The sequence below is a fragment of the Bradyrhizobium sp. Leo78 genome (assembly GCF_059512425.1).
The window spans coordinates 57,156-113,949 of record NZ_JCAMOT010000016.1; the positions used below are offsets into that span (position 1 = coordinate 57,156).

General features: G+C 62.9%; 50 protein-coding genes, 1 tRNA gene and 1 pseudogene (2 of these 52 only partly in view). 24 read left to right on the forward strand and 28 right to left on the reverse strand.

The window, feature by feature from the left end:
• The 5 genes from pgi to AC5ZG1_RS20890 all read right to left on the reverse strand — a co-directional run.
• Window positions 1-193, reverse strand: the 5' portion of a protein-coding gene (gene pgi / locus AC5ZG1_RS20870; protein ID WP_496133940.1) for a glucose-6-phosphate isomerase. It extends 1,454 nt beyond the left edge of the window; the window shows 193 of its 1,647 coding nt (coding positions 1-193); its start codon is at window positions 191-193; its stop codon lies beyond the left edge, outside the window.
• Between the two features lie 26 nt (window positions 194-219).
• Window positions 220-927, reverse strand: coding sequence for an ROK family protein (locus tag AC5ZG1_RS20875; protein WP_496133941.1), 708 nt, complete (start codon window positions 925-927; stop codon window positions 220-222).
• 27 nt (window positions 928-954) lie between these two features.
• On the reverse strand, window positions 955-2,100 hold the full coding sequence (tal, locus tag AC5ZG1_RS20880) for a transaldolase (protein WP_496133942.1): 1,146 nt from the start codon (window positions 2,098-2,100) through the stop codon (window positions 955-957).
• On the reverse strand, window positions 2,045-2,737 hold the full coding sequence (locus AC5ZG1_RS20885; RefSeq protein ID WP_496133943.1) for an HAD family hydrolase: 693 nt from the start codon (window positions 2,735-2,737) through the stop codon (window positions 2,045-2,047). The genes tal and AC5ZG1_RS20885 overlap by 56 nt, the downstream gene beginning before the upstream one ends.
• A 103-nt stretch (window positions 2,738-2,840) precedes the next feature.
• Complete coding sequence (locus tag AC5ZG1_RS20890) at window positions 2,841-3,461, reverse strand: histidine phosphatase family protein (RefSeq protein WP_496133944.1); 621 nt, start codon at window positions 3,459-3,461, stop codon at window positions 2,841-2,843.
• A gap of 469 nt (window positions 3,462-3,930) precedes the next feature.
• Here AC5ZG1_RS20890 and AC5ZG1_RS20895 point away from each other — a divergent pair, with 469 nt between their 5' ends.
• The 3 genes from AC5ZG1_RS20895 (at window position 3,931) to AC5ZG1_RS20905 (ending at window position 8,490) form a co-directional block, all read left to right on the forward strand.
• Entirely contained in the window at window positions 3,931-6,090 is a 2,160-nt protein-coding gene (locus tag AC5ZG1_RS20895; protein WP_496133945.1) for an amylo-alpha-1,6-glucosidase, read from the forward strand.
• A gap of 101 nt (window positions 6,091-6,191) precedes the next feature.
• Window positions 6,192-8,012, forward strand: a complete 1,821-nt coding sequence (locus tag AC5ZG1_RS20900; protein ID WP_496133946.1) for a glycoside hydrolase family 15 protein — start codon at window positions 6,192-6,194, stop codon at window positions 8,010-8,012.
• Between the two features lie 13 nt (window positions 8,013-8,025).
• Window positions 8,026-8,490: a HEAT repeat domain-containing protein gene (locus AC5ZG1_RS20905; RefSeq protein WP_456642782.1), complete on the forward strand. Its 465-nt coding sequence runs from the start codon at window positions 8,026-8,028 to the stop codon at window positions 8,488-8,490.
• An 80-nt stretch (window positions 8,491-8,570) separates the two neighbouring features.
• On the opposite strand, the gene AC5ZG1_RS20910 is transcribed toward AC5ZG1_RS20905, so the two are convergent.
• Both AC5ZG1_RS20910 and AC5ZG1_RS20915 read right to left on the reverse strand, forming a co-directional pair.
• Window positions 8,571-10,106: a sensor histidine kinase gene (locus AC5ZG1_RS20910; RefSeq protein ID WP_496133947.1), complete on the reverse strand. Its 1,536-nt coding sequence runs from the start codon at window positions 10,104-10,106 to the stop codon at window positions 8,571-8,573.
• Entirely contained in the window at window positions 10,103-10,822 is a 720-nt protein-coding gene (locus AC5ZG1_RS20915) for a response regulator (protein ID WP_028165428.1), read from the reverse strand. The genes AC5ZG1_RS20910 and AC5ZG1_RS20915 overlap by 4 nt, the downstream gene beginning before the upstream one ends.
• Before the next feature lie 796 nt (window positions 10,823-11,618).
• Between AC5ZG1_RS20915 and AC5ZG1_RS20920 the strand changes: the two genes are divergently transcribed.
• The 4 genes from AC5ZG1_RS20920 (at window position 11,619) to AC5ZG1_RS20935 (ending at window position 16,444) form a co-directional block, all read left to right on the forward strand.
• The gene (locus AC5ZG1_RS20920) at window positions 11,619-12,398 is read left to right on the forward strand and encodes an AraC family transcriptional regulator (RefSeq protein WP_496133948.1); all 780 of its coding nucleotides are present in this window, start codon (window positions 11,619-11,621) and stop codon (window positions 12,396-12,398) included.
• A 96-nt stretch (window positions 12,399-12,494) separates the two neighbouring features.
• Window positions 12,495-13,166, forward strand: a complete 672-nt coding sequence (locus AC5ZG1_RS20925) for a 2Fe-2S iron-sulfur cluster-binding protein (RefSeq protein ID WP_496133949.1) — start codon at window positions 12,495-12,497, stop codon at window positions 13,164-13,166.
• 3 nt (window positions 13,167-13,169) lie between these two features.
• A complete protein-coding gene (locus tag AC5ZG1_RS20930; RefSeq protein WP_496133950.1) occupies window positions 13,170-14,156 on the forward strand; it encodes an FAD binding domain-containing protein in 987 nt (328 codons plus the stop codon).
• Window positions 14,157-14,167: 11 nt separating this feature from the next.
• Window positions 14,168-16,444, forward strand: a complete 2,277-nt coding sequence (locus tag AC5ZG1_RS20935) for a molybdopterin cofactor-binding domain-containing protein (protein WP_496133951.1) — start codon at window positions 14,168-14,170, stop codon at window positions 16,442-16,444.
• A gap of 176 nt (window positions 16,445-16,620) precedes the next feature.
• On the opposite strand, the gene AC5ZG1_RS20940 is transcribed toward AC5ZG1_RS20935, so the two are convergent.
• The 3 genes from AC5ZG1_RS20940 to AC5ZG1_RS20950 all read right to left on the reverse strand — a co-directional run bounded on the left by AC5ZG1_RS20940 (window position 16,621) and on the right by AC5ZG1_RS20950 (window position 18,812).
• Window positions 16,621-16,695: transfer RNA gene (locus tag AC5ZG1_RS20940), tRNA-Val, on the reverse strand.
• A gap of 107 nt (window positions 16,696-16,802) precedes the next feature.
• Entirely contained in the window at window positions 16,803-18,089 is a 1,287-nt protein-coding gene (locus AC5ZG1_RS20945; RefSeq protein WP_496133952.1) for a hypothetical protein, read from the reverse strand.
• Window positions 18,090-18,206: 117 nt separating this feature from the next.
• Window positions 18,207-18,812: a DUF1134 domain-containing protein gene (locus AC5ZG1_RS20950; RefSeq protein ID WP_028165514.1), complete on the reverse strand. Its 606-nt coding sequence runs from the start codon at window positions 18,810-18,812 to the stop codon at window positions 18,207-18,209.
• A gap of 110 nt (window positions 18,813-18,922) precedes the next feature.
• On the opposite strand from AC5ZG1_RS20950, the gene AC5ZG1_RS20955 reads away from it, so the two are divergent.
• Window positions 18,923-19,429: a YHS domain-containing (seleno)protein gene (locus AC5ZG1_RS20955; protein ID WP_028165515.1), complete on the forward strand. Its 507-nt coding sequence runs from the start codon at window positions 18,923-18,925 to the stop codon at window positions 19,427-19,429.
• Between the two features lie 10 nt (window positions 19,430-19,439).
• On the opposite strand, the gene cysQ is transcribed toward AC5ZG1_RS20955, so the two are convergent.
• Entirely contained in the window at window positions 19,440-20,264 is an 825-nt protein-coding gene (gene cysQ / locus AC5ZG1_RS20960) for a 3'(2'),5'-bisphosphate nucleotidase CysQ (RefSeq protein ID WP_496133953.1), read from the reverse strand.
• A gap of 140 nt (window positions 20,265-20,404) precedes the next feature.
• On the opposite strand from cysQ, the gene chpT reads away from it, so the two are divergent.
• The 6 genes from chpT (at window position 20,405) to AC5ZG1_RS20990 (ending at window position 27,144) form a co-directional block, all read left to right on the forward strand.
• A complete protein-coding gene (gene chpT / locus AC5ZG1_RS20965) occupies window positions 20,405-21,049 on the forward strand; it encodes a histidine phosphotransferase ChpT (protein WP_496133954.1) in 645 nt (214 codons plus the stop codon).
• 292 nt (window positions 21,050-21,341) lie between these two features.
• Complete coding sequence (locus AC5ZG1_RS20970) at window positions 21,342-24,080, forward strand: hybrid sensor histidine kinase/response regulator (RefSeq protein WP_456642774.1); 2,739 nt, start codon at window positions 21,342-21,344, stop codon at window positions 24,078-24,080.
• A gap of 28 nt (window positions 24,081-24,108) precedes the next feature.
• Complete coding sequence (locus AC5ZG1_RS20975) at window positions 24,109-24,579, forward strand: chemotaxis protein CheW (protein WP_130228842.1); 471 nt, start codon at window positions 24,109-24,111, stop codon at window positions 24,577-24,579.
• A gap of 81 nt (window positions 24,580-24,660) precedes the next feature.
• Window positions 24,661-25,026, forward strand: coding sequence for a response regulator (locus tag AC5ZG1_RS20980; RefSeq protein WP_028165519.1), 366 nt, complete (start codon window positions 24,661-24,663; stop codon window positions 25,024-25,026).
• An 85-nt stretch (window positions 25,027-25,111) separates the two neighbouring features.
• The gene (locus AC5ZG1_RS20985) at window positions 25,112-26,275 is read left to right on the forward strand and encodes a protein-glutamate methylesterase/protein-glutamine glutaminase (RefSeq protein WP_130228843.1); all 1,164 of its coding nucleotides are present in this window, start codon (window positions 25,112-25,114) and stop codon (window positions 26,273-26,275) included.
• A complete protein-coding gene (locus AC5ZG1_RS20990) occupies window positions 26,272-27,144 on the forward strand; it encodes a CheR family methyltransferase (RefSeq protein ID WP_028165521.1) in 873 nt (290 codons plus the stop codon). The genes AC5ZG1_RS20985 and AC5ZG1_RS20990 overlap by 4 nt, the downstream gene beginning before the upstream one ends.
• 113 nt (window positions 27,145-27,257) lie before the next feature.
• Here AC5ZG1_RS20990 and AC5ZG1_RS20995 read toward each other — a convergent pair whose 3' ends face one another.
• From AC5ZG1_RS20995 to ctrA, 6 genes are all read right to left on the reverse strand, one after another.
• On the reverse strand, window positions 27,258-28,415 hold the full coding sequence (locus AC5ZG1_RS20995) for a glutathionylspermidine synthase family protein (protein WP_496133955.1): 1,158 nt from the start codon (window positions 28,413-28,415) through the stop codon (window positions 27,258-27,260).
• A gap of 7 nt (window positions 28,416-28,422) precedes the next feature.
• Window positions 28,423-28,650, reverse strand: a complete 228-nt coding sequence (locus AC5ZG1_RS21000; protein WP_130228846.1) for a hypothetical protein — start codon at window positions 28,648-28,650, stop codon at window positions 28,423-28,425.
• A 115-nt stretch (window positions 28,651-28,765) separates the two neighbouring features.
• Window positions 28,766-29,158, reverse strand: coding sequence for a hypothetical protein (locus tag AC5ZG1_RS21005; protein ID WP_496133956.1), 393 nt, complete (start codon window positions 29,156-29,158; stop codon window positions 28,766-28,768).
• A gap of 2 nt (window positions 29,159-29,160) precedes the next feature.
• Window positions 29,161-29,565 (reverse strand): DUF350 domain-containing protein, encoded by a 405-nt coding sequence (locus AC5ZG1_RS21010; protein ID WP_456642771.1) that lies wholly within the window; start codon window positions 29,563-29,565, stop codon window positions 29,161-29,163.
• Between the two features lie 127 nt (window positions 29,566-29,692).
• On the reverse strand, window positions 29,693-30,289 hold the full coding sequence (locus tag AC5ZG1_RS21015) for a DUF4126 domain-containing protein (RefSeq protein WP_496133957.1): 597 nt from the start codon (window positions 30,287-30,289) through the stop codon (window positions 29,693-29,695).
• Between the two features lie 181 nt (window positions 30,290-30,470).
• Window positions 30,471-31,172, reverse strand: coding sequence for a response regulator transcription factor CtrA (ctrA, locus tag AC5ZG1_RS21020; protein ID WP_016848562.1), 702 nt, complete (start codon window positions 31,170-31,172; stop codon window positions 30,471-30,473).
• A 369-nt stretch (window positions 31,173-31,541) separates the two neighbouring features.
• Between ctrA and fliI the strand changes: the two genes are divergently transcribed.
• The 4 genes from fliI to AC5ZG1_RS21040 all read left to right on the forward strand — a co-directional run bounded on the left by fliI (window position 31,542) and on the right by AC5ZG1_RS21040 (window position 35,034).
• Window positions 31,542-32,867, forward strand: coding sequence for a flagellar protein export ATPase FliI (fliI, locus tag AC5ZG1_RS21025; RefSeq protein ID WP_496133958.1), 1,326 nt, complete (start codon window positions 31,542-31,544; stop codon window positions 32,865-32,867).
• A gap of 108 nt (window positions 32,868-32,975) precedes the next feature.
• Window positions 32,976-33,392 (forward strand): flagellar export protein FliJ, encoded by a 417-nt coding sequence (gene fliJ, locus AC5ZG1_RS21030; protein WP_028162102.1) that lies wholly within the window; start codon window positions 32,976-32,978, stop codon window positions 33,390-33,392.
• 178 nt (window positions 33,393-33,570) lie between these two features.
• Window positions 33,571-34,116, forward strand: a complete 546-nt coding sequence (locus AC5ZG1_RS21035) for a sigma-70 family RNA polymerase sigma factor (RefSeq protein WP_456642770.1) — start codon at window positions 33,571-33,573, stop codon at window positions 34,114-34,116.
• 18 nt (window positions 34,117-34,134) lie between these two features.
• A complete protein-coding gene (locus AC5ZG1_RS21040) occupies window positions 34,135-35,034 on the forward strand; it encodes an anti-sigma factor (RefSeq protein WP_496133959.1) in 900 nt (299 codons plus the stop codon).
• Window positions 35,035-35,161: 127 nt separating this feature from the next.
• Here the strand turns inward: AC5ZG1_RS21040 and AC5ZG1_RS21045 are convergent, their stop codons facing one another.
• Both AC5ZG1_RS21045 and flhA read right to left on the reverse strand, forming a co-directional pair.
• Complete coding sequence (locus AC5ZG1_RS21045; RefSeq protein WP_028162105.1) at window positions 35,162-35,356, reverse strand: hypothetical protein; 195 nt, start codon at window positions 35,354-35,356, stop codon at window positions 35,162-35,164.
• 310 nt (window positions 35,357-35,666) lie between these two features.
• On the reverse strand, window positions 35,667-37,895 hold the full coding sequence (gene flhA / locus AC5ZG1_RS21050; protein WP_496133960.1) for a flagellar biosynthesis protein FlhA: 2,229 nt from the start codon (window positions 37,893-37,895) through the stop codon (window positions 35,667-35,669).
• A gap of 1,187 nt (window positions 37,896-39,082) precedes the next feature.
• On the opposite strand from flhA, the pseudogene AC5ZG1_RS21055 reads away from it, so the two are divergent.
• Window positions 39,083-40,354, forward strand: a pseudogene (locus tag AC5ZG1_RS21055) (cytochrome P450).
• 17 nt (window positions 40,355-40,371) lie between these two features.
• Here the strand turns inward: AC5ZG1_RS21055 and AC5ZG1_RS21060 are convergent.
• The gene (locus AC5ZG1_RS21060; protein WP_496133961.1) at window positions 40,372-41,970 is read right to left on the reverse strand and encodes a GMC family oxidoreductase; all 1,599 of its coding nucleotides are present in this window, start codon (window positions 41,968-41,970) and stop codon (window positions 40,372-40,374) included.
• Between the two features lie 480 nt (window positions 41,971-42,450).
• Here AC5ZG1_RS21060 and AC5ZG1_RS21065 point away from each other — a divergent pair, with 480 nt between their 5' ends.
• Complete coding sequence (locus AC5ZG1_RS21065) at window positions 42,451-42,603, forward strand: hypothetical protein (RefSeq protein ID WP_496133962.1); 153 nt, start codon at window positions 42,451-42,453, stop codon at window positions 42,601-42,603.
• A gap of 74 nt (window positions 42,604-42,677) precedes the next feature.
• On the opposite strand, the gene AC5ZG1_RS21070 is transcribed toward AC5ZG1_RS21065, so the two are convergent.
• From AC5ZG1_RS21070 to AC5ZG1_RS21100, 7 genes are all read right to left on the reverse strand, one after another.
• A complete protein-coding gene (locus AC5ZG1_RS21070) occupies window positions 42,678-43,400 on the reverse strand; it encodes a hypothetical protein (protein WP_496133963.1) in 723 nt (240 codons plus the stop codon).
• Entirely contained in the window at window positions 43,400-44,776 is a 1,377-nt protein-coding gene (locus AC5ZG1_RS21075; RefSeq protein ID WP_496133964.1) for an ABC transporter permease subunit, read from the reverse strand. Before AC5ZG1_RS21075 ends, AC5ZG1_RS21070 begins: the two co-directional genes overlap by 1 nt.
• A complete protein-coding gene (locus AC5ZG1_RS21080) occupies window positions 44,763-45,452 on the reverse strand; it encodes an ABC transporter ATP-binding protein (protein WP_496133965.1) in 690 nt (229 codons plus the stop codon). Before AC5ZG1_RS21080 ends, AC5ZG1_RS21075 begins: the two co-directional genes overlap by 14 nt.
• Before the next feature lie 95 nt (window positions 45,453-45,547).
• Complete coding sequence (locus AC5ZG1_RS21085; protein ID WP_496133966.1) at window positions 45,548-46,492, reverse strand: DUF1259 domain-containing protein; 945 nt, start codon at window positions 46,490-46,492, stop codon at window positions 45,548-45,550.
• A 63-nt stretch (window positions 46,493-46,555) separates the two neighbouring features.
• The gene (locus tag AC5ZG1_RS21090) at window positions 46,556-46,786 is read right to left on the reverse strand and encodes a PepSY domain-containing protein (protein WP_409334847.1); all 231 of its coding nucleotides are present in this window, start codon (window positions 46,784-46,786) and stop codon (window positions 46,556-46,558) included.
• A 78-nt stretch (window positions 46,787-46,864) separates the two neighbouring features.
• Window positions 46,865-48,256, reverse strand: coding sequence for a chromate efflux transporter (gene chrA, locus AC5ZG1_RS21095; RefSeq protein ID WP_496133967.1), 1,392 nt, complete (start codon window positions 48,254-48,256; stop codon window positions 46,865-46,867).
• Window positions 48,253-49,071, reverse strand: coding sequence for a chromate resistance protein ChrB domain-containing protein (locus tag AC5ZG1_RS21100; protein WP_496133968.1), 819 nt, complete (start codon window positions 49,069-49,071; stop codon window positions 48,253-48,255). The genes chrA and AC5ZG1_RS21100 overlap by 4 nt, the downstream gene beginning before the upstream one ends.
• Before the next feature lie 396 nt (window positions 49,072-49,467).
• Here AC5ZG1_RS21100 and AC5ZG1_RS21105 point away from each other — a divergent pair, with 396 nt between their 5' ends.
• The 4 genes from AC5ZG1_RS21105 (at window position 49,468) to AC5ZG1_RS21120 (ending at window position 56,167) form a co-directional block, all read left to right on the forward strand.
• Complete coding sequence (locus tag AC5ZG1_RS21105; protein ID WP_496133969.1) at window positions 49,468-49,845, forward strand: DUF2946 family protein; 378 nt, start codon at window positions 49,468-49,470, stop codon at window positions 49,843-49,845.
• A gap of 198 nt (window positions 49,846-50,043) precedes the next feature.
• Window positions 50,044-52,344, forward strand: coding sequence for a TonB-dependent receptor (locus AC5ZG1_RS21110; RefSeq protein ID WP_496133970.1), 2,301 nt, complete (start codon window positions 50,044-50,046; stop codon window positions 52,342-52,344).
• A 264-nt stretch (window positions 52,345-52,608) separates the two neighbouring features.
• Window positions 52,609-53,199, forward strand: a complete 591-nt coding sequence (locus AC5ZG1_RS21115) for a GNAT family N-acetyltransferase (RefSeq protein WP_130227456.1) — start codon at window positions 52,609-52,611, stop codon at window positions 53,197-53,199.
• Window positions 53,200-53,515: 316 nt separating this feature from the next.
• Window positions 53,516-56,167: a flavin-containing monooxygenase gene (locus tag AC5ZG1_RS21120; RefSeq protein ID WP_496133971.1), complete on the forward strand. Its 2,652-nt coding sequence runs from the start codon at window positions 53,516-53,518 to the stop codon at window positions 56,165-56,167.
• Window positions 56,168-56,266: 99 nt separating this feature from the next.
• On the opposite strand, the gene AC5ZG1_RS21125 is transcribed toward AC5ZG1_RS21120, so the two are convergent.
• Window positions 56,267-56,794, reverse strand: partial view of an AI-2E family transporter gene (locus AC5ZG1_RS21125; RefSeq protein WP_496133972.1) — the 3' end only. Its footprint extends 531 nt past the window's final position; the window shows 528 of its 1,059 coding nt (coding positions 532-1,059); the start codon falls outside the window, past its right edge; its stop codon occupies window positions 56,267-56,269.

Genomic DNA, 56,794 nt, shown 5'->3' on the forward strand with positions numbered 1-56,794 from the left:
CTAGCGTGTCATCGGTAATCCGGTTCTTCGAGTAGTCGAGGTAGAGCCCGGCCGCCTCGACCGTCAACCGCTCGCCGCGTTTTGGGTCTTGAGCAAAGAGCTCGCGCAGATGCAGGCGGCCGATCTTCTGAAAATGGGCGGACAGGTCCTTCCAGGCGGGAAGCTCGGTGACCGTTTTCGTGGCCGTTGCCATTCATCGCTCCTGTAACGCGGCTCCTGTTAACGCGCTATGGCGGCTTGCGCAGCTTGTTTGCGCGAGCGAGTGATCTTTCCCTTTGGCGGGCCTTCCCACATTCGGAAGCCACCCTTGAATGCGTTGGCGTTATCCCCAAGTCGGCACAGTGGCGGCAGTTCTTTCAACAGTTTGGCGTTGCCGCCGCCCAGCACGACGTCCTCCGGTTGGAGTGCCGCAATCAGATATTCAACGACATCTTCGACGTGCTTCCGCCATGCTTTCTTGCCGAACTCCTCCAGCGCGCGGGCGCCGACATAGTCCTCATAGACCCGCTTCTTGTAGGGTAAGTGCCCAAGCTCCATCGGCTGCACGATGCCATCGATAACCATCGCCGAGCCGAGTCCCGTTCCGAGCCCGAGGAACAACATTTTGCCGCCCCCGTAGCTGCCGAGCGCCTGCATCGCCGCATCGTTGATGACTTTCGTCGGCAGTTTGAATGCCGCAGCGAAGTTGAAGCCCATCCAGCCTTTTCCGAGATTGTGAGGTTCCGCCACAGGCCGGTCGTGCACAACCGGGCCCGGATAGCCAATCGAGACGAAGTCATATTCCCAGCCATCGGCGAGTTTCTTGACGCTCGATACCATCTGCCGGGCCGTCAGGGTCGGCCCGGAGTCAATTTCTCGCCTTACTTTTTCGCCGGAGGCAAGGATCTTGACGTGGGTGCCGCCCACGTCAACGACCAGTATATTCATTGCGAGGACCTTCGTCTCGATTGCAACCTAGCTTGCCTTCTTGAGCACCTCGGTTTTGGCAGAGATGACGCCCAGCAGCTCGTTCCAGGATTTGACAAACGACTTGGCACCCTCGTCCTGCAACGTTGCTGCTAACGCTTCGACATCGACGCCGGCCTTTGCAAATTGCGCCAGCACCTCTTCGGAGTCGCCGCCATCGGCCGCCAACATCTCTCCGACGCCTCCGTGGTCGGCGAGGGCCTTCACCGTGCTTTCCGGCATGGTGTTGACCGTGAGCGGCGCGGCCAGCGCCTTGATGTACAGGACGTCGGATGCCGCGGGATCCTTGGTTCCGGTGCTCGCCCATAGCAGGCGCTGTGGCCGCCCACCCTCGTTGTAAATACGCCGCGAGCGTGAGGAGCCGAGCAATTCGCAGGCTGTCTTGTATGTTCGTTTCGCGATTGCGATACCCAGCTTGTTGTGTAAAGGCGCGGGAACCTTGTTGGCGACGGCGGCATCCCAGCGACTGACGAAGACCGACGCAACGGAGCCAACATTTGGATTCAGACCGGCTGCAATGCGCCGCTCGATGCCCCGCAGATATGCCTCGGCCGCGGCGCGGTAGTGCTCTCGGCTGAATAACAGGGTCACATTCACGGGCACGCCGGCGAAAATTGCCTCTTCGATGGCGGGCAGCCCTTCCCTGGTGCCGGGTATCTTGATGAAGAGGTTGGGGCGCTTCGCCTGTGCGTGCAAATCCCTCGCGGCTGCGATTGTGCTGGCCGTATCATGTACAAGGAGTGGCGAGACCTCGAGCGAGACCCATCCGTCTACACCATTGGTGCGGTCCCAAATCGGGCGGAACAGGTCGGCTGCCTGCGCTAGATCTTCGATCGCTAGTTCGAAGAATAGCGTCTCACCCGACTTTCCCTCGTTCAGCTTGCTGCGGATCGCAGAATCATAGTGTGAGCTGTTCTTGATCGCGTGATCGAAGATTGTCGGGTTCGATGTGAGCCCCGACAGCGACAAGTCGGCAATGTAGCGCTTTAAAGTGCCACTCGTCAGCAGGTCACGGGTGATGTTGTCGAGCCAAACGCTCTGTCCGAGCTCGTGGAGCTTTTGCGTTGCCTTCATCGCTTCACCTCCGCACAGCTTCGAGTCGAGGGACAGCCGCAAGCAGGCGACCCAGATCATAGTCGAGCAGGTCTCCGATCCGGTCCACCGTCACGTCCGGTGTGGCGAAGGAGGCGAGCGCCTTCGCGTCATGCGCGTATTGTCCCTGTCGGGGAAAAACGGTGGTGACGCGACTGCCCCAGGCTTCCTTGACCGCGGCGAGGATTCGCGGCTTGTCGTCTACCAGGACGTAGTGCAGTGCCGGATAACGGGACTCGACATCGTCGAGCGCGAGTTCCTTGTGGATGTAGATCAACACATGCGAGTTGGCGGCCTCTGAAAGGCCGGAGCGCTCAACCTTGCGCGGTTGAAAAACAACGTCGCCATCAGTGAGAAGGACGGTGGGGCCCCACTGACGCAGTCGTTCGAGCACATCCAGCGATCCCGGGTACAGACGATTGGCGAACGGGTAATCGACCAGGAACGAAGACATTGACAACAGATGCATGTCCTGCGGGTGTTCGACACGGTACCGCTGCAGTGCACCAAGATAGTCTCGATATCCCAGTTCGACAAACAGGTCGTCGAGAATTGCCCAGTACCGGTCGCGACAGGCGGCACCATACTGGCGCTCGAGGTGGGCCTTGATGTCAGCCTGGATGTGGTCGTTGTCGAGAAGCGTATTGTCGACGTCGACCAGAAAGACGACCTGATTCATCGGTCTTACCCCTACGCAACTCTCTGCAATATGCTCAGCGTGCGTGCCTAACACGCGCGGGTCATATTCAAGATTATGTTACTCCGACGGGCGCTTCTAAATCTCAACGCGCAAAGGCTGGTGCGAATCGACCTTCGACGTGTCTGATGTCATTCCACAGCCGGATCACTGGTTCTGACCGATCGTGTTCGTACCCAAGTATGCTCAGGCTTGCAGTGTCGAGCGTGAAGAATCGTCCGGCCTCCGCATCGAGACCTAACCAGCGTGCCGCCAAAACTCGGAGAAAATGTCCGCTCGAGAACAATAACACGTTCCCAGGGACGTTGCGAACGCGCTCCACGATGCGGTCGGCCCGGGCGCCGACTTGATTGGGTGTTTCTCCTCCCGGACAGCCGTCGCGAAACAATTGCCAGCCGGGACGCTCTTCATGGATCTCCTTTGTGCGACGCCCCTCGTATTGGCCGTAATTCCATTCCACCAGATCGCGGTCGGGTTTCGCTTCGACGCCGAAGCCAGCCAACTCAGACGTCCGGACCGCTCGCTTCAGGGGGCTCGTGAACACTTTTGCGAAAGTGAAACCCTGCAACCGCGAGCCCAAACTCTGCGCATTGAGTTCGCCGCGCTCGGTGAGAGGCAAATCTGTGAGGCCGGTATGCTGGCCTGAGAGGCTCCAGGCGGTCTCGCCATGCCTTGCAAGGCAAATGATCGGAAGGACGGCGCTCATGGTCTCGCCCCTTCAGCTTCGTCCTCCCGGCGCGTGCGGCGGAAAGAACACTCGTACCAAGGCATCTCTATCGTCAACGCCGTATCAAGGCGCGTCCGCACCCACCAAGTGGTAGCGCGACTTCTTCGGAGAAGCAACGACCAGCCGTCCAGTGTTACGACAGTTCGCCACTAAAGGGATGTAGGTCTGAAGCGCTGACCTATTCGCTATTAGGCATTTGCGATTGCGACTTGAGTTCTTTGAGCCAGCGCGTGCGCGGACATAAGATCCCCACCGAGCCAGAGGGGAGACAAGGCATCGTTCGTTCTTGTCGGAAACCGAAATCCGGCTGGCAGATGAGACCGAAACGCGTAATGCTTCTGCCTTAACAATGCTTCCGCCTTATGGGAGAAGCTTGCAGCCTCATCTGGTCGTTGTCGTTGCCATTGTTGTGATCGCGGCACCAAGCGGCTGAATTCGCGAGCATCCTATGCCATTTAAGGTTCAGGTTGGTCCACATCAAATCTCGATCCATCAGGGGCAAACAGTGCTGGTCAGCGAACCAGACGGACAAATCAACTGGCCAACCGAAAAGGGACTTTATTTCTTCGATACAAGAGTAATCAGCAGCTGGGCCGTCTACGCAAATGGTGAACCTTGGGATCTTCTCAATGGAGGTTCCATCACCCACTATGCGTCCCGAATTTATCTTACGAACACCAGGATTCCTACCGCCGACGGCTTGATCCCGCCGCGCACGCTCGGTTTTGTGATCAGCCGATATATCAATGGCGGGATGCACGAAGATCTGGACATTACAAATCACGGCACGAAGCAGGTACGCTTCCAGCTCGAGATCGCGATACGGTCGGATTTCGCCGACATTTTCGAGGTGAAGTCGGGCGATATTGTGCGCCGCGGGCGGATCACCACGACATGGTCGTCGGCGAAGCAGGAACTTCGCACATGCTATCGCAACAGCGATTTCGTCCGCGCGGTAACCGTTGCTCCTGTACATCGCCAAATCGAGTACGCTAATGGCCGGCTGAGCTTCGAAATCAGCCTCGAGGCGGGCGAAGCCTGGCATTGCTGCTTGCTCTATGCGTTGGAGGATGGCGACCGACACTTCGCTGCACCGGACGCATGTGTGCACAACCATGAACGAACCCGCCACGCCGAGGCGCTCTCGGACTGGCTGCAATCGGTACTGAAGATCCGCTGCAGTAACGAGGAGTTCTACCGCCTTTATCGCCAGGCGCTGGAGGACATGGCGGCGCTTCGGCTCCCGATCGCCGGCACCGATCACATGGTGTTCCTGCCTGCCGCCGGCTTGCCGTGGTTTGTGGCTCCGTTTGGCCGGGACAGCTTGATCGTGTCGCTACAGAACATGCTGATCTATCCAGATTTCGCCCGTGGAACGCTCGACATCCTGGGCGCGCTCCAGGCGAAGGAACGGGACGATTACCGCGACGCTGAGCCGGGAAAGATCCTGCATGAAATCCGCTACGGAGAACTCGCTCATTTCAAACTGATTCCGCACACGCCATATTACGGCACGGCCGATGCGACGCCGCTCTATCTCATCACGCTACATGCGGCCTGGCGGGCAACGGGCGACAAGGCGCTGTTGGATCAGCATCTTGAGACCGCGGAGGGATGCCTGTCCTGGATAGACAAGCACGGTGATAGCGACGGCGATGGATTCCAGGAATATCAGACCCGCTCTCCGGTCGGCTACGAGAATATGGGCTGGAGGGATTCCGGTGACAGTGTGGTTTATCCTGACGGATCGCTTGTCAAGGGACCGAAGGCGCTCTGCGAGTTGCAGGGCTATGTCTATGACGCCTGGCTGCGCATGGCAGAAGTGTTCGATGAACTCGGCAAGACACGCCGTGCCGCGGATCTGCGAAGCAAAGCCGCAGCGCTTTTCAAACGGTTCAACGAGACCTTCTGGGATGAGGAGTTGGGTTTCTACGCCCTGGCGCTGGATGGTGAAAAGAAAAAGGTCCTTACGGTTGCCTCCAATGCCGGCCATTGCTTGTGGTCAGGCATCGTTCCACAGCAACGCGCCGAAAAGGTCGTGCAACGTCTCATGGCATCGGACATGTGGAGCGGTTGGGGCATCCGCACGCTGTCGGCCTCGAACCCAGCGTTCAACCCATACAATTACCAAACCGGGTCGGTCTGGCCCCACGACAATGCCGTTATCGCTCTCGGCTTTAAACGATATGGATTTCACGCAGAGGCAGCAAGGATCGCACGCGATATCAGCGATGCTGGAAGCCACTTCCTGTCCAATCAGTTGCCAGAGCTCTATACGACAATCGAGCGTGATCGAAGAAGCTTTCCCGTTCAATATCTTGGCGCCAACATCCCACAGGCCTGGGCAGCGGGGTCGGTCTTCGCGTTTCTGCAGGCGATACTTGGGTTCGCGCCGGACGCTCCGAAGGGAAAGCTGTACGTTGATCCATCTCTGCCGCAATGGTTGCCCGATCTGACTGTACTCGATCTGCGTCTCGGTACAGGGCTATTCGACATCCGTTTCTGGCGCGATGGCGATGAGACGCGCTTTGAGGTCCTGCGAGGCGCTCCAGGAGCCGTCCAAAGGAGGCCCTTCGGTGCACGGCTGGAATTTCCACGTTCAGCGTAGAACGCTGTGCGATGCGCATCGAATCAACGCAAGGCACGGCCGGCGGAACGCCTCCGAGTATTTTGGCGTTGCTGCGTCGAGCGAGCGGAGGAGACGAGATCATGGGCTACAAGCCGATCGAGTCCTACGGCGTCATCGGCGACCTGCACACGGTTGCCCTGGTCGGCATCGACGGCTCTATCGACTGGTGCTGCCTGCCGCACTTTGACTCGCCGAGCGTCTTCGCGGCGATCCTCGACGACCAGAAAGGGGGCTCGTTCCGCATCGCCAGTCTCTACGAGGCGCAGCACAAACAGATGTACATGCCTGACAGCAACGTCCTGGTGACGCGCTTTCTTAGCGACCAGGGCGTCGGTGAGGTCGTGGATTTCATGCCGGTCCAAGGCTCGCGCGAGACCAGAAAGATCCACCAGATCGTCCGGGTCGTGCGGGCGGTGCGCGGGTCGGTCCGCTTCCGGCTCGACTGCCGGCCGGCTTTCGACTTTGCCCGCCGGCCCCACCAGGTCGTCCTGGAAGGCCGGGGAGCGATCTTCGAGGCGCAAGGCATGAAAGTCTCGCTGGTCAGCCGCTTCCCGCTTGGTCGGCAGGGCGACGGCGTCGCTGCCGAGTTCGTCCTCAACCCCGGCGAGACGACCACGTTCATCCTCCGCCAGGTGGAGGAGAACGGCCACGACAGCGTTCATGACGGCGTCCTGCTCGAGGCGCGGCTGGTCGGCACGGAGGCGCTGACGCAGACCTTGGCCTTTTGGCGGCAGTGGCTGAGGAAGTGCAACTATTCAGGTCGCTGGCGCGAGATGGTCAACCGCTCGGCGCTGGTGTTGAAGCTGTTGACGTTCGCGCCGACCGGCGCGATCGTGGCGGCGCCGACCTGCGGGCTGCCGGAAGAGATCGGTGGGGTGCGCAACTGGGACTATCGCTATACGTGGGTGCGCGACGCCGCTTTCACCAACTACGCTTTCCTGCGCCTGGGGCTGACGTCGGAGGCAGAGCAGTTCATGGCCTGGTTGGAGCAGCGGGCCGTCGAGGGCGCCCGGGGCGAGCCGTTGCAGACGATGTATCGCATCGACGGCGGACACGAGCTGCCCGAGGAGGTCCTCGATCACCTCGACGGCTACCGCGGCTCACGCCCGGTGCGAGTCGGCAATGCCGCTGTCGGCCAGCTACAGCTCGACATCTACGGCGAGCTGATGGACGCCGTCTACCTGTACGACAAGTATGGGACGCCGATCGCCTATGACTTCTGGTGCCACCTGCGCAAGATGCTGGACTGGGTGGCGAACAACTGGGAGCGAGCCGACGATGGCATCTGGGAGGTGCGTGGCGGGCGGCAGCAGTTCGTGTACTCCAAGGTGCAGTGCTGGGTGGCGCTGGACCGAGCGATCCGCCTTGCGCAGAAGCGGAGCCTGCCGCTGGACCGCACCCACCTGGCCGTGGAGCGCGACCGCATCTACGAGGCCATCATGACGCGCGGCTGGGACACCGAGCGGCAGACCTTCGTGCAGCACTTCGGCACCAACGCGGTGGATGCATCCAACCTGATCATGCCGCTCGTCTTCTTCCTGTCGCCGACCGACCCCCGCATGCGTGGGACGCTGGATCGGACCATGGCGGAGCTGGTCTCCGACAGCCTGGTGCACCGCTACGAGATCGGCAGAGGAGCCGGCGACGGTCTGACCGGGAGCGAGGGGACGTTCAATATGTGTACGTTCTGGCTGGTGGAAGCGCTGGCCCGGGCGGGCCGCGCCGAGGAAGCCCGCTTCATCTTCGAGAAGATGCTGACCTACGCCAACCACCTCGGCCTGTACGCCGAGGAGACGGGTCCGTGTGGCGAAGCGCTGGGCAACTTCCCGCAGGCATTCACTCACATCGGGTTGATAAGCGCCGCGTTCAACCTGGACCGCCGGCTCGGCGTGGGTCCTTGAGTAGGGACGGGCCATGAGCGCGCAGGTCGCTTACATAGGGACTTCCGTCCCAGAGTGGGTGAGGGAGCTTTCGAGCACCGATCCGCTCCGGCGCCGCCTCGGCGCATATGCCCTGGGCGAGATCGGCCCCGCGGCAACCGAGGCTGTGTCCGACCTCGCTGCGGCCCTCCAGGACCCGGTTGGGTTCGTGCGCGTCTGGGCGGCGGCGGCACTCGCCCGGGTGGAGCCGCCGGGGGGAGCGCCGGTCATCGTCCTCATCGCGGAGTTGGGCAATGAGCTTGCCTTCGTCCGCAGCCTGGCGGCCTGGCACCTCGGACGCCTCGGTCCGGCCTTCCCGGGGATCGAACAAGCCATTCTGCCGCTCCGACAGCTAGCGGACGATCAGGATCCGAGCGTGCGGGTGGAGGCGGCGCTAGCGCTGGGGATGCTTGAGGGGAAGGGCGCCCCGCCGCCGGAGCTGAAATCCCTGTGCACTTGAGGCTCGGGCGGCATCGCCTCGCGCGGATTTTGTTCGCGCGCCTCCAGCAATTCTTTTGACGCGGGCGGAATGCTTGGATTTTACTTGAGGTAGACGCTCACGGTGCGGGTTGCCGGTTCGAGAGCGTTGATATTGTCCTTCACTCCTGCGGCCGCGACCCGGACCCCGATGGGAGGAGGTCCGCTGTTGGGAGGAGCTCCGCTATCCAGCGGTGGCAGGCTGATGGCCGCGCGCAGTCCCTTCTGCTGGTTGATCAATGTGATATCACCGCCATGATGGCGGACGATGGTCCGCGCAATGGAAAGACCAAGACCGACGCCTCCAGTTTCGCGATTCCGCGAATTCTCCATCCGAAAGAAAGGCGTAAAGACCTGCTCCTTGGCGTTGTCCGGAATACCGGGGCCATCATCGGAGACGATGATTTCGATGCTATCCGCTCGCCTCTCCACGCTGACCCGCGCCCGCTCGCCATAACGGATGGCATTTTCGACGAGGTTACGGCACGCGCGGCGCAGCGCGTCTGGTCGGCAGCTATAGCTGATCTTCGTCCCCTCCGAGAACGAAACATCGTAGCCGAGTTCGGCGAGATCGTCGCAAAGGCTTTCCACAAGGGCTGAGAGCTCCACTGTACGGGTGGCTTCTGCGGTCGCATCCTCGCGGGCGAATGCGAGGGTTGCTTCCGTCATCGTCTGGATCTCTGTAATCGTGGAGAGCATTTTCTCCCGCACTTCCTGATCGGGCACGAACTCTGCACGCAGACGGAGTGAGGTCAGAGGTGTGCGCAGATCATGGCCGATGGCGGCCAGCATTCTGGTTCGATCGTCGACGAAACGATGCAGGCGCGCCTGCATGCGATTGAATGCCTCGGCCGTACGCCGGATATCGTCGGGGCCGGTCTCCGGCAGCGGTACGATCTCCTGACCGCGGCCAAGGGCTTCGGCCGCCTCGGCCAGGCGACGCAATGGTTGCGCGATGCCGCGTGCGGCGAATACGGCAATGATCGACAACAACAACGCCGACAGGCCGAGCGTTACGGTGGATTGGGAGGTCCAGAAGCCGTCTTGCGCGGGTTTGGCAAATGCAGTGTTCAGCCATGCGCCGTCCGCCAACTGAACGGCCAAACCCATGCCGGTGGCATCATCGAGATAGAGAAATTTCGCCGGCCGGGACAGCGGCCAAGCTTCCGGCTTTAGATCGATCCAGTGCGAGGAGGTGGCGCTGCTACTGCTGGCCGAATTTCGGACGAAATCCGGTCTCACCTCGACGGGCGCGCTGTGGCCGGGGAAGGATACGCGTGGCAACGGTTGTGCCAAACGCTCCCACGCCTCCTCTCGCCAGGCGGGGGCATCCTTCAGGCCGTTGGTCGATATCCAATATCTCGCTGAACTGGTGTTGCTGGCGTTCAGGATATCCGACTGAAGCGCTGGAGGCGTCGCCTCCAAGACCCGGGCAAGCGAGGCGCACCGGCTGAATATCTCGCCCTTGGCGGCCTTCCGGATCGTCTGCCCGTGCTCATCCCAGGAAATGAAGAACACAACCGCTTGCGACAGCATCAGCGACAGCAGCGTGAAGCAGATGAAGCGGGCCGCCAGGCTGCGCTTCCATAACCCCATCATGGCTGCTCGACCTGCGCAACGAGGCTGTATCCACCGCCCCAGTGAGTCTTGATCAACGCTGGTACCTTCGGGTCGGCCTCGATCTTCTTCCGCAAACGACTGACCTGATTGTCGATGCTCCGATCGAACGGATCGGCATCTCGGCCGACCGTCAGGTCGAGGAGCTGATTGCGGCTGAGCACCAGGCCGGGATGATCGAGAAAGGCGCACAGCAGCCGAAACTCTGCCGTGCTGAGCGGGACAGCAATGCCATCGTGACCCACCAGCTCGCGCCGGCTGACGTCAAAAGTCCATCGATCGAAACGTACGATCTTGGTCGCGAGCCGGCCTTTCTGCGGCGGCAGGCTTTGGACACGGCGAAGCACTGCTTTGATACGGGCGAGGAGTTCGCGGGGATTGAACGGCTTGCAAACATAGTCATCGGCGCCCATTTCGAGGCCGACGATCCGATCGGTCTGCTCGACCATGGCAGTCAACAGGATCACGGGGAGGTCCGTGGTACTGCGGAGATGGCGGCAGAGAGACAATCCGTCCTCGCCCGGCATCATGACGTCGAGAACCACCAGGTCAAAAGCACTTCGTTCGAGCAGACGGCGAAGTGCGGCGGCGCTCTCCGCAAGGCTGATGCGGTAGCCATGTTGCATCAAATATTTGCCGACGAGATCGCGGATATCGCGATGATCATCCACGACGGCGATGTGCGGTGCCGAGTCCATCCAGTTGCTCCGTTCCACATCATACCGAAGTCCGGCGCGCAACCCACCGGAAAAGTGTAACAGAATGTATCGGTCGCGTAGGGTTGAGTACAAGCAGTCGCAGTATCCGGTCCCGGTGAGCCACTTTGTCGCAAAGCCGTATGGCATAGGACTTGATGAAGCTCCGCGAAACCGTATTGAAAGCAAGGTGATTGAAGAGGAGGGGACAGAAGCACGGCTCCAACTTGTCGCGAACTATGCAGTGCGGCGTTCCTGAGACAGATCGCGACAATTGCCGGTAATGGTCGGCAAAGTTCTGCGACATCCAGATCCCATCGTGCGCACGTTCGACAAGTCAGGAGCGCTGCATGTGCGTTGCGATCGATGCTGTTTTTGGCAGGATAGTTCCCGAAAGTCCGAGGGGCTCATCAGCCGAGAGCGATGAAGACTACCCCACACGGAAGGGACCGATTTCTTGCAGATCCGCATTCCGGATAAGTTGGTTGCTCGTCTTCGTGTTGCGGAATGCGTCTACCTCGACGACGCCACTTGATCTGACGTATGGCGCAAATAGCACAGCCATTTCACGCCTCGTGACGGAGGACGACCGTTTGACTTCCGAGCGAGATCTCAAGTTCGTATGCGGAAGTGCCCGAATTCACTTCGGCCGTTTCGATGAGGCCAAGCGAATTGAGTTGATCAAGGAAAGGTACATGCCATGGCTTTGACCCCGATGATCGGAGAGGGGGAACTCCGCGTCACAGATGAGACCCGATCGGGGCCACCGCATACATGCTCATGGCTTGATGGTGCAATCGTGTTCGACCATCGCCGCTGGTCCTGCCGGGAAGCCGAGCTGACTTGGACAGCGCCCTCGCATCTGATCGTGCTGACCCATACAGGCAACACCGCGCGAACGCGGATTTCATGCTCCGGCGAACTCGTCTATGATGGCCGGGACAGGCCGGGCGCGCTCTCTTTCATCCCCGCAGGTGTCGAGCGCTCCGGCAGTTATTGCGAGCCGGATCTCGTCTACTCCGCCCTTTGGCTCGATCACGGTCGGTTCGGATACGAGCGTTCGGCGGAGACGTTACCAATATTGGTAAATCGCGTCGATGCGGTTGTCGCCGCGCTGCTGACGGCGCTGCATAACGACGTTGCATTCGGCAACAAGCCGGACACTGCCTATGTCGAGCATCTCGCCGCCATTGCGATGCATCGGGTCATGGCCCTCGACGGTGGCAAACCCCGTCCAAGCGCACATGGCGCGCTCGGCAGGGCGACGCTCCGCAGGGTTGAGGAGTATGTCGAGGAGCACCTCGGCGGGGAGATCAGGCTGAGCGATCTCGCGGCGATCGCAGACATGGAGATCGATTCCTTCGCGCGCCGCTTCAGGACGGCGACCGGAATGGCTCCCTATGCCTTTGTGATCGCGCGGCGGATACGCCGCGCCGAGCAGCTTCTTGCGGATTCCGATCACGAACTTGCGCTGATAGCGGCCAGACTAGGCTTCTCCAGCCAGAGCCATTTCACCACGGCATTCAAACGCGAGCGAGGCATGACGCCCCGAGCCTACCGGCAACAGCTTTTTTCCTGAATCCTGTAAGAGCGCCGGAATCGTGAAAGAACGCCTCAAGCGGCGCACCTATCTTGCGTCGAGCAAGCACGGGGTGCGCAAGGGAGCGAGCTCGACATGGCCGACTGCAAGGACCGACGCCCGACCGATGACGGGCCGACACGAAGGAGCGTGATTCAGGGGGCCGCGGCAGCGACGGCGGTGCTCACGGTCGGGATCGCCGACGCTGTGCCGGCGTTTGCTCAGTCTAGCAGTCTTCTCGAGCCTGCAGTCGGAACGGCGAAGCTCCCCGCAAGTTTGATCATCAACGCCAGCCAGACTTCGCTCGAACTCGATCCGCGCACCACGCTGCTCGATGCGCTGCGCCATCAGCTTGGCTTGACCGGGTCCAAAAAGGGCTGCGACCACGGTCAGTGCGGCGCCTGTACGGTCCTGATCAACGGCAGGCGGATCAATTCGTGCTTGACGCTTGCGATCATGCACCAAGGCGACGAGATCACGACAGTTGAAGGGTTGGCGCAGGGCGAGGCGCTGCATCCGATGCAGGCCGCGTTCATCGCGCGCGACGGCTTCCAGTGCGGTTATTGCACGCCGGGCCAGATCTGCTCGGCCGTCGGCATGCTGAACGAAGCCAAGGCCGGCTGGCCGAGCCACGTCACGGGCGATCTCGTTGCGCAGACCACGCTGAGCGATGCGGAAATTCGCGAGCGCATGAGCGGCAATCTCTGCCGTTGCGCCGCCTATCCCAACATCGTCGCGGCCATTCGCGATGTCGCTGGGAGGACCTGAACGATGAAGCCGTTCACCTATGAACGCGCAGCCGGCCTGCGCGAGGCGGCCGCGGCGGTGGCCGCGCGTCCCGGTACAAAATTCATCGCCGGCGGCACCAATCTCATCGACCTGATGAAGCTGGAGATCGAGCAGCCGATACATCTCGTCGATATTAACCGCCTGCCACTGCGCTTGATCGAGGAGACGCCGGAAGGCGGCCTGCGTATCGGGGCACAGGTTCCCAATAGCGATCTCGCGGCCGACATGCGGGTGAGAAGGCGCTATCCGCTGCTTTCGCAGGCGCTCCTCTCGGGTGCCTCCGCCCAGCTACGCAACAAGGCCAGCACCGCCGGCAATCTGCTGCAACGTACGCGCTGCCCGTATTTCTATGAACGCGGCATGCCCTGCAATAAGCGCGACCCCGGCTCGGGCTGCAGCGCGCGCGGCGGCTTCAACCGGCTTCACGCGATCCTCGGCGCCAGCGAGGCGTGCATCGCGGTCCACCCATCGGACATGGCGGTGGCCATGACCGCGCTCGATGCGCGCGTCGAGACGATACAATCCGACGGCCGCACACGCGTCTTTCCGCTTGGCGCACTGCATCGCCTGCCGGGAACGACGCCGCACATCGAGACCACGCTCGCCGCCGGCGAGATGATCACCGCTGTGATCTTGCCGCCACCGCCGCCGGGTCGGCAGCTCTACCGCAAGGTCCGCGACCGTGCGTCCTACGCTTTCGCCCTGGTCTCGGTCGCGGCAATTGTCGACGTCGCCGCCGGACGCATCCGCAGCGCGCGTATCGCGATGGGCGGCGTTGCACCCAAGCCTTGGCACTCTGCCGAAGGCGAGCGTGCGCTTGCCGGGCGGGACGCGGGCGACGAGACCTGCGCTGCGGCCGCCGATGCGGCTCTTTCCGGCGCGCGCGCCGAAGGCCACGCCGCCTTCAAGATCGAGCTGGCGCGGCGCACGCTACGCCGGACGCTCGCTGAAGCCGCCCAAGACGTTTGAGGTATAAGACGATGGCTAAAGACTACATCGTTCAGACGACATCGCGCCCCGGCGCTGCCACGGCAATCGGCCAGCCCGTGGACCGTATCGACGGAGCGCTGAAGGTCACGGGGAGGGCACGCTATGCCTACGAGCACAGGCTCGATCGAGCGGCGGCCTTTGGCTACATCCTCGGTGCGAGCATCGCCAAGGGACGTATCCTCGAAATCGATACCGGCGACGCCGAGCGCGCACCCGGCGTCATCCTGGTGATGACGCACAGGAACGCACCGAGCCAAGCGGCCTTCGGTCCGGCTGTCACGCCAACTGTGCCGGAGGTGTTCACGCGGGCCCGGCCGGTGCTGGCGAGCGAGCGCATCCGCTATCATGATGAGCCGGTCGCGCTGGTCGTCGCCGAGACCTTCGAGGAGGCACGAGGGGCAGCGAGGCTGATCAGGCTGCGCTATGCGAGCGAACCGGGCGCGTTCGATGCCGCAGCGCCGAATGCCGAAATCTACCGGCCCGAACGTACCAATGCCGGCTTTCCCACGGACTCGATACTTGGCGACTTTGACCGCGCTTTCGCCGAGGCGCCGGTCAAGCTCGACGCCGTTTATGCGACGCCGTTCGAGAGCCATAATCCGATGGAGCCGCATGCGGCCATCGCCGAATGGGATGGGGACCGACTGACCGTCCATACTTCGGCGCAGACGCTGGCGAATATCCAGGCCGGCTTGGCCAATACGCTGCGCATCTCGCCGCAGAATGTCAGGGTCATCAGCCCCTTCATCGGCGGCGGCTTCGGTGCCAAGTTGATCGTTCATCCAGAGACGGTCTGCGCCGCACTGGCCGCGCGCGTTCTTGGCCGGCCGGTTAGGGTCGCTCTGACGCGACAGCAAATGTTCGCCAATGCCGGCCATCGCCCGGCAATGAAACAGCGGATCAGGCTCGGCGCGGACCGCGATGGCCGCCTGACCGCGATCGAGCATGAGGTCACCTCCTCGACATCCCGTTTCGAGGAGTTCACTGAGCAGAGCGCGGTGCCGACGCGGGCGCTCTACGCAGCGGCGAACCGCCGTACGATGCACCGCCTGGTGCGCCTCGACACTAATCGTGGTGAATGGATGCGGGCACCCGGCGAAGCATCCGGCCTGCTCGCGCTTGAATGCGCAATGGACGAACTTGCCGAACAGCTCGGCCTCGATCCGATCGAATTACGCATCCGCAACGAGCCGGAGCGCGATCCGGAGCGCAACGTGGCCTTCTCCAGCCGAAACCTGATCGCGTGCATGCGCGATGGGGCCGAGCGCTTCGGCTGGCGTGATCGCCCGGTGAAGCCAGGCAGCCGTCGGGAAGGCCGCAAGCTGATCGGCTATGGCATGGCAGCCGCGATCCGCGCCAATTATCTCGGTCCGGGCTCGGCTCGTGTCGCCATCGATGCGCGGGGGCAAGTCACGGTGCAGGCTGACATGACCGATATCGGTACCGGCACCTATACGATCCTGGCGCAGGTTGCGGCCGAGCGGCTGGGTGTGCCGCTCGCGGCCGTCAAGGTCGAGCTCGGCGACAGCCGTCTGCCACGCACCGCCGGTTCGGGCGGCTCGTGGGGCGCATCGAGTTCGAGCACGGCGGTTCACAATGCCTGTCTGATATTGCGGGAGCAGATCGCGTCCGCAGCCGCATCGCACGAGCGTTCGCCCTTGCATGGCGCGAACATTTCGGAAGCTCGTTTCGAGGGCGGCAAACTCCACCTCGGCTCACGCTCGGAAAGCCTCGGCAGTCTTCTGGAGCGGATCGCGCCGGACGGATTAATGGCCGAGGGTTCTGCGGCCCGCGGCGAAACCTATCGCACCTATTCCCAGCATGCGTTCGGCGCGCATTTTGCCGAGGTCGCGGTCGATATCGACACGGGCGAACCACGGCTGCGGCGCATGCTTGGCGTCTTCGCCGCCGGGCGCATCCTCAATCCGAAGACGGCGCGTTCGCAAATGATCGGCGGCATGATCTGGGGCGTTGGGGCGGCGCTGATGGAAGAGACCGTGCTCGATCCTCGCCATGGTCATTTCGTCAACCACGATCTCGCCGAGTACCACGTGCCCGTGCATGCCGATATTCCCAGCGTCGAAGCCGTCTTCCTTCCCGAGGAGGACGACAAGGGCAATCCGCTGGGCGCCAAGGGCATCGGCGAGCTCGGCAACTGCGGGGCAGGAGCTGCAGTCGCAAATGCGATCTATAACGCTACCGGTGTGCGCGTCCGCGACTTTCCGATCACGCTCGACAAGATCTTTCCCGAACTGCCCGTCGGCTGAACTCCGCTCGAACTATATATTCGTCGGAATAGGCATTGATTTTGCCGGCAAATCATACGGTATCGGAGCGATTCTGGGCAACCGCGCCATACCGACGTGCCCTATTGTACCCGAGCTCTCTTGAGGTACATCGTTAGGGAACTAGTCCGCTAAGTCGTTGAGTTTTAAAAGGTTAATGGTGGACGCACAAGGGATCGAACCTTGGACCTCTCCCGTGTGAAGGGAACGCTCTCCCGCTGAGCTATGCGTCCGGGATCTCGGCGCGGAAGCCGGAAACGGCCTTTCGGCCGGAGCCGCGATTTACGAAGGGCAGGGGCGGGGTGTCAAGCCAAAGCCGACCCCAAAGCGTGAAAGAGCTTTATGCCCCCTGCTGGCGGGCGCGGGAAGCGTGGGATTGCAGCGCGCGGATGCGTTCGGCGAGCGTTCCGCCGCCTTCGGGCAGACCGCTTGCGGCGGGCACACCATTGGCAGCTTTCGGTCCCGTCTTCGGTCCGCCCTTGGCCGGGACCGCCGGCTCCGCGGCCAGCATGGCCTCGATCGGCGAATTCGGCCCTTCGAGCTGGATCGCCAGCTTTGCTACTTCGGCGGCAATGTCGTTGATGCGCTCGCGCAGCAGCGCGTTCTCCATGCGCTCGGTCGCCCAGGAGTTCTCCGCCTGTTCCTGGATCGCGTTGATGTCGCGCTGCAGCTTTGACCGCTCGTCGCTGATGATGCGGAGCTGTTCTTCCAGAGCGGCCTTCTCGCTTTTTAGCTTTTCAAGGGCCGGCGATTTGCCGCCATTCATCGCCGCGCGCAGTTCCTTCACGGTGCGCTCGGCTGCCTCATTGGCCTGCCGGAGCTGGTTGTTCTCGAATTCCCGTTCGGCCAAGAGCTTGCCTTGGCTCGCAAGCCGCCCTTCCAGTTGGTTGACGCGGTTGCCGAGGATCTGGGCTTCATTAACCTGGACGCTCAATTGACGGTCGAGGTCGGTGACGCGCTGGTTCAGACTCTCGGCCCGGCTTCGCGCCTCCGCGAGCTCGCGGGTCGCGGCTTCGGATGCGCTGCGTTCCTCGGCCAGGCGGGCCTGGGTGGCGGCGAAGTCCCTTTCAGCGTCGCTGACCCGGTCCTTCAATTCCTCGATCTGGGTGCGGACGGAGATCAGCTCGATCTGGCGGCTATCCGCCGCCATCGAGCGGTCGTTCAGGTCGGCATTGATCTTGCCGAGCTCGCTCTGCTTGTTCGTCAGCGCCTGCTCGACGGCGCGCAACTGCTCGGCCTTGGCGGCGAACTCCTCTTCGGTGGCGCGGGCCTGATCCTTCATCGCCTTTTCGCGCGCCTCGAGGGCGAAGATCGCGGCGTTCTTCTCGGCGAGCTCGATCTTCATGCGGTTGATCGCGTCGGTCTTCTTGCCAAGTTCGGCGAGCTGGCTCGTGGTCTTGCTCTTGAGCTGCTCGACGTTCATTTCGAGCCGCCGCGCCGACATCGCGAATTCCGCACGCAACTGGTCCTTGTCCGCCTGGATCTCGGCCATCGACAGCGGGGTTGCGGCCTCGATACGCCGGGTCGTCAGCCGCACCGCCCGGTTATGCACCAGAGGCACGATCATCAGACCGCACAGCATCGAGACCAGAAAACCGATCGCCAGATACATGATCGGTTCGACCATGAATGGGTTACTCCCGCGATAATAATTCGTTAATCACAATGCCACGGGCGGCCGGCAAAACGCCAGCCAAATGCCCGTCCGTGGTGAGGGATTCACGTCAAGGCGTTAACGGCGGGGTCAGAACGGGTTCCAGGTCGCGCGCGGCGTATATTTCAAGTAGCCGACATTGGCACCAAGCCTGAGCCCGATGCCGGAACGGATCGGCACCAGCACGATGTTGTTGGCCGTCAGCGCGGTCATGCCGAAACCGCCGACGATGTAAGCCGAGCCGTCGATGCCGACGAAGCGCTGGTAGATCGCTTGCGTGGAGGGCAGGTTGTAGACCAGCGTCATGGTGCGGGCACCATCGCCGCCCCAGTCGAAGCCGACCGAGGGCCCCTGCCAATAGACCCGCAGATCGCCGGCATTCTTGGTGTAGAGCGTGCCTTCCCCATAGCGCAGGCCGGCGACGAAAGCGCCGGAGCCTTCTTCGCCGAGCACGTAGCCATTGGGCAGACCCCATTGGCTGACCGCGCGTTCGATGACGGAGGCAAGCCCGCGCGAGACGTTACCGAAGAATTTGTGGCCGGCGGTAACAAGTTCGTCTGGCCCATAGGTGCTCGGACCGGGCTCGCGCTGCGGCGGCGGGTATTGCGGCGGCGGGGCCTGCTGGGCGGCAACCGGCGCAATCCAGCACATCAGCGCAGCGAGCGCTGCCGCGGCAAGGCGTGATGCGAAACTCATAAAGAACCCCTGCGATCGAAATTCTGGTCGCCGCCTTAACCTGACGCCAACAAGGTCGGCTCTAGCTTGCGCCCAGTGTCCCCTCGATTCCAATGTTATCGATATCAACTATGACGGTACAACGGCAGGAAATATACCGCCGGCGCCCCGGAATAGCCTTTTTCATCTTCGCCGTCGGTCTTTTAGCTTTGATCGGCAATGATTCGGCAGTCCGGGCTGCCACGACCGAGCGGGTGGTGGTCAATCACTATTCCGGCCTCGCCATCGAGGGATTCGACCCAGTGGCATATTTTACCGATGCCGCTGCCCTTGAGGGTTTGCCGGACTTTGAGGCTGCGCAGGCAGGCGCGGTCTGGCGCTTCCGCAATGAAGGCAACCGCGCCTCCTTTGTCGCTCATCCGGAAATCTACGGTCCGCAATTCGGCGGCTATGACCCGGTCGATCTCGGCCGCGGCGTCACCTATGCCGGCAATCCACGATTTTGGGCGGTCGCCGGGCAGCGGCTCTATCTGTTCGGCCGGGAGGACAATCGGGACGCCTTTGTCGCCGATCCCCAACGTTTTTTGAAAGATGCCACCGCCCGCTGGCCGGAGTTGGAGCAGACGCTGGCGCAGTAGTTGCCCGCCTCTAAGGGGCGGCTGCGGGATCGCCCCAGGCAATGAATTCCGGCACGATAAAGTCGTCCCGCAGGCCGAAATGCAGTGCCGCTCCGTGCGAATCCGTGATCTTGCCGCCGGCGGCGGTGACCACGGCATGGCCGGCCGCGACGTCCCATTCGCAGGTCGGCGCAAGGCGGGGATAGATGTCCACCTTGCCTTCGGCCACCCGTCCGAACTTCACTGCGGAGCCGAGTTCGGCCCGCACCGCGCCGCTCCGCTGGGCGATGAAGGCCTCGGTGCGCGCATCGCCATGGGAGCGGCTGACCGCCACGGTCCAGGAGTTTCCGCGCGGCGGGTGAGGGCGGGTACGAATCGGTTCGACAACCGGTGGCGCGCCATCGCGAATGATCAACCGCTCCGCGCCATGGCCGACAATGCCGCGCCAGATCACGCCCAGGGCTGGCGCCCCGACGATGCCAAGCAGCGGCGTCCCTTCGGTCACCAGGGCGAGGTTGACCGTGAACTCGTTGCGGCCGGCGACGAATTCCTTGGTGCCGTCGAGCGGATCGACCAGGAAGAAGCTGTCTCTATAGGGCGGCCTCGCCAGACGCGTACGCTCCTCGGAGAGCGACGGCACGTTTGGCGCAAGCCGCGCCAAGCCCTCGGCAATGATGCGGTCGGCCGCGAGATCGGCCTCGGTCACCGGCGAGCCGTCGCTCTTGCCCTCAACCTTCATGGCGCTGCGATTGACCGCGAGGATGGCCTCGCCAGCCCGCATCACCAGTTCCGTCAGTGGTTCGATCAGCGCGGCCGCGGCATTGCCGTCGATCCGGGGCGGGCATGCCTCATTCATAAGCGGTTCTCATCGGCCACTACCGTTCCCATCTCACTTCCGCCGCAAGCTGGCAGCATGCGCTTCCCCAGTGTATCAAATCCAAAAGCATGCGTGATTCGCTCTCGTCCGCGTGTATCGCGGCATTCCAGGAACACTTCATGTCTGGCACTTCGTCTCTCGGTCCCGCTCCCGATGCCCTCGAACTGGCGGCGCTGTTGTGCTCGCGCGTCTGCCACGATCTCATCAGTCCTGTCGGCGCGATCGTCAATGGCCTTGAGGTCATCGACGACAATCCGAAACCCGAGGACCGCGATTTTGCACTCGACCTGATCCGCAAGAGCGCCAAGACCGCATCTGCCCGCCTGCAGTTCTGCCGGCTTGCCTTCGGTGCCGCCGGGTCGGCCGGCGCGCAGATCGATCTCGGCGACGCGCAGGCCATGGCGAAGGGGCATATCGAGGACGGCAAGGTGACGCTGACCTGGAATCTGCCGCGGCTGCTCATGCCCAAGAATCGCGTCAAGCTGCTTCTGAATATGCTCGTGATCGCGCAGCAGACGATTCCGCGCGGCGGCACGCTGACGATCGATTCGGTCGGCGAGGGCGAGACGATGAGCTTTCGCATCACCTCGGCCGGGCTGAACGCCCGCGTGCCGCAGAACATCGTCGATATTCTCGGCAGCACGTCGGCCGCGGTCGATGCCCACGCGGTGCAGCCCTATTACACGCGGCTGTTGGCGCAGGCCTGCGGATTGACCGTCAAGCTCGCCCTCGAGGGCGAGACTGTGGTGGTCAGCGCGTCCTGACGAATGGCTGCATGATCTCACGGCGCGCAGGCCGCCCAAGAGATCATGCGCTAACAACGACGTAGAGCGCGATCGGAGGCGCGAAGCGAATGCGCCGCGCGCCGCGACAGCGGCCATAGCGTTAACCAATCGTTTGCAACTTGCCGTTGATTTCGATCTTTTCTTCTTATCTCTTTGTTGATCCCGTTCTTTTCCACATACTCAACCAAACTTAAACGCTTTGCATGGAAGCTGGTCCAAGTTCCGTAAGGCGCGTCGATGTCGCGTGCCGCTGCGTACGAAGGCCAGGTTCATGGACGATTTGATGCGAGAGTTTCTGACCGAGACCAGCGAAAGCCTGGACACGGTCGACAATCAGTTGGTGAAGTTCGAGCAAGAACCGAACAACGCGAAGATTCTCGATAATATTTTTCGCCTGGTGCACACCATCAAGGGTACCTGCGGCTTCCTGGGGCTGCCGCGACTGGAAGCGCTGGCGCATGCCGGCGAGACCTTGATGGGCAAATTCCGCGACGGCATGCCGGTCACGGCGGAAGCGGTGACGCTGATCCTGTCGAGCATCGACCGCATCAAGGAGATCCTCGCAGGACTGGAGGCAACCGAGGCCGAGCCGGAAGGATCGGACGAAGACCTCATCGTCAAGCTGCACGAGATGGCCGAGCGCAGTTTCGAATCGATGGCGGCCGAGGCCAGTACCGAACCTGCCGCAGAGCCGGAGGCCCCTGTCATGGCCGCGCCGCCGCTGCAGCCCGCGGCGACCGAGGGCACGCTGGTGGTACAGACGCTCGAGCGCCCGCTACGTCCCGGTGAAGTCTCACTCGACGAGCTTGAGCGCGCGTTCCGCGAAACCGCCACCGAAGTGGCGCCGCCCCCGCCTGCTGCCGCGCCCGCAGCCAAGCCTGCCGCACATGAGCCGGCCGCAGAGGTTGCCAAGGAGAAGAAGGCACCGAGGAAGACGGCGGCCGCCGAAGACATGCACGAGTCCGACAAGGTCGCAAACCAGTCGATCCGCGTCAACGTGGATACGCTGGAGCACCTGATGACCATGGTCTCCGAGCTGGTGCTGACCCGCAACCAGCTCCTGGAGATATCACGCCGCAACGAGGACACCGAGTTCAAGGTGCCGTTGCAGCGTCTCTCGAACGTCACCGCCGAGCTGCAGGAGGGCGTCATGAAGACGCGCATGCAGCCGATCGGCAACGCCTGGCAGAAGCTGCCGCGCATCGTGCGCGACCTCTCGGGCGAACTCGGCAAGCAGATCGAACTGGAGATGCACGGCGCCGACACCGAGCTCGACCGCCAGGTGCTCGATCTGATCAAGGATCCCCTCACGCACATGGTGCGCAACTCCGCGGACCATGGTCTGGAGACCACGGCCGAGCGCGCGGCGGCCGGCAAGCCGGAGCAGGGCACCATCCGTCTCTCCGCCTATCACGAGGGCGGCCACATCATCATCTGCATCGCCGACAACGGCCGCGGTCTCAACACCGAACGGATCAAGGCGAAAGCTCTGGCCAACGGCCTCGTCACCGAGGCTGAGCTGGAGAAGATGACGGAAGCGCAGATCCACAAGTTCATCTTCGCGCCGGGCTTCTCGACGGCTGCGCAAGTCACTTCTGTTTCCGGCCGCGGCGTCGGCATGGACGTGGTGCGCACCAATATCGACCAGATCGGCGGCACCATCGACATCAAGTCGGTCGCAGGCGAGGGCTGCTCCGTCACCATCAAGATCCCGCTGACGCTCGCCATCGTGTCCGCGCTGATCGTCGAAGCAGGCGGCGACCGTTTTGCGATCCCCCAGCTCTCCGTCGTTGAACTGGTTCGCGCGCGGGCCAATTCCGAGCATCGCATCGAGCGCATCAAGGACACCGCCGTGCTGCGCCTGCGCAACAAGCTCTTGCCGCTGATGCACCTGAAGAAGCTGCTCAGGATCGATGACGGTTCGTCGAGCGATCCCGAGAACGGTTTCATCGTGGTGACGCAGGTCGGCAGCCAGACTTTCGGTATCGTGGTCGACGGCGTGTTTCACACCGAGGAAATCGTGGTCAAGCCGATGTCGACCAAGCTGCGTCACATCGACATGTTCTCCGGCAACACCATCCTCGGCGATGGCGCTGTCATCATGATCATCGACCCCAACGGCATCGCCAAGGCGCTCGGTGCTGCCGGCTCGGCCGCCCATGAGATGGCGGACGACAGCGCTGCGGCCCATGTCAGCGGCGAGCAGCTCACCTCGCTCCTAGTGTTCCGTGCCGGCACCAGCCAGCCCAAGGCGGTGCCGCTTGGCCTCGTCACGCGCCTGGAGGAGATCGCCACCGACAAGATCGAGCTCTCCAACGGCCGCTACATGGTGCAGTACCGCGATCAGTTGATGCCGCTGGTGCAGATGGCTGATGTCAATGTGCAGACCTCCGGCTCGCAGCCGATCCTGGTGTTCGCCGACGACGGCCGCTCGATGGGGCTCGTGGTCGACGAGATCATCGACATCGTTGAGGAGCGGCTGCACATCGAGGTCGCGGGCTCGCAGGATGGCATTCTCGGCTCGGCCGTGATCAAGGGCCAGGCGACCGAAGTGATTGACGTCGGTCACTTCCTGCCGATGGCCTTCTCCGACTGGTTCAGCCGCAAGGAGATGCGGCCGTCCTCCAACGCGCAATCGGTGCTTCTGGTCGACGACAGCGCGTTCTTCCGCAACATGCTGGCCCCGGTCCTGAAGGCCGCCGGCTACAAGGTGCGTACCGCGCCGAACGCTCAGGAAGGGCTGGCCGCACTGCGTTCGGGACAGGCGTTCGACGTGGTGCTGACCGACATCGAGATGCCCGAGATGAACGGCTTCGAGTTCGCCGAGAGCATCCGTTCCGATCAGCATTTGAGCGGCGTTCCGATCATCGCGCTGTCGGCGATGGTCTCGCCGGCCGCGATCGAGCGCGGGCGGCAAGCGGGCTTCCATGATTACGTCGCCAAATTCGACCGTCCCGGCCTGATCGCGGCGTTGAAGGAACAGACCGCCGAGATCAGGAAAGCGGCATAGGTTGAGTCGGGCACAAGGAATTGAAACGATGACCAGCAAGACCGACACCAGCGAAGGCACCATGGCCGAATACGTCACCGCCGTGATCGGCGGACAATTGTTCGGCCTGCCGATCTCACGCGTGCAGGACGTGTTCATGCCGGAGCGGCTGACGCGTGTGCCGCTGTCTTCCAGCGAGATCGCCGGCGTGCTCAACCTGCGCGGCCGCATCGTCACGGTGGTCGATATGCGCGCGCGGCTCGGCCTGCCGAAGAACGATGACGGCAAGCCGCCGATGGCGGTCGGCGTCGATCTTCGCGGCGAATCCTATGGCCTCTTGATCGACCAGATCGGCGAGGTGCTGCGGCTGCCCGATGACAGCCGCGAGGAGAATCCGGTCAACCTCGACCCGCGGATGGCCAAGCTCGCCGGCGGCGTCCATCGCCTCGACGGCCAGCTCATGGTCGTCCTCGATGTCGACCGCGTGCTCGAACTGATGCCGGATGCGAAGGCGGCCTAGTCTCCGCGCGATAGGCGGGCATGCCTATCGAAGAACTGAAACGGAAGCGTCCCTCGCGGGATGAGGAAGTAGAGGCCCAACATGAGAACCTGTCTTGTCGTCGATGACTCCAGCGTCATTCGCAAGGTCGCGCGTCGCATCCTGGAAGGCCTCGATTTTCAGATTGTCGAGGCCGAGGACGGCGAGAAGGCGCTGGAAGCCTGCAAGCGCGCCATGCCCGCCGCCGTGTTGCTCGATTGGAACATGCCGGTGATGGATGGCTACGAATTCCTCGGCAATCTGCGCCGGATGCCCGGCGGCGATCAGCCCAAGGTGGTGTTCTGCACCACCGAGAACGACGTCGCGCATATCGCCCGCGCGCTGCATGCCGGCGCCAACGAATACATCATGAAGCCGTTCGACCGGGACATCGTTACCGCGAAGTTCCAGGAGGTCGGCCTGATCTGAGTGTCGTGTTCGATCCGGCGGCTGAAAGCCATCGGCATGGGAGCATGATCCGGAGAAGGCCTGCCGTTGAGCCGTTGGTGAATTGATGAGTGTTGCGTTGACAAATGCCCCGTCCCGGACTTCGACGCGGGAGGAGCCGTTGCGGGTGATGGTGGTCGACGACTCCGTCGTCATCCGCGGCATGATCTCGCGCTGGATCGGCGCGGAATCCGACATGGAGGTGACGGCCTCATTCCGCACCGGTCTCGACGCCGTCAACCAGCTCGAGCGCGTCAATCCCGATGTCGCCGTGCTCGACATCGAAATGCCGGAGCTCGACGGCATCTCGGCGCTGCCGAAGCTGCTGGCCAAGAAGCGTGATCTCGTCATCATCATGGCCTCGACGCTGACCCGTCGCAACGCGGAGATCAGCCTGAAGGCGCTGTCGCTCGGCGCGGCCGACTACATCCCCAAGCCGGAAAGTACGCGCGAGGCCGGCGCCGCAGAAACCTTCCGGCACGACCTGATCCAGAAGATCCGCCATCTCGGTGCCAAGGTGCGCCGGCGCGCGACACCCGTCGCCGCAAGCCCGGCATTGGCGCCGGTGCAGGACAAGGCGCGCGAAGCCGCGACCCGCCCGGCGACTTCGCAGCAGGCATTGGTGCGCCGCCCCTTCGGCATGCTGGCGCCGAAGGTGCTGTTGATCGGCTCGTCGACCGGTGGTCCGCAGGCGCTGATGGCGCTGGTCGCCGAGATCGGACCGGTGATCGACCGCTTTCCGGTGCTGATCACCCAGCACATGCCGCCGACCTTCACGACGATCCTGGCCGAGCATCTCGCGCGTGCCAGCCGCCGGCCGGCGCATGAGGCTGTTGACGGCGAGATCGTCAAGGCCGGCCAGATCTATCTGGCGCCGGGCGGCCGCCATATGCGCGTTGCGCGCCGCGGCGCCGAGATCGCGATCGCACTCGATGACGGACCGCCGGTGAATTTCTGCAAGCCTGCGGTTGATCCCATGTTCATGTCCGCGATCGATGTCTGGCAGGGCGGCATCATGTCGGTGATCCTGACCGGCATGGGGTCGGACGGCATGCGCGGCGGCAAGGATATCGTCGCCGCCGGCGGCAGCGTGATTGCGCAGGACGAGGCGACCAGTGTCGTGTGGGGCATGCCGGGCGCGGCGGCGAATGCGGGGATATGCGCGGCCGTGCTGCCGCTCAAGGAGATCGGACCGAAGCTTAACCGGTTGTTTGCGGGAGATCGTTCGTGACGCCGTTGGATTATGATTATCTGCGCAAGCTCCTGAAGGAGCGGTCCGGCCTCGACCTGTCGTCCGACAAGCAATATCTGGTCGAGAGCCGCCTGGTGCCGCTTGCGCGCAAATCGGGATTATCAGGCATTCCGGAGCTGGTCCAGAAGATGAAGGGCGCTGGCGCCGAGGCGCTGACATCGGAAGTGGTCGAGGCTATGACCACCAACGAGACGTTCTTTTTCCGCGACAAGATTCCGTTCGACCATTTGAAGCAGGCGGTGCTGCCGGCGCTGATCCAGGCGCGGGCCGCGCGGCGTTCGCTGCGCATCTGGTGCGCGGCATCGTCCACCGGGCAGGAGCCTTACTCGATCGCGATGTGTCTGAAGGAAATGGGCGCGGCGCTCGCGGGCTGGCGGCTCGAGATCGTCGCGACCGACCTGTCGCAGGCAGTCCTGGAAAAATCCAAGGCCGGCATCTTCAGCCAGTTCGAGGTGCAGCGCGGCCTGCCGATCCAGTTCCTGGTGAAATACTTCACCCAGATCGGCGAGTTCTGGCAGCTCAATGCCGATATCCGCGCCATGGTGCAGCATCGCCAGCTCAACCTGCTGCAGGACTTCTCCCATCTCGGCACGTTCGATGTGATCTTCTGCCGAAACGTGCTGATCTATTTCGATCAGGAGACGAAGACGGATATCTTCGCGCGGCTTGCAAAAATGCTCGAGCCCGACGGCGTGCTGGCGCTGGGGGCGGCCGAGTCCGTGGTTGGTATCAGCAGCGTCTTCAAGCCCTATCCGGACCGCCGCGGTCTCTATTGCCTGGGCACCGCGCCGGTCGCGCGCACCGGCGCGCCGATCGGGCTCAAGGCTGTCGCTTCCGCGGCGCGATAGAGTTAAGCGGCGACACCCAACCCTACAACTCCGTCGCCCGTGACCGTCATTGCGAGCCAACGGGGCGCGCGTTCGCGCGACCCGTTGGCTCGCAATGACGCAGGGACCGCCCCTCAAAGGATCGCGTGGGGCAAAAAGCGCGACGTGTTCCCCGTGATCGGATTCTCGTCCTCGCGGATCGATAGCCCGCATGGGGTGTGATCGATCAGCCAGCTCCCGATCACCGGATATTGGCCTGCGAAATTCGGCAGCGGCGCCAGCGCCTGGCGGATGAAGCCTTCGGCGCCGTAGGGCCCCTCCTGCTCGATCAGCGTGGTGCCGGCGCTGACAAGCGCGACATTGGCGCCCTCGCGCGAATAGATCGGCTTGCGGACGAACGAGCTGCCGAGCGTTTGCGCGTTCGGATCATCCTCGAAATAGGCCGGCAGCAGATTGGGATGGTTCGGAAACATCTCCCACAGCAGCGGCAGGATGCCTTTGTTGGACAGGATTGCCTTCCACGGCGGCTCGATCCAGCGCGTCGGCGCGCTCGCGAGCCTGGTGCCGAAGGTGTCGTGAAACATCCATTCCCAAGGATAGAGCTTGAATGCGAGCTCGATTGCGCGGTTATCGAGGTCGACAAAGCGGCCGTCCTCGGTAAGGCCGATGCCCTCGATATCGAGCAGCGTGGTCGCAAGGCCGGCCTGCGAGGCGGTGTCCTCCAGATAGGCCAGCGTTGCGGCGTCCTCGGCATTGCCGGTCATGCCGGCAAGATGCAGGTGCTCGCCGGATGCCAATTTCTTCCAGGCGTCGATCAACCGCTCGTGGATCGAATTGTACTGGTCGGATCGCTTCGGGATGATGTTGCGCTCGATCGCCTGCTCGAGCCAGTTCCATTGGAACACCGCCGCCTCGAAGATCGAGGTCGGCGTGTCGGCATTGTACTCCAGCAGCTTGGCCGGTCCGCGCCCGTCGAAGCTGAGATCGAGCCGGCCATAGAGGCTTCCGTCGTCGCGGCGCCAGCTTTCCGCAATCAGCGGCCAGAACGCTTCCGGGATCTTCAATCGGCGTAGATATTTTTCATCTTCGGTGGCGCGGCCGACGAGTTCGAGGCACATCGCGTCGATCTCGCCGGTCCGCTCCTCGATCCCGCGCTCGATCTCGTCCAGCGTGAAGGCGTAATAGGCGCGTTCGTCCCAATAGCGTTCGCCGCCTATGGTGTGGAAACTGAAGCCGGCGCGCTCGGCGGTCGCCGGCCAGTCGTCACGTTCCGAACAAGGAATGCGCCGCATGCGGATATCAGCTTCCGCCATACGAAGGGTCGAATTCAACGTCACCACGGGCGTTGAAGCGGCGGGGCGTCCCGCCGAAGCCGCCATAGACCGCGCGGCAACTGGGTTTGCCGCCGGGGCCGGGTGCGGCCGTGTTGCCGGGGCCGCAATCAGTGCGCGGTACCAGCCCCATCGAGGCGGCGCCGACCGCAACGCTTCCCATCAGTTTCAGGACGACCCGGCGCGAGCGTTTCATGACGGCAGTCCCGTTCTTCCGCCATTTGCGGTGTGGCACCAGTCTCCAACAGCGGCCGATGCCAAGGCAAGCAAAAGCAGTCATTTCACGGTGATGTGCGAAGGGTACGCTTCTCTCAACCACCGGAAAAGCCGAAGGCGTGCGCGAACGAACCGAAGCCGCCGCGGCTGACATGGTTCGATCCGGAGTCGGATGTGCCTGAGGCGGAGTGGCTCGAGGAGGAGCCGCTGCTGGAGTAGCGCGAGCCGCCGCTGGAGCCGTGGCTGGAGGAGGACAATCCGCGCTGCCGGCATTCGGTGTCGGCCTGCGAAAACGACGGCGCCGCGCCGTTCGGCGGACGCTCGCAGTTCTCGCTCGGCATCAGCGAATAGGCGGTGCCGCCGACCGCGAGCGTGCCCATCAGCATCAGGACGATCTCGGCCGAACGTTTGGCTGGCGGACGGGGCGGTGGCGACACCGGGGCCGGCGTCCGCGTGCCGAACTCCTTGGGTGGTGGAAGGCTTGTCATGGTCAGTAGATCATCGAAGCGGCGTTGAGAGCGCCGGCGGCGAGCGAGGAAAGCCCGAGCCAGATCGCGGGCGCGAGCTCGCCGTCCGCGATCCGTCCCGACAGGTTCGGCACGGGGACCTTGACGATGAAATAGACGATGATCTGGACGATCAGCGCGACCACGCTCCAGATCAGGCAATCGATGACATTGGCCGAGTGTGCGATCGCGCTCACCACCGGGAGCACGAAGCCGCACAGGCTGAGGCCCAGCGCGATCGCTGCTGCCGTATTGTTCTCGCGGATAAGCTCGAATTCGTTGTGCGCGGTGACGCGGGTATAGACGAAGAGGTAGGCCATGACGGCGACGAGCGCCGTGCAGAAATAGACCAAGAAAGCCGGAAGCCCGGCAAGCGATTGCAGGATCATTCAACGCGCCATTTCATCCGCTGGGCGCGGCGATGCAAAAACCAAATCTGACCTTAGCAATCGCGCCCCCGATTCGCCCGACAACAGAATTGCACGAGCGATTGGTCGGCGCATGACGATGGTGGGTTCAATCCCCGCTTATGGGTTCGTTTGGCCGATGCGATCCCCGAGTCGAGCCCCGAAGCAGGCGGAATGCCAGCCAGAAAAACAGGATGACCAGCGCGAGCGCGGCGAGCGGCGCGGCCAGGGCCAGAAGTGCCATCAGCGAGGCGCTCCCGAGTTCGGCCGTCGCGACGGCCGGATTCCCAAGGCCGCCGGTGAAGACGGATGATTTTGCCCGGAGTATCGCGGTCAAACCTTGCGTGATGCCGGCAACGCCGCCTCCCGCGATAATGGCCGCCGTCCATTTCACCATCGGCGGCAAGTCGGTCATGACAGCGGCGGAAACGATTGTCCCCGCGACGACAGCAGCGGGCGTCGCCACCGTATCGAGCAGGTTGTCCACACCGGGAATGTAGAACGCGGCGATCTCGGCTATGGCCGCGGTGCCAAGCATGATGATCGCGGCAGGTGTGCCGAGCCATGCAAAGCCGTCATTCAGATTCGCGTGTCCGGTGTAGGCGGCCACGCTCAGGACCAACAGCGGCAGGAACAGCCGGAAGCCGGTTGCGGCGGCCAAGCCGATGCCAAGCCCAACCGACAGTGCCAGATCGAAGTTCGACATGTGCCGCAAACTCCATCAGCCCAGTTCGGCTGATCGTAACAGCTTTTGCGAAGTTTCGATTGGCCCCGCCAGGTTGAGGGGCGCCATGGCGAACAATATTACCGACCAGTTTGAGGCTGGCCCAAAACAGAAACCCCGCCGTTTCGGCGGGGTTTTCGTCGGAGCAGCGAGATCGGAGCGATTAGGCCGGGATGCGTTCGTCCGCCTCGTGCGGCTCGCGCAGCACGTAGCCGCGGCCCCACACGGTCTCGATGAAGTTGCGGCCTTCGGAGGCGTTGGCGAGCTTCTTGCGCAGCTTGCAGATGAAGACGTCGATGATCTTCAATTCCGGCTCGTCCATGCCGCCATAGAGATGGTTCAGGAACATTTCCTTGGTCAACGTGGTGCCCTTGCGCAGCGAGAGCAGCTCCAGCATCTGATATTCCTTGCCGGTCAGATGCACGCGCTGGCCGCCGACTTCCACCGTCTTGGTGTCGAGATTAACCACGAGGTCGCCGGTCTGGATGACGGACTGGGCATGGCCCTTGGAGCGGCGCACGATGGCGTGGATACGCGCGACCAGCTCGTCCTTGTGGAATGGTTTGGTCATGTAGTCGTCGGCGCCGACGCCGAGACCCTTGACCTTGTCCTCGATGCCGGCGAGGCCGGAGAGGATCAGAATGGGGGTTTTGATCTTGGAGACCCGGAGCTGCTTCAGCACGTCGTAGCCGGACATGTCGGGCAGGTTCAGGTCGAGAAGGATAATGTCGTAGTCATAGAGTTTGCCGAGATCGACGCCTTCTTCTCCGAGGTCCGTCGTATAGACGTTGAAACTCTCGGATTTGAGCATCAATTCGATCGACTGCGCGACGGCGCTGTCATCTTCTATCAGCAAAACGCGCATGCCAGTCCCCTTTAGTCGCCGCTCCTGGGCGTCAGGTCGGCCGCACTTGCGGCACTCACAAAACGCCTTTGCACAACTGATTCGGATCCTGACGAGACATGGTTAACAAAAACTGATTCCCATTCGCAAGGTCCGCGGTGCAATTTTTTTCGAATCGCCCTAAGATGTTGCGCAGAAGCAGCTTTTCTCATCCGTTCTCGTTCAAGCTCCACTTTAAGAGGCCGGACTAACCGACTCTTGCGACTCGCCCTTCTTCTGAACAGGCAAGCGACCTCAGTCACCCAAAGACAGTGACGCAATGATTAATGATGCGGGTAAACACGAAGTTAAGCGGATGCGGAGAAATCGGCGAAACTTAAGGTTTTCGCAATGAAAGCGCTCGCGGAACAGATCGGCGACATCGACGGCGTCAATATTTATGGCCGCGTGGTCGGCGTCCGCGGGCTCATGGTTGAGATCGCCGGCCCCATCCATGCGATGTCGGTCGGCGCCCGCATCGTGATCGACGTTGGCGGCAATCGCTTCATCCCGGCGGAGGTCATCGGCTTCTCCGGCAGCAACGCGGTGGTGATGCCGTTCGGTGGTCTCGAAGGCGTCAGGCGTGGCTGCCGTGCTGTCATCGCCAACGCCGCCGGCTTCGTGCGGCCGTCGGCGGCCTGGCTCGGCCGCGTCGTCAACGCGATGGGCGAGCCGATCGACGGCAAGGGTCCGCTGCCGCAGGGCGCCTCTCCCGTTCCCTTCCGCAACGCACCGCCGCCGGCGCATTCGCGCAAGCGGGTCGGCAGCCCGCTCGATCTCGGCATCCGCGCGCTCAACACGTTCCTGACCTGCTGCCGCGGCCAGCGGCTCGGCATCTTCGCCGGCTCCGGCGTCGGCAAGTCGGTGCTGCTCTCGATGCTGGCGCGCAATGTCGATGCCGACATCTCGGTGATCGGGCTGATCGGCGAACGCGGCCGCGAGGTGCAGGAATTCCTCCAGGAAGACCTCGGCGAGGAGGGCCTCGCGCGCTCGGTGGTCGTGGTCGCGACCTCCGACGAGCCGGCCTTGATGCGGCGGCAGGCCGCCTACCTCACGCTCGCGATCGCGGAGTATTTTCGCGATGAGGACAAGGAGGTGCTGTGCCTGATGGATTCGGTGACGCGCTTTGCCATGGCGCAGCGCGAGATCGGGCTGTCCGCCGGCGAGCCGCCGACCGCCAAGGGCTATACGCCGACGGTGTTCACCGAACTGCCGAAGCTTCTGGAGCGGGCAGGGCCGGGGACCGGGGTCGGTGCCATCACCGCGATCTTCACGGTGCTGGTCGATGGCGACGACCACAATGAGCCGATCGCCGATGCCGTGCGCGGCATCCTCGATGGTCACATCGTGATGCAGCGCTCGATCGCCGAGCGCGGGCGCTATCCTGCGATCAACATCCTCAAATCGGTCTCCCGCACGATGCCGCGCTCGGCCGACCCGACATTTCTCCCCGTTATCACCAGGGCGCGTCAGGTGATGGCGACATATGCTGATATGGAAGAGTTGATCCGGCTCGGCGCCTACCGGGCCGGTTCCAGCCCGGAAGTGGACGAGGCAATCCGCCTGCACGAGCCTTTGGAGGCCTTCCTGCGCCAGGGTAAGGGCGAGTCTGTCAGTTTGGCCGACGGCTATCGGCAACTGGCGCAAATCCTCTCGAATTTGGAAACGGAACGCTAACTTTGTCGGGCCATCATCCGCGGCATGTCATTAGCTGCGCCGGCGGGGTCCAGGGGGAGCCGGCCTTGTCCCGCGTTCGAAATCGGGACTTCTGGGGAGTATGAGTCGATGAAGTCACGTGACACGCTGATCCGCCTGAAGAAATTTCAGGTCGACGAGAAGCGCCGCAGGGTCACCCAGATCGAAGGCATGATCGCCGATTTCCATCGCATGTCGGTGGAGCTTGAACGCGAGATCCAGGTCGAGCAGGAGCGAGCCGGGATCAACGATCCCGCTCACTTTGCCTATCCGACCTATGCCAAGGCTGCGATCCAGCGCCGCGAAAACCTCACCCGCTCTGCTGACGAGCTGCGCATCCAGCTCGAGGAGGCCAAGGCGCAGCTCGGCGAAGCCTTCGAGGAGCTCAAGAAGGTCGAGCTCCTGGACGAGCGCGACCAGGCCCGCGAGCGCGCTGAAGAGAGCGCCCGGGAGCAGGCCGACATGGACTCGATCGGCTTGATGCGGGCGCGTCTCGGCGTTGCCTGAATCCTGAACCTCTCCACGTTGGGTGGGAACCGAACCCGGGCTGCGAAGCCCGGGTTTTGCTTTGGAAAGGTCCCGAATCCATCGGCTGGTGGACCGCGGCCTGCCGAACTATGCTACGAAGGGATAGGATTAATTCCCGGCATCAGGCGAACAGGGATCGCGATTTGGGGGATGCTGAATGCTGACGCCGGCTGAACTGGTCTGGCTGATCGCTGCCGTTGCGAAGGGGGATGAGGCCGCTTTCGAGCGATTGTACGTGGCCACGCGGGCGAAACTCTTCGGCGTCGTCCTGCGTATCTTGCGGCGACAGGATCTTGCTGAGGAGGTCATTCAGGATACTTACGTCAAGATCTGGAACAGCGCGGGACAATTCGACCCGGCGCTGGCGTCGCCGATCACCTGGATGGCATCCATTGCCCGCAACCGCGCCATCGACCTGGTCCGCAAGAAGAGCGAAATCTCGCTGGAGGAAGAGCCTGCGGCGATGGAGGTCGCGGCCGAGACGCCCGATCCACTGGCGCGACGCGAGATGACGGAGGAACTGCGCCGCTTATTGGAATGCGTCGGCCGTCTGGAGCCGGACCGGCAGAAGCTCGTGCTGCTTGCCTATTACAACGGCTGGAGCCGCGAGCAGCTCGCCGTCAAATTCGAGACGCCGGTGAACACGGTGAAGACATGGCTGCGCCGCAGCCTGCTGGAGATCAGGGAGTGTCTTGGGGTTTGAGAGCCCCGATATCGTGTGATGGCTCATAACGAGGACCATATCGCGCTCGCCGCCGAGTATGCGCTCGGCTCGCTCGATGCGGAGGAGCGCGCGCAGGTCGAGACCATGATGGCGATGGACAAGGAGTTCACCGCCCTCGTGCAGGCCTGGGAATTCAGGCTCGGCCCGCTCAACCAGATGGTGGGCCTGGTCGAGCCGCGGCCGATCGTGTGGGAGAACATCAAGAGCGCGATCGCGCAATCCTCCGCACCGGAGGCGCCCTTGGCCCTGCCGCCGGAAGCCCCGTCACCTCCGCACCCGCCGGTGGAGCCGAGAGTCGTCGCGGAGGCGCCCGTTCAGCAGGCACCGCTCGTCGATGACGGTCGGGTCGTCCAGCTCACAAGCCGGCTCAGACGCTGGCGCGGCGTGGCGTCGGCGGTGAGCGCGATTGCTGCTGCGCTCCTGGTGGTGCTGGGGCTTCAGGTCTACCGGCCCGATGCCCTGCCTGACGCCATCCGTCCGAAGTCCCGCACAGAGATTGTGGAGGTCAAGACACCGCCCCCGCCGCCCTCGGGACAATTTGTCGCCGTGCTGCAGCAGGACGGCAACTCCCCAGCCTTCATCCTGACCGTCGATGCCGCCACCAGGAACTTCACGGTGCGCCGGGTCGGCGCGACGCCGGAGCCCGGCAAGAGCTTCGAGCTGTGGCTGATCTCGGACAAGCTGCCGCAGCCGCGCTCGCTCGGCGTGATCGGCGCTGATGATTTCACCGAGCGCCCGGTGCTGTCGTCCATCGATGCCGCCACGATCAATGATGCGACCTACGCAGTCACCGTCGAGCCGGAGGGCGGGTCGCCGACGGGCATGCCGACCTCGGCACCGATCTTCTCCGGCAGGCTGATCGAGAGCGTGCCGCCCGGAACCGCTGATTCAAAATAAAAAGAAAACGCCCGTGGGGAGCGGGCGTTTTCGATAGTCAACTTGGGGTAGTTGGGGGTCTTAATATCCACGTGGCCTTTGGGGGGCTGTAAAGAACCACGTGAATTCCGTAAATTCCTCTCCTGCTCTAGCGTACGAGCGAATTGTTCGATGAGGTGATGGCCACCGGCTTGCCGGCCTTCATCACCCGCGCGGTCTGGTACTCGTCCACGCTGTTACGCGCCATGATGCCAAGGCCGGCCACAACCACACCCGCTACGAGTGCAACGACCACAATCTTCAGATGGGTCGTCCGATCCGCGCTGTAGATCGAGTGGTTCATGGAAGTCTCCTGCCGCCTTCCCTGTCGCTTACTTTTTGTCGGTCGCCTCTTCCGACAGGTTCAACATCCTTGCGCCCTTCCAACATAGGAATCGCGGATTCCGTTCCGTAGAGGCGATCACAAGCCCGTGAACAGACGTGATCCGACGCGATTGAAATCCGCGCTGGCGGGGATATTGTTCAGTTATTGCAATGCGTTAGATCGAGAGCGGGGCGCGGCGACGATAAGCTGTTGAAATTAAGCCATTTTCTACAAACAAGTTGCATGTGACGAAAATGCTGCGTCGCTTTGCAACTGATTTGCGGGCCGGTCACACGCTCCCGACGGTCTTCAAGCGTGCCCGCGGATGGATTTCCGCCTGCGACAAAACGGTCGTCTGCGAGCGGAAGCGTTCAACCAGCGAGCGAACGAAGGGCCGGATCGCGGCCGAGGTCACCAGCACCGGCGCTTCGCCTTCGCGCGCGGCCTGCTCGAAGGCGTTGCGGGTCGCGGTCATGAATTCCGACAATCTGGACGGCTGCATCGCAAGGCTCCTGTCCTCGCCCGTGCCCACGATCGATTCCGCGAACGCCTGCTCCCAGCGCGCCGACAGCGCGATCAGCGGCAGGTAGCCGTTGTAGGAAGTGTTCTGCGCGCAGATCTGCCGCGCCAGACGGGCGCGGACATGCTCGACCATGGTCGCCGGATTGCGCGAGAAGGCGAGCGCGTCGGCAATGCCTTCGAGGATGGTCGAGAGGTCGCGGATTGAGACGCGCTCGGCCAGCAGCAGTTGCAGCACGCGCTGGATGCCGGAGATCGTGACCTGGCTCGGCACGATATCCTTGATCAGCTCGCCCTGTTCCTTCGGCAGTTCCTTGAGCAGCTTCTGCACCTCGCCGTAGGACAACAGGTCCGACATGTTGTTCTTGAGCAGCTCGGTCAGGTGCGTCGACAGCACGGTGGCGGCATCGACCACGGTGTAGCCCTTCAGCGAGGCCTCTTCCTTCAGCGCGGCGTCGACCCAGGTCGCAGGCAGACCAAACGTCGGCTCGACGGTATGGATGCCGGGGATCGCGACCTGGTTGCCGCCGGGGTCCATCACCATGAACTGGTTCGGCCAGATCCGCCCCGTGCCGGCGTCGACCTCCTTGATCTTGATGACATAGGTGTTGGCCTCAAGCTGGACGTTGTCGAGGATGCGCACCGCCGGCATCACGAAGCCCATCTCGACCGCGAGCGAGCGGCGCAGCGCCTTGATCTGCTCGGTCAATCGGTCGGTGCCGTCGGGGCCGTTGACGAGCGGCAGCAGCGCATAGCCGAGCTCGATCTTGAGGTCGTCGATCTTGAGCGCGCTCGAGATCGGCTCCTCGGCGGCTGCTGCGGCTGCCGCTGCCGCAGCAGTAGGGGCGGCCGCAGCGGCGGCCTGGACGGCCTTGGCGGCATGCTTCTGCTTGCGCGCGGTCCAGGCCAGCGCGGCGGCGCCGGAGCCGAGCGCCAGGAACGGGATCATCGGAATGCCCGGCAGCAGCGACAGCACGATCATGACGCCGGCCGACATGCCGAGCGCCTGAGGATAGCCCGAGAGCTGTTTCATCAGCGCCTTGTCGGCGGCGCCGGAGACGCCGGCCTTCGAGACCAGGAGGCCCGCGGCGGTCGAGACGATCAGCGCCGGGACCTGCGTCACCAGGCCATCGCCGACGGTCAGCACGGTGTAGGTGCGCGCGGCTTCGGCAAATCCGAGGCCCTGCTGGGCGACGCCGATGATGATGCCGCCGACAACGTTGATGAACACCACGAGCAGGCCGGCGATCGCGTCGCCACGGACGAATTTCGAGGCACCGTCCATGGCGCCGAAGAAGCCGCTTTCGTCCTCCAGCTCCTTGCGCCGTTCCTTGGCGACCTTCTCGTCGATCAGGCCGGCGGAGAGGTCGGCGTCGATCGCCATCTGCTTGCCCGGCATCGAATCCAGATGGAAGCGCGCCGCGACTTCGGCGATGCGGCCCGAACCCTTGGTGATGACGACGAAGTTGACGATGACCAGGATCGCGAACACGATGATCCCGATCACGAAATTGCCGCCCATCACGAAATTGCCGAAGGCCTCGATGACGTGGCCGGCGGCCGCCGTGCCCTCATGCCCGTGCGACAGGATCAACCGGGTCGAGGCCAGGTTGAGCGACAATCGCAGCATGGTCGAGATCAACAGGATGGTCGGGAACGAGGAGAATTCCAGTGGCGCCTGGATGAACAGCGCGGTCATCAGGATCAGGACCGACAGCGTGATCGAGATCGCCAGGAACAGGTCGAGCACGATCGCGGGCAACGGCAGGATCAGCACCACCAGAATGGTGAGGATGCCGAACGCCAGCGCGATGTCGCCGCGCTTCAGGATATTGGTGATGTCGGCCAGGGAGAAGCCGCCGGATGCCGTGCCCTGACCCGCCGTCACGTCGACCATGGTAGCCCGATCCCCCCGCGCCTGCCGGGCGCGGCCGCCAAATGTCTGCGCGGCGGCTTGCCGGCCGCCGCTCCGAAAGTGAGGCACCGCACTGGCGTCCACGGGGGATCCCCTCCCGTCATACGCGACCGACGACACTCGACTTCACCCGGCAATTTTTGCCCAGCGTATGGTTAGTAAAGGGTTAACGGCACTGTCCTTTCGGGAGGCTTGCCCACCCTACGGCGTCGCCGCGAGTTCTGATTCAAGATGTCAAACAGCTCTCCGCTGTCATCGTCCGGGGTTGACCGGACGATCCAGTATTCCAGAGGCAGCAGTGCTTGAGCCGAGTGGCCGCCGGACACGATGCCCCGCCGGAGCCTGTCATCGGGCTCGCCAAAGGCGAGACCCGGTGGCGGGGCATGACGGTGGAGTTGGGGAGAGGATGTGAGTTCGCGTTCTCGCGGTGCGTTGCGCCCGAGCTTTGCGTCTCGTTTCACCCTCTCATCAATCAGAGGGCGCAGGGAAAGCCGGGTGCTGGTTGCACCCGTGGGTCCCGTGCAACAAAAAGCACGGGGGTAGGACCACAGGTTCAACCGAAGCATTCCGGCTTTCCCTGCGCGATGGTTTTACAGCTTACTTCGTGCTCTCCCTGGTGACCGGGCTTTCTTGCCACCATCGCTGTGTTCAACGAACAAAACTTAGCGCCAGCGTCGGGGCGCCAGGACCACACGACTTCGCCGTCCGCTGATGTTGCGTTCGTCTTTCGCAACACCCGCGTCCACCGCATCTCACCGCAACGTTCGTGACGATCGCGACCCGCCCCTCATCTGCCGTGAGACGCGCGGAGTTAAATCACTGATTTGCCCGACGGCGGAAGCGGAATGTTTTTCGCTACAGGGCTGGACGGGGCAAATCAGGTTGAAATCGCAGGTGAATTTTTCTCCGTCATTCCGGGGCGATGCGACAGCGTCGAGCTATGATGTGCAATTGCACATCAGAGAATCCATTTCTCCGCTCGTGCATGCGGCTAGATGGATTCCGGGCTCGCGCTGCGCGCGCCCCGGAATGACGGAGAGTGGGGCGCGCGGCCTATCTTGAGACGCCGCTTGCAACGGCTCGCCGGGATTGGGCGAAGCCGAGGCAGCATCGAGCCATGACGCGTAATTGCGCGTCAGCGAATTGCATCACGAAAACCGGCGCACGGGCCGAGATGCAGACAAACGGATTTGATTCGTGCCCATCAAGCACTCCGCAGAAGATCAGACGCTCCGCACAAGAAAAAGGAAACGACCGACGAGGAGCCGGCCATGCACAGGACACTCGATCCCACTCAAGACAGCCGATACGACAGGGCCCGAGAGCGGGCTCTCTCCCTGCCGCTGGAAGAGCTCGATCCCGCAGATCCCGAGCTGTTCCGCTCCAACACCCATTGGCCCTATTTCGATCGGCTGCGCAAAGAAGATCCGGTCCACTACACCAGTGACAGCATGTTCGGCCCGTATTGGTCCATCACCAGATACGAGGACATCATAGATGTTGAAGCCAATCATGCGGTGTTCTCCTCGGCGTCGGCGCTTGGCGGCATCACCCTGGTCGACGTGACACCCGACCTGCGCCGCGAGAGCTTCATCAGCATGGATCCTCCGCGCCATGCCGCTCAGCGCAAGACGATAGCTCCAGTATTCACGTCAACACATCTCGAACAGTTGGCAATCGGCATCCGTGAGCGCTCTGTCGAATGCTTCGACAATCTGCCGACCAGTGAGGTGTTCGACTGGGTCGGCCGGGTCTCGATCGAGCTGACCACGCAGATGCTGGCCGTCCTGTTTGATTTTCCCTTCGAGGATCGCCGAAAGCTGACGCGCTGGTCTGATCTGGCAACGACCATTCCGGGCCCCGGAGGTGTCGTTGCGACCGAGGACGAGCGGCAGGCTGAACTTGAAGAATGCGCGCGATATTTCAGCCGGCTCTAGGACGCGCGCATCAACCAGTCGCCGAAAAGCGATCTGTTGTCGCTGATGGCGCACAGCCCGGCCGCGCGTGACATGGATCCGAAAAATTTCCTCGGTAATCTGCTGCTTTTGATCGTCGGCGGGAACGAGACTACTCGCAATACCTTGTCGGGCAGCATCTATGCGGTCAACCGGCATGGGGATCAGTATCAGAAGCTCAGGAAGAGCCCTGCCCTGATCGATAGTTTCGTGCAGGAGGTGATCCGCTGGCAGACGCCAGTTGCCCATATGCGGCGGACGGCACTTTCCGACATCGAGTTCCGCGGCAAGCGGATCAGGAAGGGCGATAAAGTCGCGATGTGGTATGTCTCGGGCAACCGCGACGAAGAGGTCATCGAGAAGCCTTACGAGTTCATCATCGATCGGGAGCGACCGCGCCAGCATCTGTCGTTCGGCTTTGGTATTCACCGTTGCGTCGGGCTTAGGCTCGCCGAGCTGCAGCTCAAGATCATCTGGGAAGAAATCCTGAAGCGTTTCGAGCGTATAGAAGTGGTCGACGAACCGAGGCGAGTGTATTCGAATTTCGTCAATGGCTACGAGACCCTGCCTGTTCGGATTGCCAGATAGCGAACACCGGAGTCCGCTCATGGCCCGAGGCGGTGAGTGGCTTTCAGGAACTCGCCAGCACGCTCGCCGATGACGACGCATGGGGCCATGGTATTGCCGGTCGTCACCCGCGGCAGGACCGATCCGTCGGCGATCCGCAAATGATCGAGACCGTAAACGCGCAAGTCGTGGTCGACCACCGACATGGCATCGCGCCCCATCTTGGCAGTGCAGGTTTGGTGCGAGTGGCTGACCGTCGCGTTACGGATGAACGTTTCCAGCCCGGAATCGTCGACCGGTCCCGGCACGAGTTCTCTTTTCATGAAAGGTCGCAAGGCCGGTGAATTGCCGATAGCCCTGCAGAACTCGACACAGGTCTTCAGCGCCTTCAGATCGGCGGGATCGTCGAGGCAGTTTGCATCGATCTCGACTGGGTCGTCTGGATTGGGTCCGGTCAGTCGGAGGCAGCCCCGGCTGGCGGTGCGCAGCACCGCATTTGTCAGTGACCAACTATCGGGCGGCAGCGGATCCTTGGCGGCCTGCGGACTGGCATAGGGTGCCTCGACCATGAGCGTCTGCAGGTCCGGCACCTCGAGCGCGGAGTCACTGCGCCAAAGTGCGGTCGCTTCCGTCAAATTGTTGCGGCGTTCAATAGGCCCACACGACTCCCAGACGCATGGTGCCATGAAGTGATCCTGGAAGTTCTGGCCAACGCCGGGCAGATGCTGGACAAGAGGAATGCCGAAGCGTTTCAGCTCGGCCTCATCGCCGATACCGGACTGCATGAGCAGCTTGGGCGTGTGAATGGCGCCCAGCGACAGCACGACTTCGCCAGCACCGATGCGACGCATCTTGCTCTCATACGCGACCTCCACGCCGGTCACTCGCTTGCCGGCCAACGTTAGACGAGTGACGAGTGCGCCTGTCAGGACCGTGAGGTTTGAACGATCCATGATAGGATAGACATAGGAACGGAAGATGGATTGCCGTCGGCCATCGCGGACGCACAGGTTGGTGAGGGCGGCGCCACCATGGCCCTCCATCATCACGCCGTTCTGGTCATCGAACGTCGGAACGCCGGCGGTGGCAAAGGCCTCGATCATCGCGGCGGCGAGAGGATGCGGATCAGGCGCCGGTTGCACGAAGACCATCCCCCCGGAGCCGCGGCGGGCTGCATCCGGTGCGCCGTGCCAGTCCTCGATGCGCCGATAGATCTGCAGCACGGATTGATAGTTCCAGCCGTCATCACCGGCTTCCGCCGCGAAGCCATCCCAATCCGCTTTGTGGCCGCGCGACCAAACCATCACGTTGATACTGGATCCGCCACCGAGCACCTTGCCCATGGACATGGGAATGGCGCGATCGTTCAGCCGAGGATTTGGCATCGCGTTGAAGGACCAGTCGTGTTCGCCACGGCGAAGGGCGGGCCAACGCGACGCGCTCATGATGTCAGGCACGTCATCGCTGCCGCCGGCTTCGAGCAGGAGAACGCTGACGTCGGCATTTTCCGCCAAACGCCGCGCCACTACTGAACCCGATGACCCCGACCCGCAAATGATGAAGTCATAGTGGGACTTCAACTCAGCTCTCAGCTTCTGCTGATTGGCCTGAACACGAGCGGCAAGGTCGTCGGCCATGATCTTCCTCTTGCACGATCGCCGTCGTGGGGCGGCGCTTGCCTGATATTCCTCGGCGAATTCTATCAGGAGTCCGAAGCGCCGCTGTTATCGATGAGCGGCATCACCGAAGTGTGTCCCGCCCAGGCAAAGGTTACAGCCGCAACACTTGGCGTCTGAGGACGCGAGAATCACGGGGTGGGTTGGTCGAGCCACCGCATCGTAACTTCCACGCGTGAGAGTGATGGCGTAACGCACGGGTCAGAGGCGCAACGGATGGCGGATTACGTTTTTTGGCTGCACTCGTTGAAGCAACGGAGAACGGGACGCTGGATCATGAACCGATTAGACGGAATCGGATCATGATCTCATCTTTGTTCAAGCATGAGTTCCGTGCAAACGGTTCCCGTTTGTCGGATGCGGAGCGCTCGCCGCTTTAACAAGTTGTAAACTTCTCCCGATCAATTTGACGGACTTCGCCCACATAGCAAGGAGCTCCAAATGTTGCGCCGCGAGCGTAAAGAGTTGGAACAAAAGCTTGCGCAAACCCGAAGGCTGGCACAGGAACCGACCGATCTGTTTACGCGCGAACGGTTGGCGCAGCTTATCGAGGAGTTGGAGTTCCAGTTGGAGGCCGGTCGCGTCGCCGCCTAGGCTCGCGTATCGGAGCGCGATCTTCCGTCCGCAGATGATGCGCTCATCGGTGGCAAAAGCGTTTACCGTATTTCTCAGTCGGCGGCCGTGACGGTGTAGTCGGCGAATTGTACGTGGCTATCGGCCTTTGACCACAGGCCGACGCGACCCGAGACGGGCTGCGCCAATGTGTGCTCGAGATAGAGCTTGCCATCGAGATAGCCCTCGACCTTTGTACCGATGATGCGAACCTTGAGGTCGTGCCATTGGCGCGTGGCGGTCGGCGTATTGCGCACCCATTTGACCGACGAGCGCTTGCCGTTCTCGAACTTCCAGAGCACGAGGTTGTTTTCCAGACAATTGGCGCGGACGGTCAGGTAGTTGCCGTTCGGCTTCAGGTTGAACAGGATTCCGGCACCCTGATCGATGCGGCCGGACAATCCCTGGAAGCGCACGGTGATCTCGCCGTTGGTGAAGTTTTCGATGTTGGGCGCGATCACGTAGGGGAAGTAGGCATAGGCCTGGACCCGATCGAGGAATTCGGCGTAGCGCTCGCCATAAAGCGCGCGCGCCTTGTCGGCGATCCCGGCAGACGATTGTCCCTCCTTCCACTGCCGGCCGTCCACCGCAAGCACCTTCTTGCCGCTATCGCTCTCGATGTGCCAGATGCCGACGACCGGCACGAGCGATTTCGGCTCAGTGCCCACGGTTTCGTCGACAAAGTCGATTTTTGTCGGCTGCCCAGCGAGTGCCGGCAGCGCCAGCGCTGCGAGAACCATCGCGGCAGCGATGGGGTTGATGCTTCCTCCTGCGGTCATCATTGGGCTCCTTTGCAGGTGAACAGGGATTTGGCCGGCGGGCGCCGGCTCCACCACCAGGCGCCCGCGATCAACAGCGGTAGTCCGCCGACGAACCAGAACAGTGCAGCATCTGCCGTGGCGACCAGCGGATAGCCCGGATATTCGTCACTGGGTGCGGGCGCGGGCGGTTGCTTGCCGGCGAGGGCATACAGCAGCGGCAGGACTTCGCGCGGACTGGTCGAGCGGCTGACATCCGATCGGGCGCCGTATGAGTATTCGATTTCGCCATAAGCATCATTGGCCGGTTGGCTGGCGGCATCGCGATGGCTGCCGGCGACAATGATCGAGACGTTCGGCATCGCGCGATCGAGCTTTGCCAGCACGTTGCGTTGCAGATCGGCGTAGCGTGGATCCTCGGGGGCGAGATTCACCTTGATGATCAGAGGCAGCCGGAGCGTGGCGAGCAGCCGCTGATCGGCAGCCGGGAAGGAGTTTCGCCGGTCCTCGGTGACATCGACCGATTGCCTGATCTGCGTCGCCAGACCGAGCGCCAGCAAGATGGCGAGCACGCATGGGGCAGAACGCATGCACTTGGTTTGCGTTGGGACGCCGGGCGGCAACCAGATGGACGCGAGGGCGGACAGGCCTGCGATTGCGCCGGTCACGCCGAGCACCAGCCCGGCGGAGAGCAAGCCTTGTTCGAACGGGCGCAGCGCCTGCGTCAGTGATAGTTGCGCGACAAAGGCCGCGAGGCCGGAATGGCCGGCGAGGGTGAAGTCGAGCACCCATGATCCGATCGTCACTGCCAGCGCGATGATGGCTGAAGTGGCCGCGCTATCGGCAATGGTCGCGGCGAATAATGCAATCGCGCCCACGAGCAGGCCGTAGAGCAGATGGCCGAACAAGAGGTTCACGGTCTCGGACGCCGCAAGATGCCCGCCCAGCATCGCCCAGATCGCGAGTGCTGAAAGGGCGGGAATGCTTACCAGAATCCAGGCCGCGAGCACGGCGGCCAGCTTGGCAAGAATGAGCGTCGAGGATCGATAGGGCAACTGGACCAACAGGCGCAGCGCGCCCGATTCCTTTTCCTGGCCCAGCGCGCGGATCGCCACGAATGGGAACAGCAGCGTGACCGCGACGTAGAACGCGCCGAATGTCGGCACCAGGACGCCGTCGAGCGGCGACAGGCTTGCCGCCAGTACCGGAGATTGCTGCGCCGACGCGCTCGCTTCGCCATAGAGCGAGACGGCTTGAACGAAGCTGTAGCCGATCAATGGACAGACGACGAGCAGCATTGTCCAGAGCGCCCGGCCGCAGACAATCTCGGCCAATTCCTTTGCAAGCAGCGGAGCAAGCGGCGCCTCGCGAGCGAGATGTGGTTCAGGTGAGCGCAAGAAAAATCTCCTCCAGCGAGCCGTTCGCCAGCCCGGTTATCGCGCGCAATTCGCCGAGAGTGCCGATACCGCGTACCTTTCCTCCGGCGAGCAGCAGAAAGCGGTCGCAGGCACGCTCGGCATCCGCGAGCTGGTGGATGGCGAGGATGAAGGTGCGTCCCCGCGCCGCTTCCTGGCGGATCACGTCGATGATGGTGCGCGTCTGCCTGATGTCGAAGCCATCGAACGGTTCGTCCATCACCAGCACGTCATGCGGTGTCAGCAGACCGAGCCCGAGCAGCAGCCGGCGGTTGTAGCCCTTGGACAGCGCATGCACGCGCTTGCCGAGGGCCGGCGTCAACCCGACGGCAGCGATCGTTGCGGCCGTCTGCGCTGCCGTTCGCTTGTAGACCCGCGCAAAGAAAGTCATGACGTCGATCGCGAACCGGTCCTGATAGGGCCGTATGCCATCGGGCAGATAGAACAGCGCTTCCCTTCTTCGCGGTGGGGGCAATTCCTCGCCGCACCAGAAGACAGTGCCTTGCTCCGTCGCGAGCAAGCCCACAAGCGATTCTAGCAAGGTCGTCTTCCCGGCCCCGTTCGGACCGACAATGCCAAGGATTTCACCGGCCGCGACGGAAAATGAGACATGCGCGACCGCCGCCTCCTGGCCGTACCGCTTAACGAGGTCTTCCACGTGAAGGAGCTCGCGGGACGTATCGTGAGCAGTAGCAGCCGCGGAGATCATGGACCCGGCCCAATCGCGGCGGGCGTACCCATGGGCGGCCCCTCTCACTTCTGCGCCACCGCCGTTTTATCGAGCGCGGCGCGGATGCCGCGGGCGAGCTTTTGCGCGTCGTCGTTGGCCCAGAAATGGATGAAGAACATCCGCGGCTGCTCGTCGAGCATGTGGCTGTGGATCGCGGTCACCTCGATGTCGCCGGCGCGCAGGGCTCGGATCAGCGGATTGACCTCGTCGCCGGTGACGAGGAAGTCGCCCGTGATGGCGGCTTTGCCGCCGCCGGTCGGCTGGAAGTTGATGCCGTTGGCACCGCCCATCGCGGGGGTGACCGTCATGCCTGCTTCGGTCGCCGGCTCGCGGCGCGGGATCGTGAACTGATCGACGCCGCCGGTGACGTTCCCTTTGGCGTGCATGATCTCGTCGAGCTTCGCGGTGTCGAGGTCGACGGTGGGGGCAGGGCCGGCTGATGTCGCCGGCGGTTCGAACGGCGTCTTGCTGCCGGTCGACAGCGCCTCGTGGATCGCGCTAGCCAGCTTCACCGGATCGCCATGTCCGGCGACATGCATGTAGAACGTTGCCGGCGAGGCGCGCAGGATGTGGTTGTGGACCGCCGTGATGTCCAGTCCGCTGTTCAAGAGCTTCGTCATGACTGGCGTGATCTCGGATTCGAGCAGGACGAGATCGCCCATTACCATCGCCTGACCATCCATGGGAGTGAAGGCCACCCAGCCGCCGAGCGCGAGCGCGGGCTTGATCGTTACGCCGTCGAGCGTGACATGCAGATCGGATCGCGGCAGGCCATAGCGATGGACCTCTCCGCTGACGGTAGCGGTCTTGCCGAGCGCTGTGTCCACCTTTTTCCAATCGATCGACTGCGCGTGAGCTTCCGAGATGAACGGCTCCGCAAAGATGTTCCAATCGACGGACTGCGCCGATGCGAGGCTCGGTAACAGCAAGGTCGCGGCGATGGCGGCAAAACGAGTTTTCGTGGTCATGGGGATTGGCTCCTCTTGTTGGCGTTCGTGTATTCGAGATGCTTGCGACCGCAGCGCGCGGCCCTACCGCCGTTCCTTGATTTGACCGCTGCTGTCGACGACGATCTGGACCTCCTTGCCGTCTTTGACGGCCTTCACGACGATGCCTTCGGCGGTCGATTTCATCTCACCGACCTGCGAGTAGCCGGCCGACTCGAGCTTCGCGACGAGTTCCTGTTGCGTCAGGGCATAGGCAGGCGACAGCACGCCCGCCATCGTCAGGCAAAGGGCTGCGCCAGAGATCAGTCGCATCATGGTCCTTGCTCCCAGCTTGTGCCTCCAGCCCATTGTTTACTGCTATCGTCATTCGGCTCGCCGCCACATGCGCTTCGGTCAGATAATGCCAGTCAGGCGCCACAGGACGCCGGTGATGCAGGACGCTGCGAGGACGAAAAGCATTCCTACATTGAAGCGAAAAATCGCAGTCGCCGCCGCGAGCGACAGCGCAAGCGCCGGCCAATCCACGCTGCGCAGTACCGGCGCATCGAAGAAGAGACCGAAGCCTTGCACCGGAAAAGTCTGCCGGAAGATCGTGTGCAGCGCGAACCAGATGGAGAGATTGAGAATGACGCCGACGACCGCGGCGGTGATCGCCGAGAGTGCGCCGGCGAGCGCCTTGTTGCCGCGTAACGCCTCGATGTAGGGCGCCCCGACGAAGATCCAGAGAAAGCACGGCGTGAAAGTGACCCAGGTCGCGAGCAATCCGCCGAGTGTGCCGGCCAGCATCGGGGACAGCCCGCTCGCCTCACGGAACGCGGCCATGAAGCCCACGAACTGGACCACCATGATGAGCGGCCCCGGCGTGGTCTCTGCCATTCCGAGGCCGTCGAGCATCTCGCGCGGGGTTACCCAGTGATAGTATTCGGCGGCCTGTTGCGCGACGTAGGCCAGCACGGCGTAAGCCCCGCCGAACGTCACCATCGCCATCTTGCTGAAGAAGATCGCTATCTGGCTGAACACATCGCTCGGTCCCAGGGCAATAAGCAAGGCGAAGACAGGAACAAGCCAGAGCGCAAGCCATGCCGCGCCCACACGCAGGGTGCGCGCGGCATTCGGCCGGACGTGATCCGGCACAGCTTCGCCGAGCATGCTGTCGATCACGGCAGAACTCTTTCCGCCGTGTTCGAGGGCTGCGAACTCCGGCCTTCCGAGCCGCGCGCCAACGAAGCCGGTGATGGCGGCGGCAACGATGATGACCGGAAACGGCACCCCGAAGAAGAAGATTGCGATGAAGGCAATCGCCGCCAACGCAACCATGACCGGATTGCGGAGCGCACGCCTGCCGACGCGGACCACCGCCTGGATCACGATGGCGAGCACCGCCGCCTTCAGGCCGAAGAACAGCGCCTCGACGAAGCCGACATTGCCGTAGGCAGCGTAGATGTAGCTCAGCGCCATGATGGCGAAAACGCCAGGCAGGATGAATAGGCCTCCCGCCACGATCCCGCCGACGGTCCGGTGCAGGAGCCAGCCGATATAGGTTGCAAGCTGCTGCGCCTCCGGTCCGGGCAGCAGCATGCAGTAGTTGAGCGCGTGCAGGAAGCGCGCTTCCGAAATCCAGTTCTTCTCCTCGACGAGGATACGATGCATCACCGCGATCTGCCCGGCCGGGCCGCCGAAGCTCAAGATCGCGACGCGCAGCCAGACAGCGAGCGCATCGGCAAAAGAGATGCCGTGCACCTCGTTGTGCGAAGTGGCCTTCGATTCGGCGGTGAGCGCGGTCATGGCTTCACCTTGCTGGTCGGCCAGTTGTGGGTCTCCTTGGTTGCGTCGCGGCACCAGCGGTAGAAGGCATCGTAGAGAAGCATGCCGGCGTTGAGCTGTTCGAGGTCGTCGTCGTACATGCGCGACAGGCCGAGCGAGACCGCGAGCAGGCCCGGCGCCTCCGGAGAAAGATCGAGACGCGCGGTGTCGGCCCCGCGCACCATGACGGCCAGCCGCTCCAGTGCAGGCGTCGACAGGCCGAATTCCTGCACCATCACGTCGAACGTGCAGAGTTCGCCGCGGTGGCTCCAGAACACATTCTCGATGTCGAACGGCGTTGCCGCGAAGCGCTCGCCGACCGCGGCGACTTCCGCAGGAGCGACGAACAGGAAGACCGCGGCGGGATCGACGAAGCGGCGGATCAGCCAGGGACAGGCGATGCGATCGATCTTAGGCCGCGATCGCGTCACCCAGACGGTGCGCCCGCGCCCGTCACGCTGCGGAATCCTGTCGGCGGGCACGGTGGGCAGTTCCGCCTGCTTCCAGCCGAGATGGCCGCCTTCGAGGATTTCCGCCGCGATGCCGTTGTGACGGAGCCAGGCGGCGGCGCCTTCTGAGAGCTTCTCGCCCTTGTTGCAGATGACGATGGCCGACCGTCCGGCCAGCTCTCGTGCCCAGTCGTTGATGTCGAGATGCGAGCGGCGCGTCGCGCCCGGGATCAGGCGCGGGTCCGCCGCGAAGTCCTCATCGAGGCGGACATCGATCAGAACAGGCGCACCGGCGGTGCCGATCCGTCGTGAAAGCTTGTCAGGGGAAATGGATGTGTATGAAGACATGCTGCGTCCCTCATCGTTAAGGACGCGATACTTGGGCATGTCGCCTCGCGGGGAGATCGCTTAATCCCCGGAAGGCGAAATAAACTCCTTGCGGCCGGCCATGTCAATCGATGCCGCGATGCGTCGGTAGTCCTGACGAATCCTTGATCTGATGGTTCCGACCGGTTCCGCGCCACTCGACGCTCCCGCGGCCAATCTGGCGGCGGCCTGATGCAGCGAACCGGCTCGCCATGCGGTGTCTGCAATACTCTCAATTGTCGGCAGTGTGAGCTAGATCAAAGATACCTCCCTGCCGATCTGCGACACGTAGATTCGCGACGAGGAAATGCGGTGGCCGAAATGCCTTATCTCGACTCTGAAACCCTCGGGTGTTAGGAACTTGATGGGGTGGGGCTGATGCGGCAGCGGTTGCAAAGATTTCTTCCGATCGTTCTGATCGCGCTGGCGGTTCAGGTTCTGGCGCCGATCGCCACCTGCTGGGCCGCGGCCATCGCCATTTCCGATCCGGTCGGCTTTGCTGAAATCTGTCACAGCGATTCAGTCGCGTCGGCAGCAAACGCCAATCGAGATGCCAGCCAGCGCGCGCATGGCATCGCCTGTCTGATTTGCTGCGCGGCTCAGGCAAATGCGTCATTTGATGCGCCGCAGGCCATCGTGTTCGCGACGCCATATCGGCAACCGGTCCGGATGGTCTGGCACGCGCGCAGACATACCGATGTCGCCTCCCGCGCAGGCTCCAACACGCAGGCGCGCGCACCGCCTTCGATGTCGTAAGGCGAGCCGGCGCCGCCGCTTCGACAATTCATCGAAACGCGACGCCTTTTCCTTCAACCAACATGCATCGCTCGATCGCCGTCCTCGACGGCGCGCGAAGGCATGTCCCGATTTCGTTTGCCTGTCCGGCCCGATCGCCGGGCAGGGGCGTCACCCCTATGCGCGGCGATGCCGCGCCACACCCGAGTCCTTATCATCATGAGCAAGCCTTCGTCCGGCCTTGGCCGATCCACTCTCTACCTGTCCAGCGCCCTCATCTCATCGGCGCTGACCGCCACCATCACGCTGGCGCCGCCGGCCGTGACGAGCGTCGCGGCACAGTCGGCCCATACGCTTCCCCCGGTCGACGTTGCCGCACCGCATCGACGACATTCCGCGCATCAACGATCGAACGCGCGTCGTCCGACGAGTCCCGCGGCGGGCCATCTCGCGGAGGCATCCCAGCGCCCGGCCGAGTATCCGCCGCAGCCTGCGGGCAACGCGACTGTGACGGCGCGGACCGCGTTCGATCGGGGTCTGTCGACCAGCGATTCAGCTTCGCTCGTCACGGAATTGCCGGGAGGTGCGGTGTGGGGCGCCGGCGGCGTATCGAGCCTGCCCGCGATCAACGGGTTCGGCGCCGACCGGGTCCAGGTCGCGATCAACAGCATGTTGATCAGCCCCGCATGTCCGAACGAAATGAATCCGCCGCTGTCTTTCGTCAATCCCACCATGATCGCGAAGATGCGAGCCTATCTCGGCATCGCGCCGGTCAGCACCGGCGGCGACTACATCGGGGCGCGCATCGACGTCACGACCGCGTCTCCTGTGTTCGCGAACGATCCGTCCGGGTGGCTATCGACCGCAACCGTCTCAGGCTTCTTCCGCAGCAACGGCAATGCCTACGGCGTCGATGCCACCGCAACGCTCGCTAGTCGTGATACCAGCGTCACCTACACCGGCGGCTGGGTGCGCTCCGGCAACTACAAGGCGGGCGACGGCAGCACTATCAAATCGACGCTCTACGAGACCCAGAACCACGCGCTCAGCATTTCCAAGCGTACCTTTGGCAACCTGTTCACGTTCCAGGTCGGCGGCCAGTTCATCCCCTATCAGGGCTACGTCAATCAGTACATGGACATGGTCTACAACCGCGGCCTGTACGCGAACGGCCGTTACGAAGGAGACTTCGACTGGGGCAAGTTGGAGGCCAGCGCGTTCGTCCATCAGATCCGGCATACGATGGGCTTCATTGCGCCGGACAAGACCGGCGACATGCCGATGGACACCGATGGGATCGATGGCGGATACGCCGTCAAAGCCACGTTCGCGGCGTCCAACATCGACCTGCTGCGGGTCGGCAATGAGCTGACGCTCAACCGGATTGACGACTGGTGGGATCCGGTTGCGGGCTCGATGATGATGGGGCCGAACAGCTTCATCAACCTCAATGGTGGCCAGCGCGACCGCGTCGGCACCTTCGCCGAATGGGAGCGGCACTGGGACCGCAACTGGACCACCATCGTCGGCTTGCGCAACGACGTGGTGTGGATGAACACCGGTGACGTCCATGGGTACAATGCGATGATGTATGGCGCGGATGCCGCCGCCTTCAATGCCCAGGATCGGGCCCGGACCGACGTTCATTTCGATGGCTCCGCCCTGGTGCGCTATGAGCCCGATCAGTTCAGCCATTACGAACTCGGCTTTGCGCGCAAGACACGCTCGCCGAACCTCTACGAACGCTATGCCTGGTCGACCAACGCCATGGCCATGCAGATGATCGGGTGGTTCGGCGACGGCAACGGCTATGTCGGCAATCTCGACCTGAAGCCGGAAAAGGCGCACACGGTGAGCTTCACCGCAGGTTGGCACGATCCGGCGCACAAGATCTGGAGCTTCAGCGTCACTCCCTATGCGAGCTACGTCCAGGACTATATCGACGTCGATCGCTGCGCGACCGGCAGTTGCCTTGCCAACAATCCGGACAACCTCACCGCCACCACTGGCTTCGTCTATCTGCGTTTCGCCAACCACGACGCTACGCTGTATGGCGTGAACCTCGAAGGCCGGCTCGCTTTGTGGGACAATGCGAGCTACGGCCGGGGCGAGCTGCGCGGAACGCTCGGCTATGTGCGCGGCCGGCGGCAGGACGGCGTCGACCTCTACCACGTGATGCCGATCAACGCGAAGCTTGCGTTCGAGCACGCAATTGGCGGCTGGACCAACGGCATCGAACTGCAGCTCGTCGGCTCCAAGGACCAGGTCAGCCAGGTTCACAACGAACTGACGACGCCTTCCTACGCGCTGGTCAATCTGCGCACCGGCTATCAATGGCAGCACGTCCGGATCGATCTCGGTATCGACAATTTGTTCGATCAGAATTACTACCTGCCGCTCGGCGGCGCCGATCTGGTCGACTACAAGGTGGTCTCGATGATGGGATCGTCGGCGGCCTATGGCTACAATGTCAAAGGGCCGGGGCGCTCGATCAACGGCCGGCTGACGGTTAGTTTCTGAATCCTTGGCGAGGCGACGCGGTTTTCCGCGTCGCCGACGCGCATTTCGCGGACGAACCGCTAGAGCATTTTCGGTTCTGATTGCATCAGAACCGAAGCTCTAGATTCTTGTTTTGACGCGTTTTCTTCACGCGAACCGGTTTCCACTTCGCTCGAAAACGCTCTCACGCACGTCTTGTTGACCGCCTCTCCCGATTGACGCCCCAGATTTGTGGTTCGATGTTGGTCTTGAACCTGGCAATGGGGCCGCGATGGAGGTGTTGTGATGAGTCCGGCGAACGCAGTTTCTGGTCCCGTCGTAACTGCTGTTGCGCCCGCCGATATCGAGCGGGCCATTTCCGTTTTGGTGCTTGCCTTCAGCGCCGATCCGGTGACGCGTTGGGCCTATCCGGATCCGGATCAGTATCTCGCATCTTTCCCGGCCCTGGTGCGCGCATTCGGCGGCCGCGCCTTTGAGCAGGACACGGCGCGCTGTGTCGACGATTATGCAGGCGCGGCACTGTGGCTGCCGCCGGGCATCGAACCCGACGAGGCGGCGCTCGCAGCGACCATGCCGGCCGGGCGAGAGTCCGAGATGGCTGCGGTTTTCGAAGGGATGGCGGCCTATCATCCCAAGGAAACTCATTGGTATCTGCCGCTGATCGGCGTCGATCCGGCGCATCGACGCAAAGGCCGTGGTGGGGCATTGCTGGGGGACGCCGTTCGGCTGTTCGATCGGGATCATGTCGCGGCCTATCTTGAATCCACCAACCCGGCCAACATCCCGCTGTATCAGCGACACGGCTTCGAGGTCCTCGGCACGATCCAGGTAGGGGCATCGCCGCCGCTGTTTCCAATGCTGCGCCGGGCTCGCTGACGGCGCCGGTTCACCAACGTTAAGTCCAATCCGGGCCACGGCTTCTACCTCATCCCGAGGAGGCCGCACTGCGGCCGTCTCGAGGGATGAGTTCCGGGCGAGATCGGGGCCTCATGGTTCTCAAGGCGATGCGAAGCATCGTCCGGAGACGCGCGAAGACGCGCTCCTCACCATGAGGGTCTGTCATCGCGCTCGACTGTTTCCCAACAAGAACAAAGAGTAGCTGCAGCGCACCAACCAAAGATTGAATTGTCCGATGACAAGCCGAGGGAAGCAGATGTAGCCTCACGAAAAATCAAATGCACGGGAGGATGGCATGCCAGACGCAATGGTTGCAGCACGTGCTTCTGAGGCGACAAACGGCACGGCGCAACAGGTCGACGTCGCAGTGGTAGGGGCCGGCTTTGCGGGTCTCTATCTCTTACACCGGTTGGCCAAGGCCGGCTTCACGACGGTGGCATTGGAGGAGGCCGGCGACGTCGGCGGCACCTGGTACTGGAACCGCTATCCCGGCGCACGTTGCGACATTCAGACCATCGACTACAGCTACACGTTCGATCCGGAGCTGGAACGCGCGTGGCAATGGTCGGAGAAATACGCGACGCAGCCTGAAATCCTGCGCTATCTCGGCTTCGTCGCTGATCGTTATGATCTCAGGCGCCATATCCGCTTTGGCACCAAAGTCACGGCGGCGATGTGGGATGAGTCCATCGAACGCTGGCTGCTCACGACAGACAATGGCGCAGCCGTCTCCTGCCGCAATTACATCATGGCCACGGGCTGTCTCTCGTCGCCCAAGCCGCCGGAGATCGATGGCGTCAAGGAGTTCAAGGGCGACGTCTATTTCACCAGCCGCTGGCCGCATGACGGCGTCGATCTTGCCGGCAAGCGCGTCGCGGTCATCGGCACGGGATCGTCGGGGATCCAGTCGATCCCGTTGATCGCGGAGCAGGCGGCGCATCTCACGGTTTTCCAGCGCACGCCGAATTTCGCACTGCCCGCGCACAACGGCCCTCGGCCGGCTGATCGGCTTTCCATGCTGGAGGCCGATCGCGCCGGCTACCGCGAGCAGGCGCGCTGGTCGCTCACGGGCGTGCCATATCCGCAGCAAACTGTCGTCAGCTGGCAGTTGAGCGATGCCGAGCGGCGCGAGCGCTTCGAAAAGGCGTGGGCCGCCGGCGATCTCGTTCACGTGCTCACGCAACTCTGGGCCGACCAGGGCGTGGACGTCGATGGGAACGCGCTGGTCAGCGAACTGATTCACGAGAAGATCCGTGCGGCCGTGAAGGATCCTGATACGGCCGAGGCGCTCACTCCGCACGATCATCCGTTCGGCGCCAAGCGTCCCTGCCTCGATACCAACTATTACGCCACCTATAACCGTCCCAACGTCACGCTAGTGAATTTGAGGCAGGAGCCGATCAAGGAGATCACCGCGACCGGCATCACGACCGACAAGCGCAGCTTCGATCTCGATGTGATCGTGTTCGCCACCGGCTTCGATGCCATGACCGGCGCCATCAAGGCCGTGCATCCGATCACGGGGCGTGATGGAAAATCGCTGTCCGACGTCTGGGCTCAGGGACCGCAGACCTATCTCGGGCTCACCGTTGCCGGATTTCCCAATTTGTTCATGATCACGGGGCCGGGCAGCCCGTCGGTGCTGTCGAACATGGCGGTGTCGATCGAGCAGCACATCGACTGGGTGGTCGATCGATTGACCGCATTGCGCGAAGCGGGCTTCACCACGATGGAAGCCACCGAGACGGCGCAGGCCGGCTGGGCGCGGCACATGGCCGACTGCGCGACGGTCACGCTGCACCGGCTCGCCAACACCTGGTACACGGGCGCGAACGTTCCGGGCAAGGCGCGCGGCGTGATGCCCTATACCGGCGGCGTCGGCCCGTATCGCAGCATCTGCAACGAGATCGTCAGCCGCGGCATGCTCGGCTTCAGGCTCACGGGTCCCAACGTTGCCGAGCAATGCAATGACGGCGAGGTCGTTCGCCTGCAGCCGGATGTGCGGCTGGTGCTGAACCTGCTGGCGGATATGAAGTTGCCGCCGATCGAGTCCCTCGGCGCCCAGGGCGCGCGCGACTTCCTCGACGAGTTCAACAAGGGCCGTCCCGCGGGCCGGCCGGTCGGCGAGATCGTCGACGGCACGCTTCCCGGCAATGACGGTCCGCTGCCTTATCGGCTCTATCGGCCGGCGACGCCGGGACCGCATCCGATCGTGGTCTATTTCCACGGCGGCGGCTGGGTGCTCGGCGACGAGCAATCGGACGAACCGTTCTGCCGCGACATGTGCCGGCGCAGCGGAATGATCTTCGTCAGCGTCGGCTATCGGCATGCACCCTGGCACCGCTTCCCGACGGCAGCGGAGGACGGCTTTGCCGCGACGCGCTGGATTGCCGAGAATGCGCCCGAGCTCGGCGGTGCGCCAGGACCGGTGCTGGTCGCCGGCTGGAGTGCCGGTGCCAACATCGCGGCGGTCACCTGCCAATTGGCGCGCGATCGCGGCGGCCCTGAGATTGCGGGCCAGCTCCTGCTGACCCCGGTCACCGACTGCACGTTCGAAAGGCCGTCGTATGCCGAGAATGCGACGGACTATTTCGTGACGCGTTCGCTGATGTATTGGTTCTGGGATCTCTACTGCTCGCCCGGCGACCGCACCGATCCGCGCGCCTCGCCGCTACGCGGCAAGCTGGAGGGCTTGCCTCCGGCCTTCGTGGTGACCTGCGAGTTCGACCCGCTGCGTGACGAGGGCATGGCGTATGCCGAAGCGCTCGCCGCTGCCGGCGTGCCGGTCGAGCAGCTCAACGCGCGAGGTCACTTCCACTGTTCCTTCACCATGGTCGACGTGATCATCACCGGCGTCAGCGGACGTGTACGGATGGCCGAAGCCTTGCGCCGGTTTGCCGGGCTGAGTGACGAGGGGAGAGTGCCTATCGCCGTGGCCGCGGAGTAGCGAGACAAGGAGTAGGATGGGTAGAGCGAAGCGAAACCCATCGCGATGGAGCAAGCGGCATGAATGATGGGTTTCGCTGCGCTCTACCCATCCTACGCGCTACGCGTTATCGCCTGACGTCCGCCTCGATGTGGCGAAGATTTCCCAGCTCACCATGAAGATGGCGGCGATCAACGGGCCGATGACGAAGCCGTTCAGACCGAAGACTTCGATTCCGCCCAGCGTGGAGATCAGCACGACGTAATCGGGCAGCTTGGTGCCCTTGCCGACCAGGAAGGGACGCAGCAGATTGTCCACCAGGCCGATGACGAGCACGCCATAGGCAATAAGACCGAGGCCCTGCCATATGGCGCCGGTGGCCAGGAAATAGATGGCAACAGGAATCCAGACCAGTCCGGCGCCGATCGCCGGCAATAGCGACAGGAAGGCCATCAGCACGGCCCACAAGATCGGCGCATGAACGCCCAAGAACCAGAACGCCAGTCCGCCGAGCGCGCCCTGGGCCATCGCGACCAGCACGCCACCCTTGACGGTGGCGCGGACGACATCGGCGAAGCGCGTGAACAGCGCGGACTTCCGATCGGCCTCGAGTGGAACGGCCTCCCTGATCCTATCAGCCACTGCCTT

What these genes read in the sequence shown, in the direction of transcription:
- AC5ZG1_RS20900 (WP_496133946.1), top strand. Translation starts at nt 6,192, where the DNA reads ATGGGCTACAAGCCGATCGAGTCCTACGGCGTCATCGGCGACCTGCAC.
- AC5ZG1_RS20890 (WP_496133944.1), bottom strand. Translation starts at nt 3,461, where the DNA reads ATGAGCGCCGTCCTTCCGATCATTTGCCTTGCAAGGCATGGCGAGACC.
- AC5ZG1_RS21045 (WP_028162105.1), bottom strand. Translation starts at nt 35,356, where the DNA reads ATGAACCACTCGATCTACAGCGCGGATCGGACGACCCATCTGAAGATT.
- chpT (WP_496133954.1), top strand. Translation starts at nt 20,405, where the DNA reads ATGTCTGGCACTTCGTCTCTCGGTCCCGCTCCCGATGCCCTCGAACTG.
- AC5ZG1_RS21010 (WP_456642771.1), bottom strand. Translation starts at nt 29,565, where the DNA reads ATGATCCTGCAATCGCTTGCCGGGCTTCCGGCTTTCTTGGTCTATTTC.
- AC5ZG1_RS20945 (WP_496133952.1), bottom strand. Translation starts at nt 18,089, where the DNA reads ATGGTCGAACCGATCATGTATCTGGCGATCGGTTTTCTGGTCTCGATG.
- AC5ZG1_RS21090 (WP_409334847.1), bottom strand. Translation starts at nt 46,786, where the DNA reads ATGATGCGACTGATCTCTGGCGCAGCCCTTTGCCTGACGATGGCGGGC.
- cysQ (WP_496133953.1), bottom strand. Translation starts at nt 20,264, where the DNA reads ATGAATGAGGCATGCCCGCCCCGGATCGACGGCAATGCCGCGGCCGCG.
- AC5ZG1_RS21070 (WP_496133963.1), bottom strand. Translation starts at nt 43,400, where the DNA reads ATGACCGCAGGAGGAAGCATCAACCCCATCGCTGCCGCGATGGTTCTC.
- fliI (WP_496133958.1), top strand. Translation starts at nt 31,542, where the DNA reads ATGAAAGCGCTCGCGGAACAGATCGGCGACATCGACGGCGTCAATATT.
- AC5ZG1_RS20875 (WP_496133941.1), bottom strand. Translation starts at nt 927, where the DNA reads ATGAATATACTGGTCGTTGACGTGGGCGGCACCCACGTCAAGATCCTT.
- chrA (WP_496133967.1), bottom strand. Translation starts at nt 48,256, where the DNA reads ATGACCGCGCTCACCGCCGAATCGAAGGCCACTTCGCACAACGAGGTG.
- AC5ZG1_RS21065 (WP_496133962.1), top strand. Translation starts at nt 42,451, where the DNA reads ATGTTGCGCCGCGAGCGTAAAGAGTTGGAACAAAAGCTTGCGCAAACC.
- AC5ZG1_RS20975 (WP_130228842.1), top strand. Translation starts at nt 24,109, where the DNA reads ATGACCAGCAAGACCGACACCAGCGAAGGCACCATGGCCGAATACGTC.
- AC5ZG1_RS20925 (WP_496133949.1), top strand. Translation starts at nt 12,495, where the DNA reads ATGGCCGACTGCAAGGACCGACGCCCGACCGATGACGGGCCGACACGA.
- AC5ZG1_RS21100 (WP_496133968.1), bottom strand. Translation starts at nt 49,071, where the DNA reads ATGTCTTCATACACATCCATTTCCCCTGACAAGCTTTCACGACGGATC.
- AC5ZG1_RS21120 (WP_496133971.1), top strand. Translation starts at nt 53,516, where the DNA reads ATGCCAGACGCAATGGTTGCAGCACGTGCTTCTGAGGCGACAAACGGC.
- AC5ZG1_RS21015 (WP_496133957.1), bottom strand. Translation starts at nt 30,289, where the DNA reads ATGTCGAACTTCGATCTGGCACTGTCGGTTGGGCTTGGCATCGGCTTG.
- AC5ZG1_RS21000 (WP_130228846.1), bottom strand. Translation starts at nt 28,650, where the DNA reads ATGAAACGCTCGCGCCGGGTCGTCCTGAAACTGATGGGAAGCGTTGCG.
- AC5ZG1_RS21110 (WP_496133970.1), top strand. Translation starts at nt 50,044, where the DNA reads ATGAGCAAGCCTTCGTCCGGCCTTGGCCGATCCACTCTCTACCTGTCC.
- fliJ (WP_028162102.1), top strand. Translation starts at nt 32,976, where the DNA reads ATGAAGTCACGTGACACGCTGATCCGCCTGAAGAAATTTCAGGTCGAC.
- AC5ZG1_RS20995 (WP_496133955.1), bottom strand. Translation starts at nt 28,415, where the DNA reads ATGCGGCGCATTCCTTGTTCGGAACGTGACGACTGGCCGGCGACCGCC.
- AC5ZG1_RS20970 (WP_456642774.1), top strand. Translation starts at nt 21,342, where the DNA reads ATGGACGATTTGATGCGAGAGTTTCTGACCGAGACCAGCGAAAGCCTG.
- tal (WP_496133942.1), bottom strand. Translation starts at nt 2,100, where the DNA reads ATGATCTGGGTCGCCTGCTTGCGGCTGTCCCTCGACTCGAAGCTGTGC.
- AC5ZG1_RS20910 (WP_496133947.1), bottom strand. Translation starts at nt 10,106, where the DNA reads ATGATGGGGTTATGGAAGCGCAGCCTGGCGGCCCGCTTCATCTGCTTC.
- AC5ZG1_RS20980 (WP_028165519.1), top strand. Translation starts at nt 24,661, where the DNA reads ATGAGAACCTGTCTTGTCGTCGATGACTCCAGCGTCATTCGCAAGGTC.
- AC5ZG1_RS20905 (WP_456642782.1), top strand. Translation starts at nt 8,026, where the DNA reads ATGAGCGCGCAGGTCGCTTACATAGGGACTTCCGTCCCAGAGTGGGTG.
- AC5ZG1_RS21060 (WP_496133961.1), bottom strand. Translation starts at nt 41,970, where the DNA reads ATGGCCGACGACCTTGCCGCTCGTGTTCAGGCCAATCAGCAGAAGCTG.
- AC5ZG1_RS21105 (WP_496133969.1), top strand. Translation starts at nt 49,468, where the DNA reads ATGCGGCAGCGGTTGCAAAGATTTCTTCCGATCGTTCTGATCGCGCTG.
- AC5ZG1_RS21035 (WP_456642770.1), top strand. Translation starts at nt 33,571, where the DNA reads ATGCTGACGCCGGCTGAACTGGTCTGGCTGATCGCTGCCGTTGCGAAG.
- ctrA (WP_016848562.1), bottom strand. Translation starts at nt 31,172, where the DNA reads ATGCGCGTTTTGCTGATAGAAGATGACAGCGCCGTCGCGCAGTCGATC.
- AC5ZG1_RS20885 (WP_496133943.1), bottom strand. Translation starts at nt 2,737, where the DNA reads ATGAATCAGGTCGTCTTTCTGGTCGACGTCGACAATACGCTTCTCGAC.
- AC5ZG1_RS20950 (WP_028165514.1), bottom strand. Translation starts at nt 18,812, where the DNA reads ATGAGTTTCGCATCACGCCTTGCCGCGGCAGCGCTCGCTGCGCTGATG.
- AC5ZG1_RS20985 (WP_130228843.1), top strand. Translation starts at nt 25,112, where the DNA reads ATGAGTGTTGCGTTGACAAATGCCCCGTCCCGGACTTCGACGCGGGAG.
- AC5ZG1_RS21040 (WP_496133959.1), top strand. Translation starts at nt 34,135, where the DNA reads ATGGCTCATAACGAGGACCATATCGCGCTCGCCGCCGAGTATGCGCTC.
- AC5ZG1_RS20915 (WP_028165428.1), bottom strand. Translation starts at nt 10,822, where the DNA reads ATGGACTCGGCACCGCACATCGCCGTCGTGGATGATCATCGCGATATC.
- AC5ZG1_RS21005 (WP_496133956.1), bottom strand. Translation starts at nt 29,158, where the DNA reads ATGACAAGCCTTCCACCACCCAAGGAGTTCGGCACGCGGACGCCGGCC.
- AC5ZG1_RS20935 (WP_496133951.1), top strand. Translation starts at nt 14,168, where the DNA reads ATGGCTAAAGACTACATCGTTCAGACGACATCGCGCCCCGGCGCTGCC.
- AC5ZG1_RS20895 (WP_496133945.1), top strand. Translation starts at nt 3,931, where the DNA reads ATGCCATTTAAGGTTCAGGTTGGTCCACATCAAATCTCGATCCATCAG.
- AC5ZG1_RS21085 (WP_496133966.1), bottom strand. Translation starts at nt 46,492, where the DNA reads ATGACCACGAAAACTCGTTTTGCCGCCATCGCCGCGACCTTGCTGTTA.
- AC5ZG1_RS20955 (WP_028165515.1), top strand. Translation starts at nt 18,923, where the DNA reads ATGACGGTACAACGGCAGGAAATATACCGCCGGCGCCCCGGAATAGCC.
- AC5ZG1_RS20930 (WP_496133950.1), top strand. Translation starts at nt 13,170, where the DNA reads ATGAAGCCGTTCACCTATGAACGCGCAGCCGGCCTGCGCGAGGCGGCC.
- AC5ZG1_RS21115 (WP_130227456.1), top strand. Translation starts at nt 52,609, where the DNA reads ATGAGTCCGGCGAACGCAGTTTCTGGTCCCGTCGTAACTGCTGTTGCG.